Below are 55,598 nucleotides of genomic sequence, written 5' to 3'. Positions count from 1 at the left end.
GCATGATCCGCGGCGGCCAGATCGATGTGGCCGTCCTCGGTGCGATGCAGGTGTCGGCCACGGGTGACATCGCCAACTGGATGATTCCGGGTGCCATGGTCAAGGGCATGGGCGGCGCGATGGATCTCGTGCACGGCGCCAAGCGTGTCATCGTGATGATGGATCACGTCACCAAGAAGGGCGAGCCCAAGATCCTCGAGGAGTGCGCCCTTCCCCTCACCGGAAAGCGGTGCGTGCAGCGGATCATCACTGATCTCGCCGTCATCGATGTCACCGACGAGGGATTGAAACTCGTCGAGACCGCACCGGGCGTGACCACCGAAGAAGTGGTGGCCGCGACGGCTGCGAAGCTCATCGTCTGACGATCCGACTCTATCGATTCGGCGTCAGCGCGCCTCCGGTCCCTCTGGGTCCGGAGGCGCTTTGCTGTCCGCGGCGGGTGGCTCCTTCGTCGGCTCGGGTTGTTCGACCAGCGCATAGCGTGTTCCGTAGGATTCGACGAGAGCCTGCAGGATCGCGACCACCGGAACCGACACCAGCGCTCCGATCGGTCCGAACAGCGTCGCCCCGACGATCACCGATCCGAACGCCACGGCGGGGTGGATCGCCACCGTCCGTGCGGTGATCCGCGGATGCAACACGTAGTTCTCGACCTGTTGGTAGAGCGTGCCGAACACGATCACCCACACCCCGTCCAACGGTTGCGCTGCGGCAGCGATGATCGCGGGTAGCGCGATGGCCAGATACGTCCCGAGGGTGGGGATGAACTGCGAGACGACGCCGGTCCAGATCGCGAGTGGCAACCAGTAGGGCACACCGATGACCAGCAGGAAGATGCCCGTGAAGAAGGTGCTGAACGCGGCGAGAATGAGCCGTGAGACCACGTAGCCGCCGGCCTTGTCGACCGACGTCTCCCACACCTCGGCGATCACCTTCTGCTGACGTGCGGGGAACCAGCTCGAGATGGTTCGCCGCATCTGCGGTCCCTCGGCCGACATGTAGAAGACGAACAGAAGGATCGTCAACAGCTGGAAGAGCGTGCCGACCAGGGTGCTGACGACGCCGAGCACACCCGGTGTGAATCGCTGCGCGAGATCCCGGACCGTGTCGGGCGTGATGTGGAGCAGATCGTCGCCGGTCTTGAAGTTGGTATCGAACGTCCGGTTCGCCCAGTCCGTCACACGGGACAAGGCGTCCGGAAGCGTGGTGAGCAGCTGCGCCACCTGTTCGGCGAGGAGCGCACCGAACAACGCAAAGAACCCGACCACGAGGATGAAGAGGCTGACCAGCACGATCCCGGTGCCCGCACCTCGTCGGAGGCCGCGCCGTTCGAGCAGGTCGACGATCGGTTCGATCGTGACGCTGAAGAGCCATGCCAGGAACAGCAGGCCGAGAAAGCCTTTCAAGTTGTGGAACAGCCACCCCGACATCTGGTAGAACGCGATCGCGAAGAGCGCTGCGATGATGGTCGGGCGCAACCAGCGAGGGGCATGCGGACGGCCTGCAGCATCGTCGTCGCTCATCGCACCTCCTCGGGCGATCGGCTCTGACGCGGAATTTACCCGCCGTGTCTGCTTCGCGTGGCGGTACCGACCTCCGTGGCCTGAACGAACCGGGCGGTGAGCGCGGCCACTTCATCGGCGTGTGACCGCGGCGACCAGTGCCCGGCGTCGAGGGGCACGCGATGAAGATCCGTCACCCACCGGTCGGTGTCTTCGTACCCGACGGGTCGTACGGCCAGGTCGCGGAGATTCTGGACGAGCTGGACGGGAACGTCGGTTCGACGTTCTCGCGGCCGGAACAGATGCCTCCGGATATTCGCCCGGTACAACTTGAGGCCGTGCACCATGTCGTCGGCCACTGTGGGTGAGAGCGGGCCGATCACCGACGGATCGGTCCGGTCGAAGGCGCCGACGAAGCCCGGCCAGTGCCTGGCGAACCACCACCGCAGCGCGGGGACCGGGAGACCCGGGATCTGGAAGAGGACGGTGTACGCCGAGGCCAATGCCTGTTCGAGCGGCCCCCGGGGGTGAAATTCCCTGAGGCGTCGTCGCATCCACATCCCCAGATGGTCGAGGTTGGGTCCGGACACCGAGGTGTACGACGCGATCCGCGCGGCGGCGTCCGGCTCACACACCGCCTCCCAACACAGCACCGCGCCCCAGTCGTGCCCGAGTAGGTGGACGGGCGCGTCGGGGCTCATCGCGTCGATCACCGCGAACAGGTCGGAGGCGAGGTGCGCCAACCGGTAGTCGTCAACGTTGCGGGGGACCGTGGAGGCTCCGGCGCCGCGGTTGTCGAATCGGATGATGCGGAATTCGTCGGCCAGGTGCGGCACGACCCTGTCCCATAGGGCGTGGGTGTCGGGCCAGCCGTGGACGAGGATCAGGGTCGGGCCGCCGGGGTTTCCTTCTTCGATGACGTGCAGCTCGATCGGGCCGTTGACGACGGTGTGTGCGGGGAGCGCCATGGGGCCAGGTTAGCGTAACTGGTAGTTATAGTTAATAGGGGAACGTTAGGAGATCGACCTGAGTCGTGCTCGGTTGCTGGGAATTTCTACGATGACGTGGCCTTTGTGGTGCTCAGAAGGAGGTCGTTGCATGACCACGCTCAGTGAAGCAGTGCTCCCACTCGTCAGAACGAAGACCGACCTGCATCGGTGGAGCGCCGCGAACGCCCACGGCCGGCGAATGCACGAGGCCGTCGACATTCTCGAATCAGCGATCCCGACGACAGACGCGGTCGAGATCTACGCCGTCACCAGCATGGCGCTCGCGAGCGCAATCAGGGTGATCGCCCGAGCCGACGACTCCAGCGGAATCATCGGTGACGCGTGTCGTCGTCTTCTTGAACTTCACCCGCGGGTTGCTGCCGTCGCGAAAACTCCACAGGGAAAGCTTGTCGACTGGATGATGAAGTTCCAGTTCGACGGCGAAGTCGACTACTTCGAGATCGATCCGGTCGCGTATGCGCCGGCTCTCGGTGACCAGGGGATGGCCGACTACCGAACCAGGCTGCGCGAGGTCGAAGCGGGGCTCGGAGCGCGTCCGTCGGAGGGGGAGCGCTGGTCGTCTCCGCATTCTCACGAGTGGTTCACGCTCGACTGGAATGCGCGACGTCTGGCGATCTTGGACCGCGACATCGACGCAATCGTTCGTACACACGCCAGGGATCGAAAGGTCGCGGCCTGGCTGGAAGACACTGCCGAAGCGTTCGAGGAAATCGGCGAGATCGATCTTGCGATCGAGTGGGCGAAACAGGCGACCGACTTCGACCGGGGGCACCAGTCGCTCAGGGCAGCGGACTACTGGTGCGGGCTTCTCGAGAAACACCGGCCGGACGATCTGCTGGACGCGCGACTCCTGGTGTTCCGCCGCTGGCCGTCTTCGGCAGCGGCCTCTCGCGTGTACAAGTCGGCAGGCGAGGCCTGGCCCGAATACAGTGACGAGGTCCTGAGTGTTCTTGCTGCCAACCCGAGCGACTCTGTGGCCTTCGCTCTCGTGACACTTCGTGACGCGCGCTTCGCGTGGAGTCTTGCCCACTCGCTCGGCCTCGGCGACGATCGCACGTGGAACGAGTTGGCCAAGGCATACGAGAAGGTCGAACCTCTAGCCGTTCTTCCGGTTCATCGGAGACTCGTCGAGAACGAGTTGGTCGAAGCCGGAGCCCAGCACTACCGCCTCGCGGCTCGTCGCCTTGCGAAGATGCGCACGCTTGCTGCGGGGTCCGACGAGGCTGTCGCGGTGGACGACTTCATCGCAGAGCTCCGCGGGACTCATCGGAGAAGGCCGCGCCTGCAGCAGGAGTTCGACCGCGCGGGGCTTCCTCGGTGATATTCGGGCCTGCTTGCGTGCCCGTTCACGTGTACTTCGGTCGTGACGCCTCATCCTCTTCATCGGTGAGTGCGGTGTCCGCGTCAGCGAACAGTGGCCCGAGGGAAGCCCCCACTGAGGGAGAGTGCCCAGTCGACGCCGTCGGGCGCGAGGACACCGGCTCTTGAAAGTCGATTGGCGGCCTCTCCGGGCTTCATCCTCAGGGAGTCGCCGGCTTCTTGGAGTAGATTGTCGGCGAGGTAGGCGGTCTTGCCTCGTCGGACGATCTCGTCGACTCGTTGGATCCAACCCTGAATATGCAACAGTTCTTTTGCGGTCTTGCGGTCCGTTACAGCGGTATCGCTTCACGGCGGATGTCGTCGTCCAGTCGGGGCTTCAGTCCGCCGTAGTCGATCAAGTCGACTTCCCGACCGAGGATGTGCTCGATGAGCTCCTTGAAGCGGATGAACTCGAATGATGATGTTTTGTCGGGTGATTCGACGATCAGATCGATGTCGGAGTCCTCCCGTGCCTCGTGTCGTGCGACCGAGCCGAAGACGGCGAGGCGCGTGAAGCCGTAGTCTGCGGCGAGGGTTTTCAAGATCGGCGCGGCGGCTTCGATCAGAACCTCGGGGTGTACGTCGTCGAGCTCAGGGGCTGACTCGAGTTTGCTGGCTCACTGCAGGCTGCGTGATGTTCAGTGCTTCGGCGATCTGCCGCTGGCTCATGCCGGTGGCGGCCATCGCCCGCAGTGCGAGTTGGCGGCGCAACCGCGCGACGTATTCGTCGCGGCGGGCATCGCGGTACTCGGCCAGCAGAGTCATAAGGTCATCTTATCGGCGTGTGCCGGTATTGCGGCCGTCACTGGTTCGGCCACGGCATCACCGTCGGCCCCGGCCACTCGGTCTGCCACCGGGCGGCCTTCGCTTCGTACACTTCCCGAGGCGCCATCACGGGATTGGGTCGCAGCGCCATGTTGAAGAGGTCGTCGAAACCGTGCGGGGCGTATACCTGAAGACCTGCGCCGGCCTTTCGCGTTACGCCGAAACAACATGTGGTGGAAGCGAAGCCGGCGCCAGGACCTGCGGCGGACCGAACTCGGACAGCATCCCGACCTGCATCGGTTGTGCCCTTCTTCGCGCCGCTCCGCGTCGGTGAGGATCGTCATGCGGAGGACTCTGAAACCTCGAGTGCAGTTGAGGTCAAGACGGAACAGAACCGGAGGGTCGACAACAAAACCGGCCCGGACTCGTATGAGTCCGGGCCGGCGGTGGTAGCGGGGACAGGATTTGAACCTGCGACCTCTGGGTTATGAGCCCAGCGAGCTACCGAGCTGCTCCACCCCGCGTTGCATTGCTAACAGTACACGATGTTTCGGGGTGCGATTACCAGGGTCGTTCTACGCCCGATCCGAGCCCAAGGTTTCGGAGTAGTACCCGCGGATGTGACCCTCGATCCGCCGGCGTGCGAGGTCGGGGTCACCGGCTCGAACCGCCTCGACCAGCCCACGATGTTCGTGACGCAGCCGCCCGCAGGTCACCGGCCAGATCGCGAGTGGTGCCCCGGCCAGGACGTATCCCTCGATCGACTCACGCAACCCGGCCATCATCGCCGCGATCACCTGGTTTCCTGCGGCGTCGGCCATCGCGATGTGGAACTGCGAATCGAGTACCAGGAACTCGTTCGCTGCCAGCTCGGTGTCGTCCATCGCGTCGAGCAACTCCTCGGCGTTGCCGAGATCCGGTGTGGGGTTGCGAGTGGCGAGCAACTGCATCACCTCGGTTTCGAGAACGAGGCGCGTCTGTACGACGTCGGCGACCGGGAAATTCTGGGCCGCGACCTGCATACGCATGAGCATCGTCATCCCGCCCGTCGGCCGCGACACGATCATCGCACCTGAGGTGGGCCCCGACCCGGTCTGCGACTTGAGCAGGCCCAGCGCCTCCATCACGCGCAGTGCCTCCCGAACCGACGACCGCCCGACACCGAGCTCGGCGGCGAGTACACGTTCACCGGGCAGACGCTGGCCCGGGGAGAGCTCCCCGGATACCAGCATCTGCTCGAGGTGGTTCAGCACGTGTTCCCACGCGCGTGGCTCGGACTGTGACGACATGACTCGACAGCCTATGTGTCGGGGCAGGTCAGGGCAGCATCCAGGACAGCACCGGAGTCGACTGCAGGTACACCAGCACACACAGGGCCGCGAGCATGACGATGCTGTACCAGACCACCTTGCGCAACAGTTCCGGCTCACTACCGGGCCGGTCGACGGCGGTTGCCGCGATGGTGAGGTTCTGCGGACTGATCAACTTGCCGACCACACCACCGGAGGTGTTCGCTGCAACCAGCAGCGTCGGATCGATACCGGCGGTCTGGCCCGCAGCCTGCTGCAGGCGAGCGAACAGCGCATTGGCCGAGGTGTCGGATCCGGTGACGGCGGTGCCCAGCCAGCCGAGAATCGGTGAGAACAGTGCGAAGATCGCCCCGGTTCCCGCGAGCCACGTGCCGATCGCGACGGTCTGCCCGGACTGGTTCATCACGTACGACAAGCCCAGCACCGTCGCGACGGTGGCGATAGCGAGGCGCATCTTCCACGCGGTGCTCCCCAGGGTGACCACGGCCAGACGACCGGTCATCGGGAACTTTCCGGCGTGGTTCCATATCGCGTAGACGACGGTGACGATGGCGCCCGAGAGGAGCAGGAGTGTGCCCGGAGTGGACAGCCACGGCAGCGTGTAGATCGCGCCGGTCGACGCGGATCCGTCCTCGTTGAGCAGATTTCCGTACAGGCCGGGCCACTCGATCTTGATATCGGTGGAGGCCAGCCACTTCGGGATGTCGACTCCGAGGGTCCACAGCTTGGCGATGCCGAACACCACGATGACGAGCAGGTATGGGAAGAGGGCGAACATCGTGCGGGTGGGGCCGATGGCTTCGGCCGACGTCTGTGAGAGCTGGTCGTCAGGGGTGTGCGGACCCCAGAAGCGCAGCATGATCACTGCGGCGGCCAGGCCTACCAGCGAGGCGACGACGTCGGTCAGTTCGTACGAGAAGTGGCTCGAGCACCAGAACTGGGCAAGCGCGAACGCGGCACCGGTGACCAGTGCGATCGGCCATACCTGGCGGAAGCCGCGGCGACCGTCCACGAGGAACAGCAGCAGCATCGGCACGAAGAGCGCCAGCACCGGGGTCTGGCGTCCGACGACGGCGGCGATCTCGGTGGCGGGGATGCCGGTGAGGTTGCCGGCGGTGGTGATCGGAATTGCCATGGCGCCGAAGGCGACCGGTGCGGTATTCGCGACCAGGACGGTGACGGCGGCGCGGATGGGAGGCATTCCGATCGCGATGAGCATCGCACCGGTGATCGCCACGGGAGCACCGAAACCGGCGAGAGCCTCGAGCATTCCGCCGAAGCAGAACGCGATGAGCATCGCCTGCACACGCATGTCGCCGCGGCCGACCGAGTTGAACACCTGCCGGAGGTCTTCGAACCGGCCGCTGACGACGGTGAGTTCGTAGAACCAGATCGCGGTGACCACGATCCACATCACGGGGAACAGGCCGAACGCGACGCCTTGCAGGGCGGACAGTCCGGCGAGCGGGGCGGGCATTCCGAACCCGAGCACCGCGATGATCAGCGCAACTGCGAGTGCGCCGAGCCCGGAATACCAGGCCTTGAGCTTGAATCCGGCGAGCAGGACGAAGAACGTCAGCAGCGGCACCAGGCCGAGTAGCGCGGAGGCAGTGAGGCTACCGGCGACGGCGGTCGTCGACGGGGTGAAGGTCACCGCAAGCAGATCGGTTTCCACAAGGGGCTCCTGAGGTCGCGGCCGCAGTGCGCGGCGACTGGCTGTGTGGTCGGACCACGTGGTCAGACCACAGGGGAAGCTACATCATGATGCGGGTCACAATCGAGTCCGGAGGCGAAATCGGAAGAATTCGAAATCCCGTGACGGGCCCCACGGTCATCGGCTAGGGTGTGGTCAGACCACATAAACCGATGCGGAGTTCCCATGCGAGTTGCGCTGTTCGCCACGTGTCTGGGCGACACGTTGTTTCCGGATGCAGTCAAGTCCACCGCCCTCCTGCTCGCGAGGCTCGGACACGAGGTCGTCTTCCCCGAAAGGCAGACGTGCTGTGGGCAGATGCACATCAACACCGGTTACCAGCCCGACGCGCTGCCACTCGTCGAGAACTACGCCGACGCGTTCGGCGACACCGGTATCGACGCAGTCGTCGCGCCATCCGGCTCCTGCGTCGGATCGGTGCGGCATCAGCACGAGATCGTCGCGTCGCGCTACGGAAGCGCGAGCCTCTGCGGGCGTGTGGACACGGTCAAGGCCAAGACGTACGAGCTGTCGGAGTTCCTCGTCGACGTCCTCGGCGTCACAGATGTCGGTGCCTACTTCCCGCACCGGGTGACGTACCACCCCACATGTCACTCGCTGCGGATGCTCCGCGTCGGCGACAAACCCCTCCAGCTCCTGCGCGAGGTCCGTGGGATCGACCTCGTCGAACTTCCCGAGGCCGACTCGTGCTGCGGCTTCGGCGGCACCTTCGCGCTCAAGAACGCCGAGACCTCCACCGCGATGCTCGCCGACAAGATCCGCAACGTCTCGGCCACGGGCGCCGAGTTCTGCAGCGCGAGCGACTCGTCGTGCCTGATGCATATCGGCGGCGGAATGTCGCGGTTGCAGACCGGAACGCGGACGGTCCACCTCGCCGAGATACTCTGCGCCACCGAGTCGACGGCGGTGCCGGCATGACATCCACCGAACTCGGCCTCCCCTCGATCCCGCCGCGCGGGTTCGGGAATCTCCGCGGTACCGAAACCTTCCCGGCCGCGGCACATCACGAACTTGCCAACGGGCAACTGCGCCGCAACATCGGCAAGGCGACCCGCACCATCCGTGCCAAGCGACTCGACGTCACCGGCGAGATACCCGACTGGGAACAGCTGCGCGACGCAGGTGCCGCTGTGAAAACCGATGTACTGAACCGGCTTCCCGAGTTGCTCGAGCAACTCGAAGCTGCGGTGATCGCACGCGGCGGGGTCGTGCACTGGGCCACGGACGCCGCCGAAGCCAACGCCATCGTGACGCGGCTCGTCCGCGAGACCGGATCCGACGAGGTCATCAAGGTCAAATCGATGGCCACGCAAGAAATCGGGCTCAACGAACACCTCGAAGACGAGGGGATCCACGCATACGAGACCGACCTCGCCGAGCTCATCGTCCAGCTCGGACACGACAAGCCGTCACACATCCTGGTCCCGGCCATCCACCGGAACCGCACCGAGATCCGCGAGATATTTCTGCGCGAGATGGCCGGCGTGGACCCGAACCTCGACGACGATCCCGCACATCTTGCCGAAGCGGCACGCAAGTTCCTGCGCCGGAAGTTCATGACGGTTCCGGTCGCGGTGTCGGGGGCGAACTTCGGGATCGCGGAGACCGGCACGCTCGCTGTCGTGGAGTCCGAAGGCAACGGCCGCATGTGCCTGACTCTGCCCGACACACTGATCACCGTCATGGGTATCGAGAAGCTGCTGCCTTCGTATCGCGATCTCGAAGTGTTCCTGCAGTTGCTGCCCCGGTCGTCCACGGGTGAGCGGATGAATCCCTACACCTCCATGTGGACGGGTGTTACTCCCGGCGACGGACCGCAGAACTTCCACCTCGTGCTCCTCGACAACGGCCGCACCGCCGCGCTCGCCGACCGCGTGGGACGCGAAGCACTGCACTGCATCCGGTGCTCGGCGTGCCTGAACGTGTGCCCCGTGTACGAGCGCACCGGCGGGCATGCCTATGGCTCTACTTACCCCGGCCCGATCGGTGCGGTGCTCAGCCCCCAATTGGCCGGCATGAGCGAACCCGACGACCCCAACGCGACCCTGCCGTTCGCGTCGAGTCTGTGCGGAGCCTGTTACGACGCCTGCCCGGTGAAGATCGACATCCCTTCGCTCCTGGTCGAATTGCGGCACCAAAAGGTCGAACAGGCCAAGTTCGGACCTGAGGCCGCGCTGATGAAGGCCGCTTCGGTGGCGATGTCGTCGTCTACGCGCTGGACCGCGGCACAGAAGGCCGCCGGAGCGTTGCGGATCGTTGCAGGTAAGAAGGGCAAGATCTCCAACCTCCCCGGCCCACTCGCGGGATGGACGGCGGCCCGTGACATCCCGGCTCCTCCGAAGCAGACCTTCCGGCAATGGTGGCAGTCCGACGAGGGCGCCGCGGCGATCGCGCAGGCGCGCCAGAACGGAGAGACGCAATGACGTCGCGCGAGACGATCCTGGGGCGCATCCGCGACGCCGGGGTGCTGGCGCCACCGACGCCCGTGGACATTCCACGCGAGTACCGCACCGGGCGAGTGCTTTCCGACGCTGAGCGCTACGAGTTGTTCGTAGATCGCCTCGTCGACTACAAGGCTTATGTGCATCGCAGCACCGTCGAGGAACTGCCTGCCACGATTGCGCGTGTGCTATCCGAACGAGGCGTCCGCCGTGTGGGGATACCTGCGGGACTGGATGCCTCGTGGCTGTCGGAATTCGACGGTGAGATCGTCGTCGACAGCGCCGACGTCCCTGCGCCCGACCTCGAGAGTCTCGACGGTGTCGTGACCGCGTCGACGGTATCGTGCGCCGAGACCGGCACGATCTTCCTCGACGGCAATCCCGACCAGGGCCGCCGGGCTCTGACGCTGGTGCCCGACCTCCATGTGTGCGTGGTGCCGATGAGCAGCGTCGAGGTCGGGGTGCCGGAGGCTCTGGCCAGATTGGTGCCGGAGCGGCCCACCACGATGATCAGCGGGCCGTCGGCGACATCCGACATCGAACTCGAACGCGTCGAGGGGGTGCACGGTCCGCGGACCCTCGACGTCGTGATCGTCTGAACACCTCGGCGATACGGTTGTCAGGTGGGCACCGGTCAGCCGTTCTTCAACTGCCACTCCGCGAGGTCGATTGTGTTCGAGATGGATTCGCTGAGAGCATCGAGCCTCTCCTTGGGGCCCGGCGCGCTGAGTATCGCGTAGCGATCGGCTTCACCCATCGGGATGTGCCGGGCGAGAGCGAACAGGCGGGCGCCGGGATCATCCGGAAGATCGTCCGGTGGGGGCGTCGCACGACCCTCGGTGAGTCTGTCGAGCAGACCGTAGAGGCGACCCAGATGCACGGTGAGTTCGCTCAGATCGACGGGGTTGGAGTTCGTGTCGGGCCACGGCTCGATCTCTGCGCGCGGATACGGATCGTCGGGAAGCCACTCGAGGATGCGAATACGTTCTTCAGCAATACATTCCAGCGTGTGCCGTCCACCGCCGAGCTCGGTGTCGACCATGATGCGGGCTACGGTGCCGACGTCGGTGCGTTGGTCGCCGCCACCCACCTCGTGCCCGCGGGAGATGAGCACGACCCCGAACCGCGGGCCGTCGGGTGCGGCCATGCAGTCGCGGACCAGTTCCTGATACCTCGGTTCGAACACCCGCAGGGGAAGGTGGTCGCCGGGAAGCAGGGCTGTACCCAGGGGAAACATGGGGAGAATCGGCATCAGGGCATCCTCAACCGCGGTGTCGGAGGTTCGGGGATCGGCCCGCCGCGTTCGATCTCGGTGAGCAGATGGTCGGCCCACGCGGAGAGCCCGTCGATGTCGAGACCGTGTGGTGGTTCGTCCTCGTAGTGACGTATTCGCGCCTGTCCCTGCCTCAGCACTGACGTCGCGCCCTTCTGATTGCCGCGCAGCAGGTGGGTGAGGCCGACGGAGAGCTGGGCGAGTCCCTGCCACAGGGGGCGTTCCTCGGGCTCGCAGGACTTCCAGACCGACTCGAACACCTCGTGGGCGTGGAACGGGTACCCGTGGTCGAAGAGGCGTTGACCTTCGGTGATCGCTTCGTCCGGGTCGAACTGTGCGTCCTCCGGGATTCCCTCGACGCCCTCTTCGCCGTAGGGGAGGGGACGGCCCAATGCGTCGCGAGGTCGCGCGTTCTGGGGTTTCCCCTCCGGGGTGCGGTCCCGATCAGACATGTACTCAGGTTAGACGACGTGTCGGCTTGGGGAAGGTAGCCGCGAGGACGTTGGCTTCCCACATCAGCAATTGCAGCCGCGGGAAACGAATCCGCGCGCGAGTACGCGTCGACCTCGAACGCATAGGGCTGCGTCACGCGCGGTGAGGCGCCAGGATCGGCAACAGCCTTTCTCTCGCGAAGGAGGCCAGATCCTCCCTTGCCTGCAAGGGGACCAGTGCCTGGGGGGTGAGGACGACGGAGTGCGCCACCCGCACGACGACTTCGGCACGGCCGACGAGATCGTCGACAGGTGGCAGAAGGCCGGACCTGACTGCATCGTCGAGAATCGCGACGGCAGCGTGGATCGCGGTCGTCAGGAGCGGGCCCCCATCGGTCGTCAACCGAGGTAACGAACTTGCGGTCTCGAGGGTGAGCATCCGATTCCAGACCGGGTGTTCGCGCATACGCATGATGGTGGTGGCGAAGACGTTGCCGATCAGGTCGTCGATGGTCTCGGCCGCGCGGGCCGTGGCGACGACCTCCTCGATCAGGCGCGCCGAGCTGCGGGTGGTCACAGCATGCGCGATCTCGTCCCGCCCGCCGATTCGTCGATAGATCGTCACCCGTCCCACGCCGGCGCGTCGAGCGATGTCGTTGATCGTCGTCAGCTTGACCCCGACTTCGCTGAACTGAGCCTCGGCCGCATCGAGGATCGACTCGATTTCCGGCGGGTTGGTGGCGCCGACGGTGGGCGCGACATCGGCGGCGGGCGGTTGTTCAGCAGGCATCGTCCTAGGCTATCCCGATCGTTCAGACTGAAACATTGATACACGAGGCGTCCTAATGTATCTTCGCTGTATCTTCCAGTAACACGTAACAATCGAGGAGTCAGGCATGTCGTCACATCACGGTGTTCCGACGCCCTACACCGAAGAGGCGCTTGCGATCACCGCTCGCAACGTGCGCTTCGACTGGTCCGGGGTGCCACTGCAGTACGTTCCCGGCGACTCGTACGCGACGCAGTTCTGGAACGTCATGCACCTCGTGCTCCCCGAGGGGGAACGCGCCATGGCCGACGTCTTCGGCCAGTCCCTGGCCTACATCGACGACCCGCGCCTGCACGAAGAGGTCGTCGGGTTCGTCGGCCAGGAGGCCACCCACGCGACCTCACACGAGAGCTTCCGCAAATACCTCGCCGAGCACGACGTCGACATCGCCCCCGTGCTGGACCGCATCGGATACATCGTCGACCAGATCTTCGGCGACCACGGCCTCGAGGGCCGCGCGGGACGGATCTGGCTGCGCGAACGCCTCGGCGTCTACGCCGCAGCCGAGCACTTCACCGCCGTCGTCGGCGAGTGGCTCATCGACAATGCCCCGTTCGACCGGCGCGGCGTCGACCCGACGATGCTCGATCTCCTGCGGTGGCACGGCGCAGAGGAGATGGAACACCGCAACGTCGCCTACGACGCGTTCCAGTACGTCGACGGCAGCTACGCGCGCCGCGTACGCACCGCGTTCATTGCGTTCGCGGGTCTGGCGATCCTGTGGTTCAGCACCACCGCTTACCTGTACCGCATCGACACCACCGAAACCCGGCGACTGTCCTGGCCGCGCGCCTACCGGCGCTCGGCGAAGGCGTCGATGATCCCCACTCTGACCTTCCTCGCGAAGCAGATCCCGCCGTACCTGAAGCGCGACTTCCACCCCTCGCGGATGGGTGACATCGGCAAGGCCGTCCGCTACCTCGCCCAGTCGCCCGCAGCCCGGGAGGCCGCGGCATGAGCACCGTCACCACACCGTCGCCGTTCCTCGGCGCGGTGATGCACGCGACCCGCGCCTACTCGAAGCTGTTCAGTGAGAGCCGCCTCGCCCCGATCCTGTCGCGGCCCGCCCCCGTGCGGCATACCGACTACGACCGGCTGCTCCACGTCGAGACCCGCACGGTCGAAGCAGACGGAGTTGTCTCCCTGACACTGGCCTCGCTCGACAATGGGTCGCTGCCCGCCTGGATTCCCGGTGCGCATCTCGACGTCTTCCTGCCCTCGGGCCTGCAACGCCAGTACTCGTTGTGTGGAGACCCCTCGGATCGAGGCCGCTATCGCATCGCTGTGCGGCGCGTCGACCACGGCGTCGGATCCGCTGAGATCCACGATGCGGTCGGCGAAGGCGGCACATTGCGAATACGTGGTCCCCGCAATGCCTTTCCGATTGCCGCCGCGCCGTCCTACCTCTTCGTCGCCGCAGGCATCGGGATCACGCCGATCCTGCCGATGATCGGCAACGTCGCCGGCGCCGGGACACCGTGGACGCTGCTCTACCTCGGCCGGTCCCGCGACACCATGCCGTTCCTGGATGAACTGTCGGCACTCCCCGGTGGCGACGTCCTGATCCGGCCCGACGACGAAGTCGGCATCACCCCGATCGCCGATATCCTCGGCCACGCCCGGCCGAACGGTGCCATCTACCTGTGCGGTCCGTCGCCCCTCATCAAGGACGCATACCAGCAGGCCCCTCTCGTGGCACCGACCTGCTCGCTGCACACCGAACGATTCAGCCCGCCGCCCGTGGTCGGGGGCGAACCGTTCGCGCTGCGTCTCGCACGGACCGGGACCACCGTCGACGTCGCAGCGGACGAGACCGCCCTCTCGGCACTGCGGCGTGCCGTCCCGTCCGCGGCCTATTCGTGCCGGCAAGGCTTCTGCGGAAGCTGCAAGGTGCGCGTGGTGTCCGGCGACGTCGACCACCGCGACACGCGTCTCCTCGACGAGGAGCGCGCAGAATCGATGCTCCCGTGCGTGTCGCGCGCTGCCGGATCCACACTCGAAATCGACCTGTGAAACGAGTCGGACCATGACTGACACACACCTACGCGTCGCCATCATCGGTGCCGGCTTCGGCGGCCTGGGGGCGGCAATCAGACTCCAGCAGGACGGAATAGACGACTTCGCGGTCTTCGAACGCGCGGAGACCCTCGGCGGAACCTGGCAGGCCAACACCTACCCGGGCGCCCAATGCGACATCCCGTCGATCCTCTACTCGTTCTCGTTCGCGCCCAAACCCGACTGGAGCAGGCTCTACCCGCTGCAGGAAGAAATTCAGCAGTACCTCGAGGACTGCGCCGACAAGCACCACCTCCGCCCCCACCTGCATCTGGGGACCGAGGTGGTCGAGGCAGCCTGGAACGACGCGGCGAAGCACTGGCGCGTGGAGACCGATCGCGGGACCTACACCGCAGACATCCTCGTCGCCGCCATGGGCCCGTTCAGCGAACCTTCCGTGCCGAACCTTCCCGGCCTCGACTCGTTCGACGGTGCCACCTACCACTCGGCCGACTGGAACCACGAGCACGACGTCGCCGGGCGCCGCGTCGCGGTGGTCGGCACCGGAGCATCTGCCGTGCAGTTCATTCCGCGCCTGCAACCGCAGGTTGAGCACATGACGGTGTTCCAGCGGACCCCCACCTGGATCCTTCCGCACCCCGACCGTCCGGTCGCTCCCCGTGTGCAGCGCCTCTTCGCGAAAGTGCCGGCCACTCAGCGTGCCGCCCGCAAGGCCCTGGATCTCGTCCAGGAAGCCCTGGTGCCCGGGCTCGTCTACCGCCCCGGATTGCTCAGCGGCGCTGCTGCACTCGGACGGTGGCACCTGCGCCGCCAGGTACAAAATCCCGAACTCGTCGACAAGCTCACGCCCACCTACGCTTTCGGGTGCAAGCGTCCGACCTTCTCCAACAAGTACTATCCGGCGCTGGCGGCGCAGAACGTCGACGTGGTCACCTCGGGCATCGATCATGTGGAACACGACGCAGTGGTGACTACCGACGGTGTCCGGCACGAGGTCGACACCATCGTGTTCGGCACCGGTTTCAAGCTCACAGGCAACAGCGGCTTCTCCCGACTGCGCGGGCGCGACGGCCGGCTGTTGGCGGAGCAGTGGGCGGGCGGGGAGATGACCGCCTATCTGGGAACCACCATCGAGAACTTCCCCAACCTGTTCATGCTCCTCGGCCCGAACTCCGTTGTCTACACCTCGCAGGTCGTGACCATCGAAACGCAGATCGACTATCTGATGGCAGGACTCGACGCGATGCACTCCCACGGCATCGACAGTGTCGAGGTGCGCGCCGAGGTACAGCAGGACTTCGTGGAGGACACCGATCGGCGACTCGCGGGGTCGGTGTGGAACTCCGGCGGGTGCAGCAGTTACTACCTGAGCCCCTCGGGCCGTAACTTCACGTTCTGGCCGGGGTTCAACGCATCGTTCCGTCGACGGATGTCGAGGTTCGACCTCGCCGATTACCGGCTCGGGAAGGTTCTCGACCCTCCCGCGCGTGCCGTATCGGAGGAGGCGTCGATATGACACGTTCTCTGAACCTCGCTGGAAGGGTCGCTCTCGTGACCGGCGCTGCCCAGGGCATCGGATTATCCATGGTCCGCGAACTTCTCGGGCGCGGCGCCCGCGTGGTGCTCGTCGACCGCGACGAGATCACGCTGAAGAAGGCCGCCGAGACGCTCGATGCGAACGCGACCCTCGTCGCGGTCGCCGACGTCACCGATCGCGACGCGATGGCCGAGGTGGTCGCTCGCTCTTCGGCCCAGTTCGGGCCGATCGACGTGGTGATCGCCAATGCCGGTATCACCCCACCGCCCGCGACGATCCGCACCTCGAACCTTGCCGACTTCGACCGCGTGATGGCGGTCAACCTCACCGGTGTCCTGAACACCATCCACCCGACCCTCGAGGGCATCGTCGCACGCAGTGGCCATATCGTCGTCGTCGCGTCGGCCGCTGCGTTCAGTCCGGGCCTCGGTGGCTCCGCGTACATGTCGAGCAAGGCCGCCGTCGAACAGGTCGGGCGCGCGTTGCGTCTCGAACTCGCCCACACCCCCGCGACCGTCACCGTGGCGTACTACGGCTTCGTCGACACCGAACTCGCCCGCAATACCCTCGATCGCGATCCACTGGGAGCACGTGTCGGCGAGTTGCTTCCGTGGCCGATGAACCGGCGGGTCAGCGCGGAGCATGCCGCCGCCGTGACCGTCCGCGCGATCGAACGGCGGGCGCCTCGCGTCGTCACCCCGAGGCTGTGGAGTGCGTACTCGGCCCTGCGCGGGATCGTCAACCCGGTGATCGACGAGTGGATCGTGCGAAATCGCACGGTGCACACCCTCATCGGAGACCTCGAGCGGCGCGAGTCGCTCGACCGGTGAACGCGCGGGAAGGCGTCGGAAAAATGTGAGTCGTTGTTCTATCGACTTCCTTACGGAATGGTATACGGTATGGGTGTCCGGGCACGTGCGGATCAGCGCGGTCCAGTGCTCCACCCATAGCTTCATCGCCATAACCAACCGGTATCCGGAGGTAGCATGAGCAACGCCTCCACTGCGTCGACTCGGCCGTACCACTCGCTGGACATCTCCGCATCGTCGTTCTGGGACCTGGACTTCCTCGAGCGCGAGAAAACCTTCGCGCAGCTGCGCGCACTCGACGGGCTCACGTGGCATCGCCCCACGGAATCGCTTTTCCCGCACGAGGAGAAGGGGTACTGGGCCGTCACTCGTCACGCCGATATCCGTTATGTGAGTGCCCATCCCGAACTGTTCTGCTCCTCGGCGGGCATCAGCATGGACCCGATGCCCGCCGAGATCCAGAAGGGCATCAGCTTCTTCCTCACCATGGATCCCCCGGAACACACTCGCTATCGGCGTTTGATCAGCATGGCGTTCACGCCCAAGCAGGTGCGCACGATCGAAGAGCAGATCATTGCGAACTGCAAGGAGATCGTCGACGAGTTCCTCAGCGATCTCGACTCGGGCGAACCCGTCGACTTCGTTCAGTCGGTGTCCAAGAAGCTGCCGATGCGGACCGTGTCGCAGATGATCGGGATCGATCCGGCCAACCACGAAGCGGTCGCATACGCAGCGGAAGCGCTGTTCAGCACCAGCGACGACGAATACGCGAACATTGAAGAGCGCGCAACGCACATGATGGCCCAGCTCGGCGTGCTCACGCAGGTCGGAGTCGAACTCGCCCAGAAGCGCAGAGCCGACCCGCAGGACGACCTGATGACCAACATCGTGCAGGCCGAAGTCGACGGTCACCGACTCACCGACGACGAGGCCGGATCGTTCATGGTCCTCCTGGCCTCTGCAGGCAACGACACCACCAAGCAGGCGACCTCGCACGCATTCAAGGCGCTGACCGACAATCCCGAGAAGATCTCGTGGCTGCTCGAAGACTGGGACGAGCGCGGTCCGGACGCCGTCGACGAGTTCGTCAGGTGGTCGACCCCGGTGATCGAGTTCGCGCGTCACGCGGTGGTCGACACCGAGGTCGCGGGCACCCAGGTCGAGGCCGGCGAGAAGCTCGTACTGTTCTACTGCTCCGGCAACTTCGATGCCGATGTCTTCGACCGTCCACTCGAGTTCGATGTGGGGCGAACACCCAATCCGCACGTCGGCTTCGGTGGTGGCGGGCCGCATTTCTGTCTCGGCAAACAGTTGGCCGTCCTGGAACTGAAGCACCTGTTCCGTGAGCTTCTGACGCGGCTCCCGAAGGTCGAGGTATCCGACCCCGAATACGTACACAGCGATTTCGTTCACGGCATCAAGAGGATGTCGGTCAGAAAGCTCTGACCCCCTTCAGCGATCTACTTCCTCAACCGGGGTGGGGCACTGCCACCCCCTGATCATGCGAGGTTCCGTTCATGCGAGGTTCAACCGTGCCGCAACCCGTCATCGTCGGTGCGGTCCGCACCCCGATCGCGCGTTCGTTCAAAGGTTCTCTGGTCAACACATCGGCGGAGGAACTGGCCACGGCCATCCTCCCGGAAGTGATCCGCCGCTCTCGGCTCGATGTTGCGGACATCGACGACATCATCCTGGCCGAAGCCAACTACGGCGGCGGCGACCTCGCCCGGTACGCCGCGGTTGCCGCAGGGCTGGAAGGTGTTCCGGGGCAGGCCGTCAACCGTCACTGCGCGGGCAGCCTGACCGCGATAGGAAACGCCTCCGCGCAGATCGTTTCCGGTATGGAGCGTGCCCTCATAGCCGGGGGCGTCCAGTCGCTCTCGACCGGTCCGCTGATGAAATGGCGTGTCCCCACTCCCGGCGGTACCGAATTCAGGGAACCCTGGATCCCGCCGAGCCATCCCGAGACCCCCGATGCTCCGACCATGGACATGGCGATCACCGTCGGCTGGAACACCGCGAAGGCCGTCGGCATCTCCCGCGAGGACATGGATGCGTGGGCCGCGCGATCACATCAGCGTGCCGTTGCCGCAATCGATGCCGGGAAGTTCGTCGACGAGATCATGCCGCTCAAAGTTGCCGGTGCCGACGGTTCGCTCATCGATTTCAGTGTGGACGAGCATCCGCGTCGCGACACCACGGTCGAGCGTCTTGCGGGACTTCGCGTCCTGCATCCGGAGATCGAAGGGTTCTCGGTGACCGCGGGCAACAGCAGCGGAATCAACGACGCTGCAGCTGCTGTTGCTCTTGCGAGCAGCGACCACGCCCGCGACAGGGGACTGACGGTCCTCGGCACCGTGAAAGCGTGGGCGGCGTCCGCGGTACCGCCGCGCGACTGCGGGCTCGGGGCGCTCGCGGTGATCGGCAAGGTACTCGACCGCGCCGGGCTCGCCGTGTCCGACGTCGACCTGTGGGAGATCAACGAGGCGTTCGCGTCCGTCCCGATCGCTGCGTGTCGCGAGTTCGGTATCGACGAAGACATCGTGAATGTGTCCGGAAGCGGTTGCAGCCTCGGTCATCCCATCTCGGCGTCGGGTGCACGCATGGTGACGACGATGGTCTACGAACTGGCACGCCGCGGCGGAGGAATCGGCGTCGCAGCGATGTGCGCCGGTGGCGGCCAGGGCGGCGCCGTGGTGTTCGAAGTCGAAGGCTGAGAGGAGCCGGAATGTCCGACGAAGTACTGCTCGAGCGCCGAGGGCGCATCCTGATCATCACGATCAATCGGCCGGAGGCGCGTAATGCTGTGAACCTGGCCGTCAGTCAGCAGCTCGCCGACGCAATGGACGAGCTCGACGACAGCGCGGATCTTTCCGTCGGCATCCTGCAGGGGGCAGGTGGGAACTTCAGTGCGGGAATGGATCTGAAGGCCTTCGCTGCCGGTGAGATCGTCGCGATCGAGGGGCGCGGACTCGGGTTCACCGAGAAGCCGCCGAAGAAGCCGCTGATCGCGGCCGTCGAAGGAAACGCCTTGGCGGGAGGAACCGAGATCGTCCTCGCCACCGATCTCGTCGTCGCGTCGAAGGACGCGAAGTTCGGTCTGCCGGAGGTCAAGCGCGGCCTCGTCGCAGGCGGTGGCGGACTCCTCCGGCTGCCCGACAGAATCCCGTACCAGAAGGCTGTCGAGCTGGCGTTGACCGGCGACACGTTCAGCGCGGAGGAAGGCGCCGGCTACGGGTTCGTCAACGTGGTCGCGGAACCGGGACAGGCTCTGGACGAGGCGATTCGCCTGGCCGAGCGCATCACCGAGAACGGCCCGTTGGCCGTTGCCGCAACCAAGCAGATCCTTGCCGAGTCGCGGGGCTGGTCGGACGAGGAGAAGTGGAAGAAGCAACTCGACCTCCTCATCCCGGTCTTCATGTCGAAGGATGCCGCCGAGGGTGCGAAGGCCTTCGCGGAGAAGCGGAAGCCGAACTGGACCGGTAGCTGAATCCCGGAACGAACCAACCGATCACGCAGGAGGGGAACACATGTCTTTCGAAGGTGAAGTCGTACTGGTCACCGGTGGTGCCGGGGGTCTGGGGGCGGCGACCGTGCGGAAGCTGCACGCAGAGGGGGCGTCGGTGGTGATCGCCGACATCGCCGACGAGCAGGCGCAGAAGTTGGCCGACGAACTCGGCAACAAGGCCGTGTACGTACGGACCGACGTGCTCGACGACGACTCCGTGGAGGCGACGCTGGCGAAGGCCGACGAGCTGGGCACACTCAGGTACGCGGTCATCGCCCACGGCGGTATCGGGGTGCTGGAGAAGGTGGTCAATCGTGACGGCACCCCGCATTCGCGCAAAGGGTTCACCGACACGATTTCGCTCTACCTCACGGGCACGTACAACGTGCTTCGCCTGGCGGCAGCCAAGATCGCGAAGCTGGAGCCCAAACCGAACGGTGAACGGGGCGCCATTGTCATGACCAGCTCCATCGCCGGGTTCGAAGGGCAGATGGGGCAGTCCGCGTACTCGGCGGCGAAGGCCGGTGTCATCGGTCTGACCTTGACCGGTGCCCGTGATCTGAGCTCGGTCGGTATCCGCCTCAACTCCATCGCACCGGGCACCATGCGCACGCCGCTGCTCGAGCTGATCGGCGAAGAAGGGCTCGAGAAGTTCGCCAAGAACATCCCGTTCCCGAAGCGTCTCGGCACACCCGACGAGTACGCGTTCCTTGCCCAGCACCTGCTGGAGAACTCGTACATCAACGGTGAGGTCGTGCGTCTCGACGGAGCGCAGCGGTTCCAGACTCGCTGAGCCGAGATCTGCGAAAGGGAGTTTCCACCCGCCGGGCGGGGGGAAACTCCCTTCGACGTTCTGGAGCTATCGCTATTCGGTCCCGAGGGACGCGGCCTGTGCTCGCGCCCACCGGTAGTCGGCCTTGCCGACGGGGCTTCGCTGAATCGCTTCGGTGAAGATCACCGACTTCGGAAGTTTGTACCGTGCAACCGACTTCGCTGCATGGTCCACCAGCTCGTCTGCGTCCACTTCATGGCCCGGGAGTAGTTGAACGATCGCGACGACTGCCTCACCCCACGTGTCGCTCGGGCGTCCGGCGACGAGAACGTCGGCAACGGCGGGGTGCGAGCTGATCGCCATCTCCACTTCTTCGACGAAGATCTTCTCGCCACCGGAGTTGATGGTCACCGAGTCGCGGCCGAGCAGATGGATCGATCCATCGTCGAGTCGTTGCGCTCGATCTCCGGGCAGGACGAATCGCTCGCCACCGACCACGGGAAATGTTGCGGCGGTCTTCTTTGCGTCACCCTTGTAGCCGAGCGGGACGTGTCCGCGTTGTGCGAGCCACCCCAGGTCGTCGTGCCCAGGCGCGGCGAGTCCGTCGAGATCCTCGGTGAGGACGCAGGTGTTCGACCCGGGAGTGAATCGTCCGGTCGACACAGAACCTGCGCTCGAGACGTGGGTCATCTGCGTTCCGGACTCCGAGGAACCGACACCGTCGATCACCACGGAGCCTGGTACGAGGTCGAGGAGGCGCTGCTTGACCGTGGGTGACAGGATCGCACCGCCGTTCGCCAGGATCGACAGCGACGACAGGTCGGCATCGGTCTTTTCGAACTCGGCGGCGAGCGGCCGGGCGATGGCGTCGCCGACCATCATCAACGCGGTGGGACGCTCTGCCTCGATCGTCTGTGCCACTGCCGCCGGATCCAATCGGTCGACCACCGGTGAGTACACCAGGGTCTGCCCGGTGAGGATGCCGGTCAGTGACGCCCACTGAGCGGCGCCGTGGATCAGGGGGGGAAGCACGAACATCGTGAATCCGGAATTGTCGGCTGCGGTGGACGCGACTTGGTCGGGTGAGGCGATGCACTCGCCGGTGTAGACGTTTCGACCGCCGCAGGACGCCATGTAGATATCGTGCTGGCGCCACAGCACGCCCTTGGGCATACCGGTGGTTCCGCCGGTGTAGAGGATGTAGAGATCGTCCGGTGACTGTGCGGCAGGCGCTGGGTCCGGGGACGTTTCGGCCAGCACGGTTTCGTAGTCCACCGCGCCGGGAAGCAGAGCGTTGCCCGAATCGTCGGCGATCTGGATCAGCACTTCGACGTGGGGAAGCGCCGGCAGAACCTGCGCCAGCTGCGGTGCGAATGCCGCGTTGTAGACGATGGCGCTCGCCTCCGCGTCGGCGAGCAGGTATTCGAGTTCCTTCTCCACGTAGCGATAGTTGACGTTGAACGGCGCAACGCGAGCGCGGAAAGCACCGAGCATCGACTCGAGGTACTCGTTGCCGTTGTAGGCGTAGATCCCGAGGGTGTCCTGGCCGATCTCGTGTCCGTCGAGCCGGTCGCGTTCGGTGTGGGCGCCGAGCCCACGGGAAGTCAGGTAGGCGGCGAGCCGGCGTGATCGATCTGCCAGCATGGCCTGCGTGATCCGCCGATCGCGGAAGACGACGACTTCTCTGTCTGGGATGGACGACGCGACAGCGTCCACGAGTTCCGGGATGGTGAACTCCCGGGTGACTGTCGGGGGCTGGGCGGTGAGATCGGTCAAGGTGACTCCTGTGGGATCAGCTAACCCGTCACATGAACTATTCGACAAACTGTAATGTATACGGCAACCCCTGCGATAGGGTTCGGGCCTGGCAATGCACAGTCGAATGGGGGATGACGATGAGCACGGTCGAGAACCTCGGCGTCACAACACCGAACGGAACCGGTGAGGAATTGTCGCGGATCCTCGAACTGCAGCGACGAGCGTTCCTCGCCGACGGATTCCCCTCAGTAGAGACGAGGCGTCACCGCATCGACCGACTCGTCGCGCTCATGCTCGACAACGCCGATGCACTCGTCGACGCACTGGTCCGGGATTTCGGCAGCAAATCCAGGACCGGCACGATGTCGATGGAATTCGTCGGCATCATCGACGCGATCGAGCACACCCGTGCACACGTGGCGAAGTGGATGAGAACCACGCCGCTGATGCGTGCGGGCAGACTGGCAGGGCTGCGGGCCGAGGTGGTGCCGTCGCCACTCGGGGTGGTCGGGATCATCGGTCCCTGGAACTTCCCGCTGCATCTGGTGATCATGCCCGCGGCGGCGGCGTTCGCGGCGGGAAATCGGGTGATGATCAAGATGTCCGAGATCACCCCTGCAACATCCGACCTGTTCGCCTCCCTCGCTCCGAAGTACTTCGACGAGTCGGAACTGGCGGTCGTGACCGGGGGAGCCGACGTGGGTACCGCCTTCTCGGCTCTCCCGCTCGACCATCTGTTCTTCACCGGTTCGCCAGGTGTCGGGAAGCGAATCCAGGCTGCGGCTGCGCAGAACCTGGTGCCCGTGACGCTCGAACTCGGCGGGAAGAATCCCGCTGTGGTGGGGCCACGCGCAAATATCGAGCGGGCTGCCGAACGAGTGGCTCTCGGGCGCATGGTCAACGGCGGTCAGGTCTGCGTCTGTCCCGACTACGTAATGGTGCAGGAGAGTGAGGTCGAAAAGTTCTCCGCCGCAGTGCTGTCCGCGTGGCGCAAGCGATTCCCCACCATGGTGGCCAACTCTGAATATCCCTCGAGTGTCAATGTCGCGAACTACGACCGAGTGGTGGGCTTGATCGACGATGCACGTTCCCTCGGTGCGCACGTGCAGTCGGTCGCACCCAGCGGTGAGCGGCTTCCCGATCCGGAGACGCGAAAGGTTCCCCCCACTCTCGTATCGAATGTCTCCGACGATATGCGCATCGCGCAGGAGGAGGCCTTCGGCCCGGTGCTCACGCTCGTCACTTATCGCGACCTCGCTGATGTTGTCGACTACGTGAACGCGCGCCCCTCGCCGCTGGTTGCCTACTGGTTCGGTCCGGACGACGACGACTTCCGCCGGTTCGTTCGCAGCACTCGCACCGGTGGGGTGGCGCGAAACGAGTTCGGAATTCACATGCTTCCGGCTGCCGCGCCGTTCGGTGGAGTGGGCAACAGCGGCATGGGCGCCTACCACGGCAAGGCGGGATTCGACACGTTCAGTCATCACCGATCTGTCGTGGGCACCGATCTTCCCTTCATGCTCGCGACATCGAGCGCTGTCCCGCCGTTCGGGCGGGTGCCTCGTTTGATCGTGGATCTGACGATGCGTCGCGCTCGCCGACGGACCGCCCGCCGACTGCGGGGCTAGATACTGTATGGACAACAGTAAGTATGTGGCCTAGTGTTCGACGTGAGGAAATCTGCGCGTCCGCCGTGTACTGAAACTTCGACCGGAGGTGAACGACGATGACCGTCGTGCCCGAGAACTCCACCCGCAGCGACGAAGTCGTGTACGATCGGCCCGTCGACTGCGACAATCACTACTACGAGAAGGTCGACGCCTTCACTCGGTACCTCGAGCCGGCGTTCAAGGACCGCGGTGTCGAAGTGATCACACGCGGCAAGCACACCGAATTGCTCGCCGGGGGAAAGCTTCTCGAATTCGTTCCGAATCCGACCTTCGATCCCGTGATCGTCCCCGGCGCTCTGGATCTGTTGTTCCGCGGGCAGATTCCGGAAGGAGTCGACCCACGAAGCCTGATGAAAGTCGAGCCGCTCAACCCCGCGTACCAGGATCACGACATCCGACTCGACATGATCGAGCAGCAGGAAATGTCGGGGGTAATCCTCCTTCCGACGCTCGCGTGCGGCGTCGAAGAGGCGCTCAAAGAGGACATTCCGGCAACGATGGCGAGTGTCACCGCATTCAACAGATGGCTGGACGAAGACTGGGGATACAACTACAAGGGCCGCATCTTCTCGGCGCCGATGCTGGCGCTGGCCGATCCCGATGAAGCAGTCGCAGAGATCGACCGACTCCTCGAACGCGACGTCAAGCTCGTCTACATCCGTCCCGCACCGGTGCCTGCCGGGCACGGCACCTCCAAGTCGCTCGGCGACATGATGTACGACAAGGTGTGGGCGAAGCTGGAAGAATCCGACATCCCCGTCGCGTTTCATCTCAGCGACAGCGGATACAACGGCTCGATCGCCCGTGCCTGGGGTGCGCCGGCACGGTTCGTGCCCTTCAAGACGTCCAACCCGCTCGCGAATATCGTCGTCTCCGATCGTGCAATCCACGACACGATGGCGAGCCTGATCCTCGGCGGCGTGTTCACGCGCCACCCGAAGCTGCGTGTCGCCAGCATCGAGAACGGATCGGACTGGGTGCAGCTGCTGGTCAAACGCCTGAAGAAGCAGGCGAACCAGACTCCGTGGGCGTTCGCCGAGTCGCCCGTCGACACGATCCGCAGGCACCTGTGGGTGGCGCCGTACTACGAGGACGACGTTCGGGCGCTGGCCGATCTCGTCGGATCCGATCGCGTCCTGTTCGGCTCCGATTGGCCGCACGGCGAAGGTCTCGAGAAGCCCACGGATTTCATCAAGGAACTGGGCGATTTCGACGAGGGTGAGAAAGACCGGATCATGCGTACCAACGTGCTGGACTACCTGGGCATCACGTCCGGACGCTGAATGCCGCGTGGGTGCACTCGGCCCACCAGGCGAGTGCACCCACGCGAATGTTCTGTCCGCAGACGCCTACTTCGCGCGAGACGAGCGCGCGGTGGCCTTCTTCGCCTTGCTCTTCGCTGCGGGCTCCTCCTGCTCGAGGAGCCTGCTGGTGTAGTCGAGGATGCAGTTGAGCCCGTACTCGAAGTTGTAGTCGTCCGGTACACCGCCCACACGCCCCCGACCTGCCGCTTCCGCAAGAAGCGGGGTCTTCTCCGGGGTGATGACCAGATTCTCGTAGTACGCCTGCGACGTCGGATCGTACTTCTTGCCGCGCTCCTGCAGTCGCGCGAGCACGACCGAACCTCGGACGTGCAACTGGACGGCGGAGTAGGCATCGAAGGCGTCGTCGAGCGATAGGCCGCCCTTGACGAGATCGTCGATGATGTGCTCGATCTCGCGTGCGCCGAGAGTGGCGCTCTTGGGGCTGAGCGATGATCTGATCAGGATCAGATCGCACAGGATCGGGTTTGCCAGGAACGCGCTCCGCGCCGCGTGGGCGTGGTTGTAGAGGCGTTCGCGCCAGTCCGAGCCGGAGTCGCCCATCACGGCTTCGACCTGTATTTGCGCGAGGGCGCGATCCGTCATCGCGTTGAGCAGTTCGTCCTTCTTGCGGAAATACCAGTAGATGCTCGTGACACCGACGCCGAGATGTTTGGCGAGTTGCGGCATGCTCAGGTTGTCGACCGGGACGTCCTCGGCGAGTTCGAACGCGCCGGCGATGATGTCCTCGGGGTTGATGGATCCGCGCTCGCGACGTTCGCGCTTCTGAGGCTCTTCTTTACGCGCCATTGCTCTCCGACTTTCCGTCCAGTTCGTCCGTCAGGACGGCAGCACAGGCGTGAAGCGGCCCGTGCGGTGGTACGCCACTGCCGGTGGCACTGAGTGCTGCCGACCATTTCGGCTCACTGTAGCGCATACCGGATCGCCGCCGGGATGTGCCGTCAGTCGATGATGCTGAGTGCAGCGGACGGGCAATTGCTCACCGCGGTACGCAGATCGGCTTCGCTGCATGCGGCCGCGGCGTCGTCGTCGATCAGGACGTACCCTCCGTCGCCCACCTCGAAAACGGCTGGTGCAGTCGCTTCGCACAGGCCGTGGCCTACACACCTGTCGCCATCGACAACAACGCGCATCGTCTCGCTCCTTGCTCGGGTACTCGGATTCCGCGACTGTGGTTCGGAGGTCAATAGGCCATGAAGAGGATCTCGTCCCGGCTGTAGTCGTGGTCGGGATGGCGTTCGCCGAGATGGTGCCGGACCTTCTCGACGAGGTCGTCCTCGTCGGTGCCGCGTAGGTATTCGCCGCACGGGCAGGTCAATCGCTTCTTCATAACTTTCCTTTCGTTGTGACCGAACAGATTTCACACGTTGCGAGCAAGCAGTTCGCGAAGTCGGGTCGCGTCGACCTTCCCTGTGCCACCGCGCGGAATCTTCTCGTCGGAATCGAGCAGGAGCCATACCGTCGGAACCTTGAACGAGCTCAGCAGTTCTTTTGCTGCCGAGCGTAGTTCGACAGGGTCGAATGCGCGTGAGCAGATCACCGCGGCGCTCACCCGTGGTCCGACTTCGCCGTCGATCTGCGTGACGAAGGCGTTCTCGACTCCGTCGATCGTCTTCAATGCCGCCTGCACCTCGCTCGGATACACGGTGGCTCCGTTGACCTTGAACATGTCGTCGATCCGGCCCCGGTGGAAGAGGAATCCCGCGTCGTCGAGGAGGCCGAGATCGCCCGTGGGGTAGAAGCCGTCGGGTGTGAACACGTTTTCCCGGCTGCGGCCGCAGATGCCCTGCATGACATGGGGTCCTCGAACTTCGATCCGGCCTTCCATGCCGCGGCAAAGAGGGCTTCCTGTGTCGATATCTGTGACGCGGACTTCCATACCGTCGAACGGGGTGCCGCAGCTTCCCCAGGATTCCCGAGGCATCGGAGTGTCCAACCGGTAGCCCGAGTACGGCCCGAATGTCTCGGTCATGCCGAACAGGTTCGCGCGCGAGCCCGGTTCGCCGCGCTCCGCGGCAGGCATCAGCGCGGGGAGGCTGCCCGGCTGCAGCGACGACAGGTCGACGTCCGTCGATCCGGACCTGCGTGCCAGTGCTTCGGCCTGGTCGGGCCAGCCGCGGAACAACGTCACTTTCTCGGCTTCGAGGAGTTGCAGCGTCGTGTCGGGCGCCGGGATTTCCTCGGTGACCAGGGTGGCGCCCGCGATCAGGGCCGACAGGATTCCCGCACCGAAACCCCCGACCCAGAAGAACGGCATCGGCAGGTAGAGCCGGCTGTCGGAGGTGATGCACCGCGCGGCCAGACCGGAGGCAACGGCCGCCAGCGCGCCGCCGTGCGAGTGCAGGACGCCCTTCGGTGGTCCGCTGCTGCCCGACGTGAAGATGATGACCATGGTGTCGGACGGTGACACGGCGTCTTCCAGCGCGGCGGCAACCGCTCGAGTCCGGGCAGTGGGCTCCGCACCGGTTACTTCCTCGACGCCCCAGGTTCTTCGCAGGGACGGCAGGCCGGGGTGGAGAATGTCGCCCGGTTCGAGTGCGGGTTCGCCGATCGTGGTTGCCAGAGCATCGAGGTATCGGTGCCCCCGGAATTCGTCGGCGCTGATGAGATGACCGATCGACGCAGCGTGGATCTGTGCGCGGAGTTCGGCGCCCGAAAGCAAGGTACTCAGCGGAACGAGCACCGCACCGATCCGGGTGATCGCCACGGCGATCTGCACCCACCCGGTGTTGTTCGGCATGATCAGCCCCACCCGGGTGCCTGCGGTGACTCCGCCGTCGACGAGCGTCGCGGCGATGCGGCGGCTGGATGCGTCGAGCTCGCGGTAGCCGACTCGGGTGGCGGGGTCGACGACCATGTCCTTAGTCGGCGTCGCGTCCGCTCGTGCGCGGATCAGTGCCGCCATCGTGGTCGGAGACGGAAGGTCGGAAGGCTTGTTCAGCCTGCTCCGGACGGCCCTCAGATCCGCCTTGCCGGACGGCGTGCGAGGGATGGAGTCGACGACGGCGATCTCGGTCGGGATTTCGTAACGAGCAAGATGCGTCGACAGGTATTCGGCGAGTTCGCCGGGCGTGGCACGCGCATCGGCGCGACATTCGACCATTGCCACGGGTGTTTCACCCAATCGGGCATCGGGACGCCCGACCACTGCCGCGTTCTCCACCGCGGGATGGGTTTCGAGAGCCACCCGGATGTCGTCGGGCATGATCTTGAATCCGCCCCGGATGATCGCTTGGTCGGCGCGACCGTGGATCCACACGAACCCGTCGGCGTCGATCCGTGCGAGATCGGTGGTCCGCATCCAGCCCGCCGTCGGTCCACGCTGCGCCGGCTTGACCTCGAGGAGCCCGACCGTATCGGTGTCGACCTCGCGTCCGGACTCGTCGACGACGCGGAGCAGCGAGCCCGGCTCGGCGCGCCCTACGCTGCCCCGCTTACCTGACCAGTGTCTGCGGTGGTCGGCGAGGCTCCACCCGGCGACACCACCGCCGAACTCTGTTGCGGCATAGGACGTGAGGACCGGGATGCCGAACTTGCCGGTGAACGCATCGGCGTCGTCGGCGGACAGTGGCGCGGTGCCGGAGGTGACGACACGCAGACTCGACAGGTCGTCGCGGGTGAGATCGGAGTGCAGCACCATGCGGAGCGCCGTCGGCACCAGGGATGCGGCGCGGGGACGGTGGCGGCGGACCGCATCGGCCCACGTGGCGAGTTCGAAACGCGGCAACAACACGTAGGGTCGCGCAGCGACGATGCACTGCAGCGTCCGGTACACCCCGCAGATATGGACCAGGGGTGCGTTGACGATCGCGACACCGGAACTGAGGCGTTCGGGCGTCGAGCCCTTCCCGATGGGGCCCAGCACGCTGTGGGCGAGCATGTCGTAGGTGAGTTCGACGCGCTTGGGGGGCCCGGTCGTTCCGCTGGTCAGCATCAGGACCGCGGTTCCGGAGCGGTTGTCGGACGGCACCGGGGGCCCTCCGGCAGTGGCCACCTGGGGTTCGTCGGAGATGTCCGCGACTGCGACGGTGGTCGTGGCGGGCGGCCGTCCGACGAGGGTGTCGAGGTCGGCGGATTCTCCGATGACGACGCGAAGGTTCAGTGCGGCGAGGTCGGCTCGTGTGCGTGCGTCGCCCCTGGATGGATTGATGACGACGAGGCATCGTCCGGAGAGCAGCACTCCGAGAAGGACAGCGACGTGTACAGGTCGGTTGTGGAGCAGCACTCCGATTCCCGTTCCTTCGTCGGGCCCGTGCTGCCTGCAGATCGTGTTGATGCGGTCGGCGCAGCGGGCGATCTGCGCCCAGGTCGTCCATTCACCCTCGTACTCGATCGCACCGGCGTCGGGATCGATGCCGACCACCACTTCGATCCGGTGTGCGAGGCGGTGGTCGGTGACGGATTCGGTGAGCACGCTGTGGTTCGTCATCGGATCCTCGGGCGTATCGTGTCGTGGGAGGGCGCGGCGAGTTCGTCCTTCGCGATCGGGTTTCCGAGCCGCGTGTAGATCAAGCCCTGATCCATCGCGGCTCGATAGGGTTTGTCGAGGGATTCCCAGATCGCCTTCACCGTCCCCTGAGTTGCGGTCGGAGGTTTCGCGGCAATCTGGACGGCGATCTCGTGTGCTCGTATCCAGAGTTGTTCGCGCGAGCTGATTTCGGTGACGAGCCCTATGCGGAGGGCAGTGTCGGCGCTCACGCGCTCGTCGTTGCCCATCAGTGCGATCCGCAGACTCTCTCCGAGGCCGACACGGCGCATCAGCCCGACAGGCTCGAGGGCGGAGACCAGACCGGCCGAGACGTGCGAGTCGAAGAAGGTGGCATCCGTGGAGCAGATCACCACATCGGATTCGTTGACGAAGTACAGCGCGCCCGCCGTGCACATTCCATGGATTGCGCACACCACGGGCTTCCACATCTTCTGCCACTTGGGGCTGAGGAGCTCGCCGGGATCCTCGTGGTTCCAGATGTTGTCCGGCTGACCGTAGACGGACTTGATGTCGAGGCCGGTACTGAAGGCGCGGTCGCCTGCGGCGCGAAGCACCACAGCGTGCACCCGCTCGTCGAATTTGACGAGGCTCCATGCCTCCCGCATTTCGTTGCACATGGTCCGATCGAACGCGTTCAACCGGTCCGGCCGATTCAGAGTGATCGTGGCGACGTGGTGGTCGGCATCGACGTCGAGGAGGATCGTCTCGAACTCGGGAATCGCCGACTCGTCGACGGCCGTCGGTAATGCCATTGCGGGTCTCCGATTCTCGGTGATGTCGGTTGTGGGCTATCGGCCGCGGAACTCGGGTTCGGTGCGTTCCTTGAATGCGCGCAGTCCTTCTTTGAAATCCTCGGTTCGACACGCTAATTCAAGGGAATAGAGCTCCTGGTTCATGGCGTCGGTCAACGATGCCGTGTGACTGCGATTGATGGCCTGCTTGGCCAGGCCGAGGGCGACGGTGGGGCCGGATGCGAGCCGATCCAGTAGTTGGGCGGCGACGGCATCGAGATCGGGTTCGGGTGTGGAGCGGTAGATCAGCCCCCAGTTGCACGCGTCGGGTGCTCCGATCTTCTCTCCGAGCATCAGCATCTGTTTTGCCCGTGCCGTTCCTGCGAGTCGGGGGACGAGCCAGGTGGCCCCGGAGTCGGGGCTGAACCCGCGCGTGATGAACGGCTCCCAGAACACTGCGTCGTCGGCGGCGACAGTGAAGTCGGCCGCGAATGCGAGGTTGCAGCCTAGGCCCACGGCCCATCCGCGGACGGTGCAGACTACGGGAAGGTGGAGGTCGTGGATCAGTTCGACGATGCGATGAGCCTGGTGGGGGACGCGACGCACCAGGTTTCCGGCGCGCGGCCGCGATGCATCGTTGCGGTTCGTCGCGACCCAGTCGGCACCGCCGCAGAAGTTCTCACCGGCGCCCGTGATGTGCACCGCGCGAAGTGAATCATCGTGTGCCGCATCGGTGAGTTCACGGATGAGGGTCTGGACCATCGCGGAACTCAGTGAATTGAGTGCCTCGGTGCGGTCGAGGGTGAGCCGCAGGATCGGTCCGTCGCGCTCGACACGCACCGCTTCGGATCGTCTGCGCGAACCGTCGTCGTTGCTCACCGTGGTAACCACCCCTCACAACCTATACTGTTACATATACGGTATGTAGTACCGTTGCGTTCTACACAAGTTAGCAAGGAACCCGGGCCGACGGAACCGGGACGGCCGAAAGAGGCGCGATGACCAGCTACGAGGTGGAACCGACGACGTCCCGCCCCGACGGGCGTTATGTTCCGGGGCGGTTCGGCGAGGCGCCACTGCCGCAGACCCGACATGCTGCGAGCGCACTCCGCCGGCTCACAGGGCTGCTGCTCTCACTCGAACACGAACACGAGGTCGTCGACGAGATGCTCACCCGCTTCGCGGAATGGGAGCAGATTCTGGCAGCAGCCGTGCCTGCCGATCTTCGGCTCCGGCGCGCAGACGACACCAGTGGCGACCGGCGCGTCTACCTCGACCATGCCATCGACATCGGCGCATTCAACCCGGCCTTCCCCGACTACGATCTCCGGACGTTCGACGCCGACACCGCGTCCGGCACGGTGAACTTCCCCCTGGTGTACGAGGGGCCACCCGGGCTGGTTCACGGTGGCTTTCTCGCCGTGTTCTTCGATTGCATGATTCAGCACCACAATTGCGAGGTCGGGATCGCGGGGAAGACACGTCTGCTCAGTATTCGCTATCGGCGACCCACCCCGTTGCTCACCACGCTGGATTTCGATGTCGTCCGACGGACGACGGAACGTGGCCTGGTATCCGAAGCGCGCCTCGTGCGGGACGGCGAAGTGTTGTGTATCGCCGAGCTCGACTGCGTCGCCATGCAGATCGACCAGCTGGAGACCACGGCATTCGGCCACCGCCGATGACGCACTTTCGGCTGTATCCCGCGGCAGGAAACACCATTCGGAAGGACTACAGATGACCGAGGCCAGTGCGTCCGACGGCAGGGTGTTGTTCGACATCGACCGCGATACCCGAATCGCGACGATCACCCTGAACAATCCGTCGCAGCGAAACTCCTACGATCAGACGATGCGCGACGAGCTCGCGCGATACCTGGACATCGTGGTCGATGACGACGACCTCACCGTCGTGCTGCTGCGGGGAGCGGAAGGCGTGTTCAGCACCGGAGCGAACATGAACAACGCCTACGGCTGGTACGGCGAGGGGCGAGGCGGCAACGGTGACAGTTCGGCGCCGGACAAGCGCAGGCCGAGTCAACGACGCCGATTGACCGTGGACCGCAAAACCTTCGATTTCTATCACGAATTCCTGGGATTTCCGAAGGTCACCGTCGGCGAGATCAGCGGATTCGCATTGGGCGGCGGCTTCGAGATGGCCCTGATGACCGACATCTCCGTCATCGCGCGCGACACACGAATCGGCATGCCCGCGACCCGTTTTCTCGGTCCGGCGCTCGGAAGCCTGCACATGTTCTTCCACCGCCTGGGGCCCGTCCTGGCGAGGCAATTGCTCCTCACCGGCGACATCGTCACCGCCGAATCCGTCGAGCACCGTGGTGTGTTCACCGAAACCTGCGAATCCGCGCACGTGACGGCGCGCGCACGGTATTGGGCCGAGAAGGCCGCGAAGATGCCGGCCGACGGGGTCGTCATCGCCAAGGAAGCATTTCGACTGGTCGAGCAGAGCCAGGCGTACCAGGGAGAAGAGGTCGCGAGCTACCTCTTCCACGCATTCGGCACCAACCTCCAGTTCTCCTCCGGCGAATTCAATTTCGTGAAGACACGTGCCCAGCACGGGACGAAGCACGCCTTCCGTCTTCGCGACGAGCACTTCCACGTCCCCGAGCCGGACCTGACGTGAGTTCCCCACAGGAGGATGCAGTGACCCACACGAAGCTCGTCTTCGACCCGTTCTCGCAGGAATTCTTCGACGGTCCATACGACATCTACACCAGGATGCGCGACGAGGCACCCGTCTACTACAGCGAGGAATACGACTTCTATGCATTGAGCCGGTACGAGGACGTCGCTCCGGCATATCGAGATTTCGAAACCTATTCCTCGGCACGAGGACTCGATCTGGCCACCGTGCGCAAAGGCGAGATCTCCTCGTTCAAGTCGATCATCGTCCTCGACCCACCCGAGCACCGGCACATGCGACGACTCGTGAGCAAGGTGTTCACGCCCCGAGCGATCAACGACCTGCGCGAGATGGTCGACGCACAGATCGTCCGTTTTCTCGACCGCGTGGACCCCGCGGGTTTCGATATGGTCCAGGATTTCTCGGCATACTTCCCGATGGAGATCATCTCGGAGATGCTCGGTGTTCCAGAGGAGTACCGGACTCGGCTGCGTCTGTGGACCGATGCGTCGCTGCACCGTGAGATCGGGCAGATCGAGATGGATGAGGCCGGAACCGACGCGGTCGTCGAAGCGATGCGGTTCTACTACGGGCTCGTCAAAGAGCGTCGTGATAATCCCCAGGACGACATGATCAGCAAGCTCATCGAGGCCGAGATCGAACGCGACGACGATCAGCCGCCGGCACTGACCACAATGGAGATCGCGATGTTCGCGTCGTTGCTCGGCGGCGCCGGAGCCGAGACCGTAGCCAAGCTCATCGGCGGAGCGCCGGTGACGTTCGCGCGATTCCCGGATCAGTGGGCCAAGTTGCGGGAGGATCGCTCGCTCATTCCGGATGCGGTCGAAGAACTGCTGCGTTTCGAATCCCCGAATCAGTACAACGTGCGGTACTCCATGCGCGATGTCGAACTGCACGGGGTGACCATTCCCGCAGGCAAGCCGGTGTTTTTGATGCTGGGTGCGGCGAATCGTGACCCTGCTGCCTTCGACGAACCGGATGTCTTCGACATCGAGCGGGATCGTGCGGGCCGGCAGAGCCTCGCTTTCGGGCTCGGGATCCACAGCTGTCTCGGTGCGGCACTTGCGCGGATGGAAAGCGCACTGGCCCTCGGTCATCTACTCGATTTCATGCCCGAGTTCGAGGTCGATTTCGACAACTGCACCCGTGTGAGTATGCAGAATGTGGCGGGTTACGAGAGCGTGCCGGTCAGGGTTCGCACCAGGTTGCACTGACGCCGGGTGGCGATCACACCGTAAATAGACAGAAGCAACCTTCCGGAAAGGTTGTTTCTGTCTATTCGTGCCGCGGCGGTGTTCGATCGCTTCTATGTGGACACAACGGTTGCGCCCGCGGTCCCCGGCGCACCGTAGAGCAATGCGAATCCCGCTTTCGGATTCCCTGGTACCTGCCGTGGTCCGGCGTCGCCGCGCAGCTGAAGCACGAGTTCGTGGAGTTGCCGCAGCCCCGAGGCGCCGATCGGCTCGCCATTGGCGATCAATCCGCCGTCGGTGTTGACGGGGAGACTTCCCCCGATCTCGGTGGCGCCGTCCGCGATCAGCTTCTCCTGGTCGCCGTCGGCGCAGAATCCGGCTTCCGCCATGTGGATCACCTCGGCACCGGCGTCGGTGTCCTGGAGTTGGACCACATCGATGTCCTGGGGCGAGATGCCTGCAGCCTCGAAGGCTGCGCGCGAGGCGAACACAGACGGTGACGGGACTTCGTCGACCGGCGCGTAGGTGGTGTTGACCTCGTAGGCGCCGTAGGTGCGTGTGCGGACCTCTACCGAACGGACATGGACCGGCTTGGACGTGAAGCGGTGGGCGATGTCGGCTCGGCACATGATGACCGCGGCCGCGCCTTCATCCGGGGCACAGAACATGTAGTGCGTCAGTGGGTAGTTGAGCATCGGGGAGTCGAGAATCTGCTGTTCCGAGATGGGCTTGCGCCTGAACGCATTCGGGTTGTCCACGCCGTTGCGGTAGTTCTTCGCAGCAACTTTGGCCAGGGTCCGGACGGAGATGTCGTGGTCGTGAAGGTATCGGTTCGCCTTCATTCCGAAGAATTGTGTGGTGAGGTACTGGCCGTTCTCGCCGTACCAGGAGGGCATACCGACCAGCGTGGGATCCACGGTGAATGCGCCGCGAGGGTGCTTGTCGAGTCCGATGGCGATTCCGATGTCGTACTTGCCGAGCCTGATCGCATCCGCGCACGCCTCGGTGGTGCTTGCGGCCGTGGCGCAGGCGTTGAACACGTTGGTGAAAGGAATCCCCGTGAGCCCCATGAGGCCTACGATCGCGTCGGGATTCGCGATCTCCCAGCTGCCGCCGACCGCGAATTGCATGTCTTTCCACTCCAGGCCGGCATCGGTGAGCGCGGCGCGGATGGCATCGGTGCCCATCTGCATCGCCGTCTTGTCGAATCGACCGAAGGGATGCATACCCACGCCGATGATCGCTACCTCATTCATTCGGACGCTCCCTTCGAGTCGACAGGGCGGAATGCGAAAGTGATGACTTCGTCGCCTTTCTCGTCGTGACCGAGCGGGATCATCGTCAACTCGACGTCCATGCCGAAGCTCAGGTTCGACGGGCTGTTCTCCGTGAGGCGCCCCTCGACTCGAACCACGTCGCCCAGTTGCACGAGCCCGACGCCGAACGGTACGAACGTCTCGGGGGTCTCGTCTCCGAGATATGGCGCGCCCGGGAGAAAGCCCTGGGTGGTCCAGGCGACGAGTGTTCCGGTGCGGGGGAGCGCGACGTCCGTCATCTGCTCGCGGCTGCACCGGGGACACAGCGGCTGCACCGGGAAGGCCGTCGCGCTGCAGTGGTCGCACGTACTTGCGAGGAGTTGTGGTCGTTCGTCGGGCCAGGTCGATAGTTCTGGGGCGATCGCTCTCTGCATGGTGCGTCCTCGGGTCGTCGGACTGGGAAGAGGCTCGTCGGGGACATGCTCATATCTTGCGGTAGATCATACCGATAGGTATACAGTAGTAGCGGTTGTCGCGCGAGAGACCGCGCTGTTGTCCGAACGGAGTTCATATGCCCCGCAAAGCTATCGACTGCCTGGTCAACGTCCACTTCGGGGAGGCCGATTCGCAGCCGAAGTGGATGACCTCTGTTCGCGACAACTACTTCAAGGGCCCGAAGTCGATGTTCGACCCGGTCGACATGTCGGAGTTGCTCGACGAGATGGACGAAATGGGTGTGCAGAAGGCGATCCTGATGGACTCCATCGCGACACCCCGGCTGACCGCGCGGAAATTCGTCGAAGCACACCCGGAGCGGTTCTCTCTCGCGATGGGCGTCGGACCACTGTTCCGCCCGATGAAGGTGGTCCGGGAACTCGCCGCAATCACACAGGACCTGCCGGTCCGCTACGCAGCGATCGGCCCGAGCTTCTGGGGCGACGGTGACTATTCACCGAGTCACGCCTTGTACTACCCGCTGTACACGAAATGCGCCGAGATGGGCCTGCCGCTGTGCATGAACACCGGTATCCCCGGTCCCGCACTACCCGGCGAAGTTCAGAATCCGATCCACCTCGATCAGGTGTGCGTGCGCTTCCCAGAACTGAAACTCTGCATGATCCACGGAGCGGATCCGTGGTGGGACGTCGCGATCCGGATGTTGCTCAGGTTCCCGAATCTGCGGCTCATGACATCGGCGTGGTCGCCGAAACGACTGCCGGAGAATCTGTTGCACTTCATGCGAACACGCGGGCAGAACAAGGTGATCTTCGCGTCCGATTGGCCGGTGCTCACGCAGCGCCGACTCGTCCCCGAGGCGGTGGAACTCGACCTGACCGAGGAAGCGCTCGGCAATTTCCTCTTCGACAACGCAGAGGACTTCTTCTTCGGCGACCGGCAGCCCCTCAACTGATCTCCGGACGACAACTTTAGGAGTAGAGATGGATCGGTACGAGCTGCGGCGCGAGGACTACAGCCTGAGCGAAGACCAACTGGATCTGCAGAACGCGTACGCCAAGTTCTTCGAGACCCACTGCACGCACGAGACCGTGCACGCCGCCGAGCCCGAGGGGTTCGACCGCGACCTGTGGGAGAGGCTCTGCGCGACCGGTGCAACGACGATGGCTCTTCCGGAACGGGCCGGTGGTGACGGAGCGACGCTGGTCGATCTGACGCTCGTCGCCGAGGAGGTGGGCAGGTATCTGGCGCCGGTTCCGTGGATCGATCATGTGTGTGCTGCGCGGCTTCTGGCATGCCTCGACGTTCAGGAGCTCGCTGCGATCGCGTCAGGAAAGCGCATCGTCGGTCTTGATCCGCACCTCGGCAACGTGACCGGAAGCCGGTTGATCCCCACTGCATCGATCGCCGACGACCTCATCGTGCGCGACGGCGACGACATCGTGCTCCTCACGTTCGATCCGGTCCCGGAACGTATCGAGAATCTCGGGAAGTTGCCGATGGCGTGGGTCGACCCCGCAGATGCAACACATCGGAAGATACTCGCGAGCGGTCCCACCGCCAGTACGGCGTTCGGCCGGGCCCTCGATGAATGGCGCCTGCTGACCGCGTCTGCCCTGGTGGGTCTGGTGGAGCAGGCCATGCGTATTGCCGCCGAGTTCGCGAAGACTCGCTACACGCTGGGAGTCCCCATCTCCTCTCTGCAAGGTATCTCGCATCCGCTCGCGAACATGGCCATCGCAGTGGAGGGAGGACGTGCATTGGCGCGGAAGGCGGCGTGGTTCCTCGACAACGAGCCGGAGGTTCGGCCCGAACTGGCAGGGGCCGCCTTCGTTTTCATGACGGAAGAGGCGTCCCGCGCCGCGACGATGTCGGTGCATGTTCAGGGCGGTCTCGGCGTGTCCACCGAGGCTGCGGCGAGTGCGTATCTGGTGCGGGCGCGCGGCTGGTCGCTGGCCGGCGGGGATCCGGCCGACACCGCGCGACACGTCGCACAGGTCGTGGTGAAGAAACGTTCCGCACAGTCCCCCGTCGCTCCGCTCGCCCCGGCGGGTGCCGATGCGGCCCTGGCTGCGGTGTAGAGGAAGGGACCATGGATTTTTCACGAGTAGAAGTGACCGGCGACGAGCAGGCGTTTCTCGACGAGATTCGCACGTTTCTCGGTAAGCACGTCACCGACGAAGTGCGCAGACGCGATCGGGAGACGGGCGACAACTTCGACGAGGGCGTCCATCTCGCGATGGGAGAGGCCGGATACCTCGAACGCGAGTACCGCAAGCCTGAGGATGGTGGCTTCTCCCGTGTCGAGAGCCGCATCTGGGCACTCGAACGTCGACGTGCGCATGCCCCGTGGGTGACGTGGGGAACCACGATCCTGGTCGCGCACTCGGTCGAGGCATACGGCTCGCCGGAACTGCGTGACGAGGTGATGCCCGGAGTGTTCAGCGGTCACGTGCGTATGTGCCTCGGATACACCGAGCCCGAGGGCGGTTCGGATATCGCGACGTGCAAGACCAGGGCCGTGCGGGACGGCGACGACTGGGTGATCAACGGCTCGAAGATGTTCACCACCGGCGCGCACAACTGCCGATACGCATTCCTGATCACCAACACCGACCCGAACGCGGAGCGGAAACACAAGAGCCTGACCATGTTCCTGGTTCCGCTCGATAGTCCCGGCATCGAGATCCAGGGACTGTGGACCGTGGACGGCGATCGCACGAACATCGTCTACTACAACGACGTGCGCATCTCCGACAAGTACCGTCTCGGGGATGTCAACGGAGGCTGGGCGGTGTTACGTGGGCCGCTCGATGCAGAGCACGGGGTCGTCGCGGCGGCCACCGATGGTCTCGACGACATCGCGATCCTCCAGCACCAGGGCATGTTCATGGGAACGGCTGTCGACACGGTCGCGGCCATCGTGAGCAGGCCCGGGAACGACGGCCGGCGACGCATCGACGACGGAGCTGTCGCCGACCGTCTCGGTAGAGCCGTCGCTCGGATCGAGATGGCGCTGAGTACGCCCAACATGTACGGCCGGGTCGCGATCGCTCAGACGATGCGCGACGTCGCACCCGAACTGATGGATATCCTGGGCTCCGCGTCGGTGTTGCCGACGGACGCCGACGGGGCGATCGACGACGGAGCCAGCGAATACCTCTACCGGTGGGCACCACTGTGCGGAATCTACGGGGGCACCCTCGAAGTGTTCCGCAACATGATCGGGCAGTACATGCTCGGGCTGGGCAGGCCGGTGTACGCGCCGGTCAAGAGCTGAGTCCCACGACAATGCCTGCCGGACCACATACGGTTCGGCAGGCGTCGTCTGTGCCGTCGGTTTACAGCACGGCCCCGGAGACCTTTGCGGCGATGATGTCGTCCCAGCTCATGCCCAGCTCTTCGAGGATCTCGTCGGTGTGTTCGCCGTGTTCGGGCGAGCGTCCCGGAAGCGCGGGGGTCTCGTCGAACTGGATCGGGGCGGCGACCGTCTTGAACACCTCGCCGTCCTCGTCGGCGACGCTCATCAGGTAGCCGTTGGCGACGGCCTGCGGGTCGTCGAGAGCTTCGGCCGGGGTCGCGAGCGGTGCCCACACACCCGGTTCGTCGGCGAGAATCTTCTGCCACTCGGCGAGATCGCGGTCGGCGAAGACCTTCCGCAGGATGGTGGTCGCTTCGTCCTTGTTGGCAACGAGATTGGCGAGCGGGGTGAACCGTTCGTCGACTGCGAGTTCGGGGCGGCCGATCCGCTCGCAGAACCCGTGCCAGAATCGATCGGCCTGCAGGAACACGAGTTGGAGCCACCTGCCGTCGCGGGTCTTGTAGCGGTTCACCACAGGGTTGGGAGCCTCACCCTGGGAATAGGCCGGGATGCGGTCGATTCCGTAGTAGTCGGCCGCGCAGATATCCGGCGCCACGGCCCACATCCCCTGGGCCAGAAGTGATCCGTCGACCGTCCGTGCCACTCCGGTCCGCTCCCGGTGGAACAGGGCCGCGACGATGCCGCCGGCGAGAGTGCTGCCGCCCTGCAGATCGCCGAATGCGGGCCCCTGCGCGAACGGATGTTCTTGACCGTCGGGTGTGAGTGCGTAGGCAACGCCCGCGCGTGCCGTGTATCCGGAGGCGTCGAATCCGCCCTTGTCGCGGTCGGGCCCGAGTGGGCCCTGGCCACTTCCGCGCGCGATGATCACGTTCGGGTTGAACGAGCGGAGGGTCTCGACCGAGAGGTCGGCGCGTTCGAGCGCACCGGGAAGCCAGTTCGTCAGGAAGACATCGGCTTTCGCGATGAGTTTCACGAAGATCTCGCGTCCCTCCGGTGTCTTGACATCGAGTGCGATGCTGCGCTTTCCGTGGTTCCCGATCTCCATCATGAAGTTGGCCTTCACCCGGGATTCTGCGGGATCGAGGCCGCCGACCGTCAGATAGCGGCACGGGTCGCCTCCCCTGGTGTCTTCGATCTTGATGACGTCGGCGCCCCAGTCGCGGAGTACGACGCCGGCGCTCGGCACGTAGGTCCAGGAGGCGAGTTCCACGACAGTGACACCGTTGAGGAGATCGGACATCGACGTTCCCTTCTCGCAAAAGTCGGCTGTACAGCTTCCCCCGACATTACTGTATAGATTACAGTTAGTCATCCGGTTCTGTGGTCGAGGAGGATATATGGGTGAGGTCGTCGACAGTCCCGAGATCACGAGCGTGGAATTGGGGCGGCGCGTTGCACAGCGTGCGGAGACCCGATTGCTCATCGACGGAGTGCTGGCCGAGGCGACGAACGGTGCGACGTACCGAAACCTCAGTCCCGCCACCGGACTCGTACTCGGCGACGCCGCCGCAGCGAACGCACAGGACATGAACCGCGCGATCGGTGCGGCACGTCGCGCATTCGACGAGACCGAGTGGTCGACCGACCGCGTCCTGCGCCGACGTTGTCTCGAGCAACTCCAGGCGGCCATCGAGTCCGAGAAAGAAGATCTACGAGACGAACTCGTGGCAGAGGTCGGATGCCCGGTGATGGCCACGGCCGACGCCCAGCTCGATTGGCCGTTGTCGGAGGCTCTCCGCTATCCGACGTCGCTGATCGATGACTTCGAATGGGAACGGATCCTCGACGGCGGAGGACTGTTCGGGCAGCGAAACATCCGCACCGTGGTCAAGGAAGCGGTCGGGGTGGTTGCAGCCATCACGCCGTCGAACTACCCGATCGAGGTGATCCTCAACAAGATCGGCCCGGCCCTGGCAGCGGGCAATACCGTGGTCCTCAAACCGGACCCGAACACGCCGTGGAACGCAGCTCGTCTCGGTCGTCTCGTTGCGGAGAAGACCGACATCCCGCCCGGGGTGTTCAACGTGGTGACCACACCCGACAACGCCGTTGCCGGTCTGCTCGCCGACGACCCGCGCGTCGACCTCATCTCCTTCACCGGATCGACCGCGGTCGGCCGCACCTTGATGCGCCGGGCAGCCGACACGATGAAGCGGACGTTCCTGGAACTCGGCGGAAAATCGGCTCTCATCGTCACCGACGGCGCCGACCTGTCGAAGGCGATCATGGCGACGATCGGTGCGTGCTCCCACGCGGGGCAGGCCTGCGCGGTCAATACCCGAATCCTCGTGCACCGGTCGCTGTTCGACGACCTGTCCGCCGGTGCAGTCGAGGCGTACAAGCAGCTTCCCGTGGGAGATCCGGCGGCGCCGGGGACATTCGTCGGCCCACTGATCAGTGCCGCACAGAAACAGAAGGTCCTCGACATGCTCGAGCAGGCGCGCATCGACGGCGCACAGTTCCTCGTCGGCGGGGGCGAGGCGGAAGGCCTCGCCGAGCATCTGCGCGGCGGCCACTTCGTGGCACCGACCCTTCTGACGGGCGTCGACAACAGTGCCGCCATCGCGCAGGAGGAGGTCTTCGGGCCGGTTGCGATCCTGATCCCCTTCGACACCGACGACGAAGCGGTCCGGATCGCCAACGACAGTCCGTTCGGCCTCGCCGGTGCAATCATGTCCGACTCGTTCGAACGCGGTGAAGCCATCGCGCGTCGCGTGCGCACCGGAGCGATCGGCATCAACGGCGGCATGTTCTACGGCGCCGACGCACCCTTCGGTGGTTACAAGAACAGCGGTATCGGGAGGCAGTGCGGGATAGAAGGTTTCGAGCAGTACCTCGAAACCAAGACCCTCGCCGCGCGGGTCCCCCGGCAGGCGTGAGAACTGTTCGAGCATCGGATACGAAAGGCATACGGATGGGCAAACTGGACAACAAGGTTGCACTGGTCTCAGGAGCAGCACGCGGGCAGGGGAGATCGCATGCGCTCCACCTCGCGGCCGAGGGCGCGAGCATCATCGCCCTCGACATCTGCGCAGACCTCGACGGCAACACCTACCCGCTGGCGAAGCGGGAGGATCTGGAGGAGACGGCACGTCTCGTCGAGAAGGAAGGGGTTCGTGTCCACACCGTGGTCGCCGATGTCCGTGAACGCCGCGACGTGTGGAACGCGATCGCCGATGGAGTGAGCGAACTCGGCGGACTCGACATCGTCGTCGCCAATGCAGGGATCTGCCCGATGGGCGAAGGACAGACACTGCAGTCCTGGTCCGACACGATCGACACCGATCTGGCCGGGGTGTTCAACGTCGTGCAGGGCAGCATCCCGCACCTCGGTGCTGGGGCGTCGATCATCGCAACCGGTTCCTTGGCCGCTCAACTGGGCAGCGCGACCAACCAGGGACCGGGCGGTTCGGCATACAGTCTCGCGAAGCAGATGGTTGCGCGCTACGTCAACGATCTCGCAGTGCAGCTGGCGAAGAAGGACATTCGCATCAATGCTGTGCATCCGACGAACGTGAACACCGACATGCTTCACAACGAGGGCATGTACCGGGTATTCCGACCCGACCTCGAGCACCCGACGCGGGAAGAGGCCGAGATTGCATTCCCGGCCATGCAGGCGATGCGCGTGCCGTACATCGAACCGTCCGACGTCTCCGAGGCAGTTCTGTTCCTCGCGAGCGACGCGTCGCGCTTCATCACCGGCAGCCAGCTCCGGATCGACGCCGGAGGCTATGTGAAGTCCGTGCCCTGGAAGGGATGAGCACCGCCATGACCGACATCATCGGATTTCTCGGAGCCGGCCAGATGGGCGAGCCCATGGTCCGACGGCTCCTCGATGCGGGACATGACGTCCGCCTCTACGCACGCAAGGAAGAGGTACGTATGCGTCTGGGAGGTGCGGGTGCGTACCTCGCCGACTCGGTCGCGGACGTCGCGCGGCAAGCCGACATTCTCATCGTCTGCCTGTTCTCGGATGCACAGTTGACGGAACTGGCCGCGGGGCCGGACGGTTTCATGGCGAACGCGAAGGCAGGCGCGGTCGTCGTGTCGCACACGACGGGCACCGTCGGCACCCTCGCGAAGATCCGCGCCGATCATCCGGACGGACCGGAGCTCGTCGATGCACCCGTGAGTGGATCTGCAGACGACATCGCCGCAGGGGAACTGACCGTACTCCTGGGCGGCGAGGAGCAGGTGCTCGCCCGTGTGGAAGCAGCGGTGCGCGCCTACGCGGATCCGATCATCAGGACCGGACCTTTCGGCAGTGCTCTGAACGTGAAATTGGTCAACAATCTGCTCTTCGCAGCGAACGCTCAACTTGCCGCAGCTGCAGTCGAGCTCGGTGAGCACCTCGGCATCGGAAGTCGCGAGCTGCTCGATGCGATTGCGTTGTGCAGCGGACGGAGTCATGCGCTGGCATCGATCAGCAAGGTCGGCGGTGTCGAGACCTTCGACGAGTTCGCGTCCCCGTTCCTGCGGAAGGACGTAGCCGCATGTACCGCGGCAGCCGAAGACGCAGGTGTCGATCTGGGCTGGCTTGCTGCTGTGGTGGAAGCCGGTCCGATACCCGGTCTCGGACGCAGGAAGGGATGAACAGGAGATCGTTGGCGTTCACGCGAGGCTGTCAGCTTCCCGCTACTGCGATTGCAGCAGCGGGAAGCTGACAGCCTCGCGAGTGCTGGCGAGACTCACACGGGATCCTTGACGTCCGCGGCCGGTACTTCGTAGAACTGCGTCGCCCACCGGCGCATCGCCATGTACGGCTTGGCATCGATACGGCCCAGTGGGGGATTCTCGACGTAGACCTGGTAGCGCCAGATCCCGAGGTCTTCGAAGACGGTGTTGAGGAACCGACGCTCGACTTTCTCCTGAACGTCCTGAGGTGGGACGTCGGAGTCGTCGCCGTCGTTGCGGGGCCACCAGATCGAATAGAAGAGATCGGAATGCCCGTCGTCGACGGGGGTGCAGGCGAAGATCAGCCGGTAGTTCTGTGCGCCCTCGAACGCGCTCATCGCGTATCCGAGTCCGGAGAAATGACTGTGGATCCGCAGCGCCATCTTGTCGGGATCGTCGCTGGCTTCATCGGGCCAGCCGGTGAGAAATCGCCACTCGTTGTCGACGGCTTCCCATCCGAGAGACACCGGAGTCACGCTTGCGCCGTGCACGTACCGGAAATGCGCACTGTCCGGGCCGTTCTCGGCCACGATCTGCGGGTGCACCGGCTCATACTCCGCGCGGCGTGAGAACTCCGGATAGATGCGGTGGTAACTGTCGGGGCCGGCGGTGATCTCGGGGAACTTGGTGAACGGGTCGGGAAGTTCCCACTGCGGTGGCTTTCCGTCGGGCTGGTGCCACATGTAGACGACGCCGTGCTGCTCCTGGACCGGATAGACCCGCAGCTTCAATGCCTTGTTGGGGCGGTCGGGGTCGTAGGGAATGTACCGGTTGCTCCCGTCCGGCCCCCACCGCCACCCGTGGAACGGGCATTCGATGCAGTCGCCCACCACTTTGCCGCCGTGTCCGAGGTGCGCTCCGAGATGACGGCAGTGCCCGGTCATCACGTGCAGCTCACCGGCCTCGTCGCGATAGGCGACGAGTTCGTCGCCGAAGTAGTGCAGGGCGCGGCTGTGCCCGGTCTCGAACTCCTCCGACCAGCCGATCACGAACCAGCCCGTGACCTTCCACGTGAACGGTACGTCCAACGGATACTCCTCGTTGTCGGGCCGGATGAGTTCAGCTCGAGCGCTGCATCTGGGACGCTGCGCTGATCTGCTGCTCCCAGGCCGCGAGCTTCTCTTCGGCGCTCGTCTGATGATGGCTCAGCGCTCGGATACTCACATCGTGACCTGCGGCTGCCGCTCGCAATGCTCCGACGGTGGCCTGCTCGCGGGGTACGTGTGCGAACGGGTCGAACGAGTACCACCGCATCGCGTTGAGGTGTGTCATCCTGTCGACCTCCCCGTCGGGCACGTGGTCGTCGGTGAAGACACCGCTGAGCTCCTCGGGTGCACCCGGCCACATCGAATCACTGTGCGGGTAGTCCATTTCCCACGCGATGTTGTCGATACCGATGTCGTGGCGGAGTTTCACGCCGAGCGGATCGCTGATGAAGCACGTGAGGAAGTGCTCTCGGAACACCTCGCTGGGGAGCTTTCCCTCGAAGTCCTGCAGCGTCCACGTCGAGTGCATCTCGAAGGTGCGGTCGACGCGTTCGAGGAAGTACGGGATCCAACCCGTGCCGCCCTCGGAGAGCGCGATCTTGAGATCTTTGTATTCCTTGACCGGGCGCGACCACAGAAGATCTGCGGCCGCGTTCACGATGTTCATGGGCTGGAGCGTGATCATCACGTCGGGTGGCGAATCCGTCGACGGGATCGAGAGTTTGCCCGAGGATCCGATGTGGATCGACAGCACGGTATCGGTGTCGACGAGGGCCTTCCACAGCGGATTCCAGTATTCGTCGTGGAAGCTCGGGTATCCGAGCGCGGCCGGGTTCTCGGTGAAGGTGAGGGAGTGCACGCCCTTCTTCGCGAGGCGCCGGACCTCCTGAGCACACAGTTCGGCGTCCCAGATCACGGGTAGACCCATCGGAATGAGCCGGCCGGGGTAGGCACCGCACCACTCTTCGAGGTGCCAGTCGTTGTAGGCCTGCACCAGCGCGAGCGAGAACTCGGAATCCTCGGTCGCGAACAGGCGGGCAGCGAAGCCGGGGAACGACGGGAAGTTCATCTGCGCCAGAACGCCACCGGCATTCATGTCCTTGACGCGTTCGTGCACGTCGTAACAGCCCGGCCGGATCTCATCGAGACCTTCGGGTTCGAGGCCGTACTCCTCCTTCGGGCGCCCGGCGACTGCGTTGAGAGCGACATTGGGAATGATGCGGTCGCGGAACTTCCACATGTCGGCGCCGTTCTCCATGTGCACCAAGCGCGGTGCATCGTCCACGTACTTCTTGGGGAGATGGTTGGCGAACATATCGGGTGGTTCGATGATGTGGTCGTCGACGCTGACCAGGATCATGTCGTTCTTGTCCATGCTCGTTCCCTTCCGAGGGCGGTACGCGGGCTCGTGCGTTCGGGCGGTTACCGTGCCGTGGCGAGCTTCGGTGGGTTCGCGGCCTCCGGATCCGGATTCGCGATCGGCAGGCCCATGAAGCGGCGAGCGTTGTCGCCCATGAAATCCCACGTTCGTCGACGATCCATCCCTTCGGCGTACTTCCAGTAGCCCTTCGGCTCGGGAAGGCCTTCGGGATGTGGATAGTCGGAGCCGAACATGACCTTGTCCCAGCCGACCATGTCGACGACATCGGCCACCGACCCTTCCCAGAAGGGGCTGACCCAGACATTGCGGCGGAATACTTCGAGCGGATCTTCCGGGAAGTTCTGCGGCATCTTCTTCGTCAGATCCTCGAGGTCGTGGAACAGCGGCCGGATCCATGAACTGCCGTTCTCCACGCTTGCGATTCGCAGTTTCGGGAAGCGCGTGAGGGTTCCGTGGCAGATCAGGCTTCCGAGCATGTCGGAGATCTCGCGGTGCCCGAGCGCGAGCCACCGGAACGCGCTCATCGCCATGAAACTCTGAGTGTTCGGCGGTTCCCATTTGTTGACGTACTCGTCGAGTGGTGGCTGGCTTGCGTGGAGCGCAATCGGGAGGCCGGCTTCTTCCACGTCGCGCCAGAAGGGGTCGAACTCGGGGAGTGCGGGAGAGCGCCACCCGTGCAGGCCCTTGACCGGAGCGGGTTTGATCAATGCGGCCTTCGCCCCGTTCTCGACGAGGTAGGCCAATTCGCGGCGGGCTCCGTCGACCTCGGCGCAGTTGATCACGGGTGTGGTGAACACTCGGCCTTTGTGGTCGAAGCCCCAGTGCTCGAGCATCCAGCGGTTCAAGGCGTGGACGATTGCGAGTGTCAGTTCCGGATCGTCGGCGGACGAGTGTTCGACGAGACTGGCGAGAGTGGGGAAGACCAGTGATTCCCGCACTCCCTGGCGGTCCATCTCGACGAGGCGTTCCTCGGGGCCGCGGGTGGCGGGCGGGCAGTCGATGGCGGAACCTTGCATTTCGCGGAGTGTGAGGCCGTCGACGTTCTCGCCGGCGAAGAACTTCTCGTGTGCGCCCGGCGCGGCGACCCTGTCGAAGGTGGGATTCGGGATGAAGTCGGTGATCTTGCCGTTGATGGCGAGGCGCGTGCGACGACCGATCTGTACGTACTGGACGGCGTTCGTGTACTTGTCGGGGAGGTATCTCGTCAGTGCTTCGGACGTCTCGTACATGTGTGTGTCGGCATCGAAGATCGGTGCATCGTCGGACGCTGCCATATGGAGGACTCCTTGTTCGTGCCCGCTCGTGAATTCGAGCCTTGCAGCGCACAACGGTTATGTCAACAGTCGACCTTACGGTAACTTGGGATCATGATGTCGAAAGTGCCTCCCGGTTACGAGGACCTTCTCGAACGGCCGATCGTCGGTGTGCTCGGCACGGTCAGTCCGGACGGGTCGCCGAGCCTGACTCCGATGCGATTCACCTGGGATGGTGCACATCTGAGGGTGAGCCACACCATCCCCCGCAAGAAGTTCGTGAGTCTGCAGGCGAACCCCAATTATTCGTTCCTGATCACCGACCCGGACGAGCCTGTGCGGTGCCTCGAGGTTCGCGGCTGGTTGGTAACGGTGCGGGGGGATCACGACGCGTCGTTCTACCTGTCGTTGGGCAAGCGCTACGGGGAATCCGGCCTACAGCTGCCCGACGACGTCGACGACCGCGTGGTGATGATCCTCGACGCGACACGTTTCACCGTGAAGTGAAACCGCAGGAGGACCGCTCTGGCCCCGATCGGCACACCCGCTTACTCCTGGTGCTTCGCGATCGTCATGTCGAACGTGCGGGGACCGCACCCCGATCCCTTTGCGAAACAAGGACGTCCGCGGCGTGGTCGAGGATGCATTCCAGTCCGTATTCGAAGTTCCGGTCGTTGGGTTCGCCACTCTGCAGGCCACTTTCGCTCGCCTCTGCAAGTAGGGGAGTGGTTTCGGGAGAGATCGACAGGATCTCGTAGTACGCACCCGAGGGTTCCTCGGACTGCCGGTTCTTCTCCTGTAGCCGTTGGAGGACGACCATTCCGTGCACATGCAATTGCACGGCAGAGTAGATGTTCACCGCGTCGGCAAGTGTGAAACCGGACTCGACGAGGTTCGCTATCACGTTCTCGTTGTGCAATGCGCCGAGCCGAGCTGCGTTGGAGCTCAACGACGGGCGGATCAGGACGAGGTCGCACAGGATCGGTCGGTCGAGGATCGTGCGGCGAACAGTGCGCGCATGCGTGCGCAGGGTGTCGCGCCAGTTCGGCGCTTCGACGAGGGGCATGGACCGCATGGATTCGCGCAGTACGTGGTCGGCCATCGCGGTGAGAAGGTCGTCCTTCTTGCGGAAGTACCAGTAGATGCTGGTCACGCCGATGTCGAGGTGTCGTGCCAGCATCGGCATGCTCAGATTGTCGACAGTTACTTCCTCGGAGAGCTCGAATGCGCCCCTGAGGATGTCATCCGGGTTGAGGGACCCTCGCTCGAGCCGGGTTCGCTTCGCCATATCGGGTACCGCCTTACGAGTTACGTCCGGGATGCACGGGCGAGCCGCCGCCCTATGTCCTCTACTGTAGACATGCTTACCGTATAAGCTACGGTATCGGCATAAGTTATGACGTACCGGTAGATGAGGGGCACGATGGATCTCGGACTCGGCGGTGCCGCAGCGGTTGTGGTGGGTGGTACTCGTGGGATGGGATTCGCGTCTGCCCGATGCCTGGCACAAGAGGGTGCGCGCGTTGCGGTCGTGGGCCGGTCGCGTGCCGGCGCAGAGTCGGCCGCGGCGAGCTTGGCCGAATGCGGAAGCCCCGATGCCGTCGGACTCGTGGCCGATGTACGTGACGGGCAGGCTGTGACCGACCTCTTCGAAGAACTCGGAAAGCGCTGGGGCGGTGAACTCAATGTGCTCGTCAACACGGTGGGACCGAGCGCGCAGGGGGCATTCGACATCCTGACCGACGACCAATGGCACGACGCCGTCGAGGACGGCGTGATGTCGATGGTGCGCTGCGTGAGATCGGCCCTTCCGCTCCTGCGTTCCGCGCAGTGGGCACGCGTCGTCAACTTCTCTGCGCAATCCACTCAGCGCCAAAGTGGTCCGCTCGTGGCGTACACTGCGGCGAAGTCGATGTTGACGAGTGCGTCGAAGAATCTTTCGCTACTCCTGGCGCCCGATGAGATTCTGGTGAACGTAGTTTCACCTGGGACTATCGTCACGCCGTCCCTGATCGAGTGGGCGAGGTCGGTGGGCGTCGAATCGAGCGATCCCTACGCTCTGATGGACGCTATCGGAACACATTTCGGACACCCGTCGCAGATGCCTCGTGCGGGTCTGCCGGAGGAAGTAGGGCCATTGGTGGCGTTCCTCGCCTCGCAGCGCAACTCGTACATCACCGGAGCAAACATCAATATCGACGGTGGCTCCGACTTCACCTGACCGCTGATCTGCCCTGAGTCTTCATCGACCCCTGGGTCTTCATCGACCCCTGGGTCTTCATCGACACTGCCACATAGGCGCACGCTTTTCGACGAACGCGCGAGGGCCTTCGAGGGCGTCCTCCGTGCGCGTCACCCGCTCACGGAACGATTCGGCCAGCATCTCGGCCTCGTGTAGCGGTAGGTCCAGTCCCTTGAGGATGGCGAGTCGGGTCCCCCGAACTGCGAGTGGCGCATTGGAGTTGACGATATCGGCGATCTCGTGTGCCCGTTCGAGCAGCAGGTTGTGCTCGACGATCTCGGTGATCATCCCCAGTTCGTATGCGCGCTGGGCGCTCATCCGTTCGTGCTTGCCCATCAGTGCCATGCGCAGTGCCACGTTGCGCGGGAGCACCCGCGCGGCGCGCACCACCTCACGTCCTGCGACAAGACCGATGCTGACATGGGGGTCGAAGAAGGTGGCCTTCTCGGAGGCGATGACGATGTCGCCTGTAGTAACCCAGTCCATGCCTGCACCGCAGCAGATCCCGTTGACCGCAACGATGATCGGCTTCGTCATCGAACGAAACGGGGGTGTGCCTTCTTGCGGTGCCTCCCACTGGTCGTAGGTCGACAGGTACGGCCGTTCGTTGACCACCTTGCCGTCGCCCGGAATCTCTTTGACATCGGCGCCCGTGCAGAACGCCCGACCGTTGGCGGTGACGACGAGGGTCCAGATCTTGTCGTCGTTCTCGGCCTCGGCGTACGCGGCACGCAACTCTGTGATCATGTGCGGGCTAAGGGCATTGAGCGCTTCGGGCCTGTCGAGGGTGAGGGTTGCGGTGTGGCCGTCGACTGCGTATTCGATGGTCTCGAACGTCACTGTTCTTCCTTCTGCAATCAGGCCGGGGCACGGGTGTAGTCGGGGTCGCGCTTCTCGGAGAAGGCAGCGAATGCTTCGATCACGGCGGGGCCTTGGAGGTTCGCGGCCTGTGCCTGTGATTCGGACTCGAGCGCTTCGGTCAGCGTCCGGTCGAGTCCGCGGTTGAGTAGGTCCTTGGTCTGTGCGAGTGCGAGCGGGGGCCCGGAGGCGAGCCGCTCCGCGATGCTGTGGGTGAATTCGTCGAGCGATTCCGGTGCCGCTACCCACGTGACGAGACCGAGCGACTGTGCCTCGTCCGCTCCGATCATGTCGGCCAGGAGTGCCAGCCGCTTTGCCTGCTGCAGCCCGACGAGACGCGGGAGCAGCCACGACCCGCCCGTGTCCAGCGACAACGCGCGTCGCGCGAAGATCTGGCAGAACCGCGCATCCGACGCTGCCACAACCAGGTCGCAGGCAAGGGCGAGATTCCAGCCCGCCCCGGCCGCGACCCCGCTCACCTTCGCGACGGTCGGCACCGGAAGCTCCTGGAGCAGCCGGATGGTGTCGTTTATGGTGCTGATCAGGTCGGATGGGTCGGGGAACTCGTTCATTCCCGAGGTGTCGGCGATGTCGGCGCCGCTGCAGAACGTGCCGCCCGCGCCGGTGAGCACCACCGCGCGAACCCCGTTGTCGACGGCCGCGTCGAAAAGTCGTTCTCGGAGGCGCGCCCACATCTCGGGCGTGATCGCATTCTTCCGTTCGGGGCGGTTGAGGGTGAGTGTCAGGATGCCGGCGTGCAGATCGGAGAGCAGTGGCCGGTCGGGGCTCACGGCGTGGTCGGGCATGGTCACCTCGGGTGTCGAAGGGTGGTCAGAGCTGGATTGGTGCACCGACGGTGAGCGGGGCGACGAAACCGCCGTCGACGTGGATGTCCTGGCCGTTCACCCATCCCGCAGCCGGCGACCCCAGGAACGCGATGACCGGAACGATGTCGGCAACGGTGGCATGCCGGCCGATGAGTGCTTTCACCCCGTCGAGGACGTCCTTGCCCATCGACTCCTCGAAGTCGCCGAGGATCGGGGTCTCGGTGGGTCCGGGGCTCACGGTGTTCACTCGGACGCCGTATTTCTGCCACGCGGTGGGCGCGAGACGCTTCGCGTAGATGATCGCGGCCTGTTTCGACGTGCTGTACACGGGATAGTTCGGATCCTGTTCGGCCTGCCAGCGTTCGACAGCGTCGCCGTCGGTTGCCTCGAGAAGGCCGGCGAGGTCGTTCTGGCGCTCCTGCCACCCGATGGCTGCAACCGACGCGACGGTGACGACGGATCCGCCGTTGCGTAGCAGGGGCAGCATGCCTTCGGCGAACAGCCGCATTCCGAGGTAGTTGACCTTCAGGACGTCGCCGGCAGGTGCGGTTCCGGGTACCCCCGCGACGTAGGCGAGCAGATCCCAGTCTCCTCCGATCGAGCCGAGCAGAGTCTCGATCTGCGCAGCATCACGCAGGTCGCACTGCGCATGTTCCGACGCCGGCGCGCCGTCCGGACGGAGATCGACGGCGAGGACGTGGTGGCCCTGTTCGTGGAAGTGGGCGGCGGTCGCGGCACCGATTCCCGACCCCGCTCCGACGACGACAATCCTGCGCTGATCAGTTGTCATGTGGCTTCGCGCCTTTCCGGGATCAACCCGACGAAAGCTATATAGAATGCTTGACAGTAAGGCGCACTATAAATCACTCTGGGGCGAGAAGACCAGCGTTCGGGTCTGCGACGCCCGACCGAAGCGTCGCCGGAATACCGGGGAACGGAGTGTCGTTCGTGAACCATCGACTCGTCGGAGAGGGCGCCGAGGTCTTGGCTACCCCGACCGCATACAAGGATGAAGACCACCTGCATTCGGTGCTGACGAAGGCGCGCGCAACGGAACCGGTGGTTCGGGTGGAGGCGCCGTCCTATCGGCCGTTCTGGGCACTCCTCAAGCACGCCGACGTCATGGCCGTCGAACGCGAGAACACACTCTTCACCAACTGGCCTCGCCCGGTGCTCATGACGGCGGAGTCGGACGAGATGCAGGCGGCGGCCGGTGTGCGCACCCTCATTCACCTCGACGGTGCACAACATCGTGTGTTGCGCTCCATCGCAACCGACTGGTTTCGCCCGAAAGCCATGAAAGCCATGGAAGTCCGCATCGAGGAACTCGCGAAGCATCACGTCGACCGGATGATGGCTGCCGGAGGTGAATGTGACTTCGTGTCCGAGGTCGCGGTGAACTTCCCGCTCTACGTCATCATGTCGCTGCTCGGCGTACCCGAATCCGACTTCCCCCGAATGCTCCGTCTCACGCAGGAACTCGTGGGTAGTGACGACGACGAACTCAAACGAAGCGAGCCTGCGGACGAAACCATGAATGCGCTCCTCGAGATGTTCGAGTACTTCAGCGCACTCACGGCATCACGTCGCGAGAACCCCACCGGCGACATGGCGTCCGCGATCGCCAATGCTCGTATCGACGGCGAACCCCTCTCCGACATCGAGACCATGTCGTACTACACAATCATCGCCACCGCCGGCCACGACACGACCAGCAGTTCCATCGCCGGCGGGCTTCGTGCGTTGATCGACCATCCCGATCAACGCCGCGCGTTGAGTGCCGATCTCGATCTGCTGCCGCAGGCGGTGGAGGAGATGATCAGGTGGGTCACTCCCGTCAAGGCATTCATGCGGACGGCCGCCGAAGACACCGAGATCCGCGGTGTGCGAATCGCGGCCGGTGATTCCCTCCTGCTGTCCTACGCGTCGGCCAACCGCGACGAAGACGTCTTCGATGATCCCTTCCGCTTCGACATCCGACGCGACCCCAACAACCATGTCGCGTTCGGATTCGGCGTGCACTTCTGCCTGGGCGCCGGGCTGGCCCGGATGGAGATGAAGAAGTTCTTCGCCGAACTCTTGCCGCGTCTGGGTTCGATCGAACTCGCAGGCAAACCCGAACTGACAGCAACGACCTTCGTCGGCGGGCTCAAACACCTGCCGATCAGTTATTCGACGGCCACATGACGACCTCCGAAGGACCTCACATGACACAGGCGCGGATCTGGGACGACACCCTCGCGGATCTCTCCCGTCGTCGTACGCACGCGCACGGAATGGGCGGCCCGGAACGCGTGGCCAAGCACCGCGGCAAAGGCAAACTCGACGCGCGAGCGCGAATCGATCACCTGCTCGACAAAGGTAGTTTCCACGAGTTCGGCACGCTCGTCGGAGGAGAGGTCGCCGCCGACGCGATCATCGCCGGTTCGGGGCTCATTCACGGCATGCCGGTGATGGTGGGAGCCGAAGACTTCACCACGCTCGCGGGCACGATTTCACCGGGCAGCAACTCCAAGCGATACCGGCTCGCGGAACTCGCTGTCCGCAACAAGGTTCCGCTCATCATGCTCCTCGAAGGCGCGGGGTTCCGCGCCACCGGCGACCACTACGGCAGAACCCCGACCGACCTGCTCGCACAGGCTCAGTGCTCGGGGAAGGTACCGGTGGTCACCGCGGTCCTCGGTGCCTCCGCCGGACACGGCGCGCTGATCGCACCGGTCTCCGACTTCGCCATCATGAGTCGGCAAGGTGCGATCTTCACGGCCGGTCCGCCGGTCGTGAAGATGTCCACGGGGGAGGACGTCTCGAAGGAAGATCTCGGCGGACCCGACGTCGCCATCGCCAGCGGACTGATCCACAACGTCGCCGACACCGACGAAGAAGTTCTCGACGAGATCCGCCGCTACCTGTCGTACTTCCCGCCGAGCGCGTGGTCGTACCCCATCGCGACCGAGCCCGACGAGTTCTCCGAACCCCGCGACACCCCCGAACTTCTCGACGTCATCTCCCGCGACAACCGCAGCACCTACGACATGAGATCCGTGATCGACGCGGTGGTCGACACGAAGGACTGGTTCGAGGTGCAACCGGACTTCGGGCGGGCAATCATCTGCGGGTTGGCGCACCTGGGCGGGCATCCCATTGCGGTCGTCGCGAATCAGCCGCAGGTGATCGCCGGCTCGATCGACTCCGATGCGGCCGACAAAGCGGCCCACTTCATCTCGGTCGCAGATGCTT

Annotated in this window: 54 protein-coding genes, 1 tRNA gene and 2 pseudogenes (2 of these 57 cut by a window edge); 28 read left to right on the top strand and 29 right to left on the bottom strand. The window is 64.5% G+C overall.

Annotation, left to right across the window (positions count from 1 at the left end; genetic code table 11):
- On the top strand, positions 1-362 hold the 3' portion of the coding sequence (locus ACFWCF_RS02895) for a CoA transferase subunit B (RefSeq protein ID WP_378490610.1). Its footprint begins 283 nt before the window's first position; only the last 362 of its 645 coding nucleotides appear in the window; its start codon lies off the left edge, out of view; the stop codon is at positions 360-362.
- Positions 363-386: 24 nt separating this feature from the next.
- On the opposite strand, the gene ACFWCF_RS02890 is transcribed toward ACFWCF_RS02895, so the two are convergent.
- Positions 387-1,523, bottom strand: coding sequence for an AI-2E family transporter (locus tag ACFWCF_RS02890; RefSeq protein ID WP_378490609.1), 1,137 nt, complete (start codon positions 1,521-1,523; stop codon positions 387-389).
- A gap of 35 nt (positions 1,524-1,558) precedes the next feature.
- Positions 1,559-2,470 (bottom strand): alpha/beta fold hydrolase, encoded by a 912-nt coding sequence (locus tag ACFWCF_RS02885; RefSeq protein ID WP_378556947.1) that lies wholly within the window; start codon positions 2,468-2,470, stop codon positions 1,559-1,561.
- A gap of 130 nt (positions 2,471-2,600) precedes the next feature.
- On the opposite strand from ACFWCF_RS02885, the gene ACFWCF_RS02880 reads away from it, so the two are divergent.
- Positions 2,601-3,833, top strand: a complete 1,233-nt coding sequence (locus tag ACFWCF_RS02880) for a DUF6880 family protein (RefSeq protein ID WP_378556945.1) — start codon at positions 2,601-2,603, stop codon at positions 3,831-3,833.
- Positions 3,834-4,161: 328 nt separating this feature from the next.
- Here ACFWCF_RS02880 and ACFWCF_RS02875 read toward each other — a convergent pair whose 3' ends face one another.
- The 6 genes and pseudogenes from ACFWCF_RS02875 to ACFWCF_RS02850 form a co-directional block, all read right to left on the bottom strand.
- Complete coding sequence (locus ACFWCF_RS02875; RefSeq protein WP_378490606.1) at positions 4,162-4,413, bottom strand: nucleotidyltransferase family protein; 252 nt, start codon at positions 4,411-4,413, stop codon at positions 4,162-4,164.
- Between the two features lie 49 nt (positions 4,414-4,462).
- Entirely contained in the window at positions 4,463-4,636 is a 174-nt protein-coding gene (locus ACFWCF_RS02870; RefSeq protein WP_378490605.1) for a helix-turn-helix domain-containing protein, read from the bottom strand.
- A gap of 37 nt (positions 4,637-4,673) precedes the next feature.
- Positions 4,674-4,871: pseudogene (locus ACFWCF_RS02865) on the bottom strand (nucleotidyltransferase family protein); the annotation flags it as partial.
- A gap of 212 nt (positions 4,872-5,083) precedes the next feature.
- Positions 5,084-5,160 (bottom strand) — tRNA-Met (locus tag ACFWCF_RS02860).
- 51 nt (positions 5,161-5,211) lie between these two features.
- Entirely contained in the window at positions 5,212-5,925 is a 714-nt protein-coding gene (locus tag ACFWCF_RS02855; RefSeq protein ID WP_378490604.1) for a FadR/GntR family transcriptional regulator, read from the bottom strand.
- 28 nt (positions 5,926-5,953) lie between these two features.
- Positions 5,954-7,621: an L-lactate permease gene (locus ACFWCF_RS02850; protein WP_378490603.1), complete on the bottom strand. Its 1,668-nt coding sequence runs from the start codon at positions 7,619-7,621 to the stop codon at positions 5,954-5,956.
- A gap of 204 nt (positions 7,622-7,825) precedes the next feature.
- On the opposite strand from ACFWCF_RS02850, the gene ACFWCF_RS02845 reads away from it, so the two are divergent.
- The 3 genes from ACFWCF_RS02845 to ACFWCF_RS02835 are packed head-to-tail and all read left to right on the top strand — an operon-like array spanning position 7,826 to position 10,700.
- Positions 7,826-8,578 carry a (Fe-S)-binding protein gene (locus ACFWCF_RS02845; RefSeq protein ID WP_378490602.1) on the top strand — a complete coding sequence of 251 codons (753 nt, stop codon included), beginning with the start codon at positions 7,826-7,828 and terminating at the stop codon, positions 8,576-8,578.
- Entirely contained in the window at positions 8,575-10,083 is a 1,509-nt protein-coding gene (locus ACFWCF_RS02840; protein WP_378556941.1) for a LutB/LldF family L-lactate oxidation iron-sulfur protein, read from the top strand. Before ACFWCF_RS02845 ends, ACFWCF_RS02840 begins: the two co-directional genes overlap by 4 nt.
- Positions 10,080-10,700 (top strand): lactate utilization protein C, encoded by a 621-nt coding sequence (locus ACFWCF_RS02835; RefSeq protein ID WP_378556939.1) that lies wholly within the window; start codon positions 10,080-10,082, stop codon positions 10,698-10,700. The genes ACFWCF_RS02840 and ACFWCF_RS02835 overlap by 4 nt, the downstream gene beginning before the upstream one ends.
- Before the next feature lie 35 nt (positions 10,701-10,735).
- On the opposite strand, the gene ACFWCF_RS02830 is transcribed toward ACFWCF_RS02835, so the two are convergent.
- From ACFWCF_RS02830 to ACFWCF_RS02820, 3 genes are all read right to left on the bottom strand, one after another.
- Entirely contained in the window at positions 10,736-11,353 is a 618-nt protein-coding gene (locus ACFWCF_RS02830) for an LON peptidase substrate-binding domain-containing protein (RefSeq protein WP_378556937.1), read from the bottom strand.
- Positions 11,353-11,826 (bottom strand): DUF309 domain-containing protein, encoded by a 474-nt coding sequence (locus ACFWCF_RS02825; RefSeq protein ID WP_378556934.1) that lies wholly within the window; start codon positions 11,824-11,826, stop codon positions 11,353-11,355. Before ACFWCF_RS02825 ends, ACFWCF_RS02830 begins: the two co-directional genes overlap by 1 nt.
- Positions 11,827-11,959: 133 nt before the next feature.
- A complete protein-coding gene (locus ACFWCF_RS02820; RefSeq protein WP_378556931.1) occupies positions 11,960-12,595 on the bottom strand; it encodes a TetR/AcrR family transcriptional regulator in 636 nt (211 codons plus the stop codon).
- A gap of 106 nt (positions 12,596-12,701) precedes the next feature.
- Between ACFWCF_RS02820 and ACFWCF_RS02815 the strand changes: the two genes are divergently transcribed.
- The 8 genes from ACFWCF_RS02815 to ACFWCF_RS02780 all read left to right on the top strand — a co-directional run bounded on the left by ACFWCF_RS02815 (position 12,702) and on the right by ACFWCF_RS02780 (position 21,297).
- Positions 12,702-13,592: a metal-dependent hydrolase gene (locus ACFWCF_RS02815; RefSeq protein WP_378556928.1), complete on the top strand. Its 891-nt coding sequence runs from the start codon at positions 12,702-12,704 to the stop codon at positions 13,590-13,592.
- Complete coding sequence (locus tag ACFWCF_RS02810) at positions 13,589-14,647, top strand: PDR/VanB family oxidoreductase (protein ID WP_378556925.1); 1,059 nt, start codon at positions 13,589-13,591, stop codon at positions 14,645-14,647. The genes ACFWCF_RS02815 and ACFWCF_RS02810 overlap by 4 nt, the downstream gene beginning before the upstream one ends.
- A 13-nt stretch (positions 14,648-14,660) precedes the next feature.
- Entirely contained in the window at positions 14,661-16,166 is a 1,506-nt protein-coding gene (locus ACFWCF_RS02805; RefSeq protein WP_378556922.1) for a flavin-containing monooxygenase, read from the top strand.
- A complete protein-coding gene (locus ACFWCF_RS02800; RefSeq protein ID WP_378490590.1) occupies positions 16,163-17,017 on the top strand; it encodes a short-chain dehydrogenase/reductase in 855 nt (284 codons plus the stop codon). The genes ACFWCF_RS02805 and ACFWCF_RS02800 overlap by 4 nt, the downstream gene beginning before the upstream one ends.
- A 156-nt stretch (positions 17,018-17,173) precedes the next feature.
- Positions 17,174-18,442 (top strand): cytochrome P450, encoded by a 1,269-nt coding sequence (locus ACFWCF_RS02795; protein WP_378556917.1) that lies wholly within the window; start codon positions 17,174-17,176, stop codon positions 18,440-18,442.
- Between the two features lie 86 nt (positions 18,443-18,528).
- Positions 18,529-19,713: a thiolase family protein gene (locus ACFWCF_RS02790; protein ID WP_378490632.1), complete on the top strand. Its 1,185-nt coding sequence runs from the start codon at positions 18,529-18,531 to the stop codon at positions 19,711-19,713.
- Positions 19,714-19,724: 11 nt separating this feature from the next.
- Complete coding sequence (locus ACFWCF_RS02785) at positions 19,725-20,486, top strand: crotonase/enoyl-CoA hydratase family protein (protein ID WP_378490589.1); 762 nt, start codon at positions 19,725-19,727, stop codon at positions 20,484-20,486.
- A 40-nt stretch (positions 20,487-20,526) separates the two neighbouring features.
- Complete coding sequence (locus tag ACFWCF_RS02780; RefSeq protein WP_378490588.1) at positions 20,527-21,297, top strand: SDR family NAD(P)-dependent oxidoreductase; 771 nt, start codon at positions 20,527-20,529, stop codon at positions 21,295-21,297.
- Positions 21,298-21,369: 72 nt separating this feature from the next.
- On the opposite strand, the gene ACFWCF_RS02775 is transcribed toward ACFWCF_RS02780, so the two are convergent.
- On the bottom strand, positions 21,370-23,052 hold the full coding sequence (locus ACFWCF_RS02775; RefSeq protein ID WP_378490587.1) for an acyl-CoA synthetase: 1,683 nt from the start codon (positions 23,050-23,052) through the stop codon (positions 21,370-21,372).
- Between the two features lie 119 nt (positions 23,053-23,171).
- Between ACFWCF_RS02775 and ACFWCF_RS02770 the strand changes: the two genes are divergently transcribed.
- Positions 23,172-24,662 (top strand): aldehyde dehydrogenase family protein, encoded by a 1,491-nt coding sequence (locus ACFWCF_RS02770; protein WP_378556914.1) that lies wholly within the window; start codon positions 23,172-23,174, stop codon positions 24,660-24,662.
- A gap of 98 nt (positions 24,663-24,760) precedes the next feature.
- Positions 24,761-25,987, top strand: a complete 1,227-nt coding sequence (locus ACFWCF_RS02765; protein WP_378490585.1) for an amidohydrolase family protein — start codon at positions 24,761-24,763, stop codon at positions 25,985-25,987.
- A 66-nt stretch (positions 25,988-26,053) separates the two neighbouring features.
- Here the strand turns inward: ACFWCF_RS02765 and ACFWCF_RS02760 are convergent, their stop codons facing one another.
- From ACFWCF_RS02760 to ACFWCF_RS02730, 7 genes and pseudogenes are all read right to left on the bottom strand, one after another.
- Positions 26,054-26,815, bottom strand: coding sequence for a TetR/AcrR family transcriptional regulator (locus ACFWCF_RS02760; RefSeq protein ID WP_378490584.1), 762 nt, complete (start codon positions 26,813-26,815; stop codon positions 26,054-26,056).
- 152 nt (positions 26,816-26,967) lie between these two features.
- Positions 26,968-27,159, bottom strand: a complete 192-nt coding sequence (locus ACFWCF_RS02755) for a ferredoxin (RefSeq protein WP_378490583.1) — start codon at positions 27,157-27,159, stop codon at positions 26,968-26,970.
- Between the two features lie 50 nt (positions 27,160-27,209).
- Complete coding sequence (locus tag ACFWCF_RS02750; protein WP_132474238.1) at positions 27,210-27,356, bottom strand: DUF1059 domain-containing protein; 147 nt, start codon at positions 27,354-27,356, stop codon at positions 27,210-27,212.
- Between the two features lie 30 nt (positions 27,357-27,386).
- Entirely contained in the window at positions 27,387-28,931 is a 1,545-nt protein-coding gene (locus tag ACFWCF_RS02745; protein WP_378557694.1) for a class I adenylate-forming enzyme family protein, read from the bottom strand.
- Between the two features lie 33 nt (positions 28,932-28,964).
- Positions 28,965-30,455 (bottom strand): annotated as a pseudogene (locus ACFWCF_RS02740) (class I adenylate-forming enzyme family protein); the annotation flags it as partial.
- On the bottom strand, positions 30,452-31,267 hold the full coding sequence (locus tag ACFWCF_RS02735; RefSeq protein ID WP_378556910.1) for an enoyl-CoA hydratase/isomerase family protein: 816 nt from the start codon (positions 31,265-31,267) through the stop codon (positions 30,452-30,454). The gene ACFWCF_RS02735 and the pseudogene ACFWCF_RS02740, both read right to left, overlap by 4 nt.
- 36 nt (positions 31,268-31,303) lie before the next feature.
- Positions 31,304-32,125, bottom strand: coding sequence for an enoyl-CoA hydratase/isomerase family protein (locus tag ACFWCF_RS02730; protein ID WP_378556907.1), 822 nt, complete (start codon positions 32,123-32,125; stop codon positions 31,304-31,306).
- Between the two features lie 119 nt (positions 32,126-32,244).
- Here ACFWCF_RS02730 and ACFWCF_RS02725 point away from each other — a divergent pair, with 119 nt between their 5' ends.
- The 3 genes from ACFWCF_RS02725 to ACFWCF_RS02715 are packed head-to-tail and all read left to right on the top strand — an operon-like array spanning position 32,245 to position 35,124.
- A complete protein-coding gene (locus tag ACFWCF_RS02725) occupies positions 32,245-32,931 on the top strand; it encodes a hypothetical protein (protein WP_378556904.1) in 687 nt (228 codons plus the stop codon).
- Positions 32,932-32,983: 52 nt separating this feature from the next.
- Positions 32,984-33,889 carry an enoyl-CoA hydratase/isomerase family protein gene (locus ACFWCF_RS02720; protein ID WP_378556901.1) on the top strand — a complete coding sequence of 302 codons (906 nt, stop codon included), beginning with the start codon at positions 32,984-32,986 and terminating at the stop codon, positions 33,887-33,889.
- 20 nt (positions 33,890-33,909) lie between these two features.
- Entirely contained in the window at positions 33,910-35,124 is a 1,215-nt protein-coding gene (locus ACFWCF_RS02715; RefSeq protein ID WP_378556898.1) for a cytochrome P450, read from the top strand.
- A gap of 92 nt (positions 35,125-35,216) precedes the next feature.
- Here ACFWCF_RS02715 and ACFWCF_RS02710 read toward each other — a convergent pair whose 3' ends face one another.
- Positions 35,217-36,359 carry a thiolase family protein gene (locus ACFWCF_RS02710; protein ID WP_378556895.1) on the bottom strand — a complete coding sequence of 381 codons (1,143 nt, stop codon included), beginning with the start codon at positions 36,357-36,359 and terminating at the stop codon, positions 35,217-35,219.
- Positions 36,356-36,793, bottom strand: coding sequence for a Zn-ribbon domain-containing OB-fold protein (locus tag ACFWCF_RS02705; RefSeq protein WP_378556892.1), 438 nt, complete (start codon positions 36,791-36,793; stop codon positions 36,356-36,358). Before ACFWCF_RS02705 ends, ACFWCF_RS02710 begins: the two co-directional genes overlap by 4 nt.
- A gap of 137 nt (positions 36,794-36,930) precedes the next feature.
- Between ACFWCF_RS02705 and ACFWCF_RS02700 the strand changes: the two genes are divergently transcribed.
- The 3 genes from ACFWCF_RS02700 to ACFWCF_RS02690 are packed head-to-tail and all read left to right on the top strand — an operon-like array spanning position 36,931 to position 40,095.
- Complete coding sequence (locus tag ACFWCF_RS02700) at positions 36,931-37,770, top strand: amidohydrolase family protein (protein ID WP_378556889.1); 840 nt, start codon at positions 36,931-36,933, stop codon at positions 37,768-37,770.
- 28 nt (positions 37,771-37,798) lie between these two features.
- Positions 37,799-38,896 (top strand): acyl-CoA dehydrogenase family protein, encoded by a 1,098-nt coding sequence (locus tag ACFWCF_RS02695; protein WP_378556886.1) that lies wholly within the window; start codon positions 37,799-37,801, stop codon positions 38,894-38,896.
- A gap of 11 nt (positions 38,897-38,907) precedes the next feature.
- The gene (locus ACFWCF_RS02690; protein ID WP_378556883.1) at positions 38,908-40,095 is read left to right on the top strand and encodes an acyl-CoA dehydrogenase family protein; all 1,188 of its coding nucleotides are present in this window, start codon (positions 38,908-38,910) and stop codon (positions 40,093-40,095) included.
- Between the two features lie 61 nt (positions 40,096-40,156).
- Here the strand turns inward: ACFWCF_RS02690 and ACFWCF_RS02685 are convergent, their stop codons facing one another.
- Positions 40,157-41,377 carry a CaiB/BaiF CoA transferase family protein gene (locus ACFWCF_RS02685; RefSeq protein ID WP_378490572.1) on the bottom strand — a complete coding sequence of 407 codons (1,221 nt, stop codon included), beginning with the start codon at positions 41,375-41,377 and terminating at the stop codon, positions 40,157-40,159.
- Positions 41,378-41,474: 97 nt separating this feature from the next.
- Here ACFWCF_RS02685 and ACFWCF_RS02680 point away from each other — a divergent pair, with 97 nt between their 5' ends.
- The 3 genes from ACFWCF_RS02680 to ACFWCF_RS02670 are packed head-to-tail and all read left to right on the top strand — an operon-like array spanning position 41,475 to position 44,733.
- Positions 41,475-43,016 (top strand): aldehyde dehydrogenase family protein, encoded by a 1,542-nt coding sequence (locus tag ACFWCF_RS02680; protein WP_378490571.1) that lies wholly within the window; start codon positions 41,475-41,477, stop codon positions 43,014-43,016.
- Between the two features lie 35 nt (positions 43,017-43,051).
- A complete protein-coding gene (locus tag ACFWCF_RS02675; RefSeq protein ID WP_378490570.1) occupies positions 43,052-43,900 on the top strand; it encodes a mycofactocin-coupled SDR family oxidoreductase in 849 nt (282 codons plus the stop codon).
- An 8-nt stretch (positions 43,901-43,908) separates the two neighbouring features.
- Positions 43,909-44,733 (top strand): NAD(P)-dependent oxidoreductase, encoded by an 825-nt coding sequence (locus ACFWCF_RS02670; protein ID WP_378556878.1) that lies wholly within the window; start codon positions 43,909-43,911, stop codon positions 44,731-44,733.
- Positions 44,734-44,828: 95 nt separating this feature from the next.
- Here the strand turns inward: ACFWCF_RS02670 and ACFWCF_RS02665 are convergent, their stop codons facing one another.
- The 3 genes from ACFWCF_RS02665 to ACFWCF_RS02655 are packed head-to-tail and all read right to left on the bottom strand — an operon-like array spanning position 44,829 to position 48,455.
- On the bottom strand, positions 44,829-45,842 hold the full coding sequence (locus ACFWCF_RS02665) for a Rieske 2Fe-2S domain-containing protein (protein WP_378556875.1): 1,014 nt from the start codon (positions 45,840-45,842) through the stop codon (positions 44,829-44,831).
- 31 nt (positions 45,843-45,873) lie between these two features.
- Positions 45,874-47,175 carry an amidohydrolase family protein gene (locus ACFWCF_RS02660; protein ID WP_378556872.1) on the bottom strand — a complete coding sequence of 434 codons (1,302 nt, stop codon included), beginning with the start codon at positions 47,173-47,175 and terminating at the stop codon, positions 45,874-45,876.
- Between the two features lie 47 nt (positions 47,176-47,222).
- Positions 47,223-48,455, bottom strand: coding sequence for an amidohydrolase family protein (locus ACFWCF_RS02655; protein WP_378556869.1), 1,233 nt, complete (start codon positions 48,453-48,455; stop codon positions 47,223-47,225).
- 93 nt (positions 48,456-48,548) lie between these two features.
- Here ACFWCF_RS02655 and ACFWCF_RS02650 point away from each other — a divergent pair, with 93 nt between their 5' ends.
- On the top strand, positions 48,549-48,941 hold the full coding sequence (locus tag ACFWCF_RS02650; protein ID WP_378556866.1) for a pyridoxamine 5'-phosphate oxidase family protein: 393 nt from the start codon (positions 48,549-48,551) through the stop codon (positions 48,939-48,941).
- A 64-nt stretch (positions 48,942-49,005) separates the two neighbouring features.
- Here the strand turns inward: ACFWCF_RS02650 and ACFWCF_RS02645 are convergent, their stop codons facing one another.
- On the bottom strand, positions 49,006-49,722 hold the full coding sequence (locus tag ACFWCF_RS02645; protein ID WP_378556863.1) for a TetR/AcrR family transcriptional regulator: 717 nt from the start codon (positions 49,720-49,722) through the stop codon (positions 49,006-49,008).
- Positions 49,723-49,857: 135 nt separating this feature from the next.
- Here ACFWCF_RS02645 and ACFWCF_RS02640 point away from each other — a divergent pair, with 135 nt between their 5' ends.
- Entirely contained in the window at positions 49,858-50,655 is a 798-nt protein-coding gene (locus ACFWCF_RS02640) for an SDR family NAD(P)-dependent oxidoreductase (protein ID WP_378556860.1), read from the top strand.
- A gap of 57 nt (positions 50,656-50,712) precedes the next feature.
- On the opposite strand, the gene ACFWCF_RS02635 is transcribed toward ACFWCF_RS02640, so the two are convergent.
- Genes ACFWCF_RS02635 through ACFWCF_RS02625 form a run of 3 tightly spaced genes read right to left on the bottom strand, consistent with a single transcriptional unit; the run spans position 50,713 to position 53,151 of the window.
- Positions 50,713-51,516 carry an enoyl-CoA hydratase/isomerase family protein gene (locus tag ACFWCF_RS02635; RefSeq protein WP_378556857.1) on the bottom strand — a complete coding sequence of 268 codons (804 nt, stop codon included), beginning with the start codon at positions 51,514-51,516 and terminating at the stop codon, positions 50,713-50,715.
- A gap of 17 nt (positions 51,517-51,533) precedes the next feature.
- On the bottom strand, positions 51,534-52,340 hold the full coding sequence (locus ACFWCF_RS02630; protein WP_378556854.1) for an enoyl-CoA hydratase/isomerase family protein: 807 nt from the start codon (positions 52,338-52,340) through the stop codon (positions 51,534-51,536).
- A gap of 25 nt (positions 52,341-52,365) precedes the next feature.
- A complete protein-coding gene (locus ACFWCF_RS02625; protein ID WP_378556851.1) occupies positions 52,366-53,151 on the bottom strand; it encodes a coniferyl-alcohol dehydrogenase in 786 nt (261 codons plus the stop codon).
- Between the two features lie 158 nt (positions 53,152-53,309).
- Between ACFWCF_RS02625 and ACFWCF_RS02620 the strand changes: the two genes are divergently transcribed.
- A complete protein-coding gene (locus tag ACFWCF_RS02620; RefSeq protein WP_378556848.1) occupies positions 53,310-54,548 on the top strand; it encodes a cytochrome P450 in 1,239 nt (412 codons plus the stop codon).
- Positions 54,549-54,568: 20 nt separating this feature from the next.
- Positions 54,569-55,598, top strand: partial view of an acyl-CoA carboxylase subunit beta gene (locus ACFWCF_RS02615; RefSeq protein WP_378556845.1) — the 5' portion only. 467 nt of this gene lie beyond the right edge of the window; only the first 1,030 of its 1,497 coding nucleotides appear in the window; its start codon is at positions 54,569-54,571; the stop codon falls past the right edge of the window.

It is taken from the genome of Rhodococcus sp. NPDC060090, assembly GCF_042729855.1.
Taxonomy (GTDB): domain Bacteria; phylum Actinomycetota; class Actinomycetes; order Mycobacteriales; family Mycobacteriaceae; genus Rhodococcus.
The sequence above is the reverse complement of the archived record's forward strand: the minus strand, read 5'-3'. Positions and strand labels throughout refer to the sequence as shown.

Bases quoted from the DNA above. Each gene is read 5' to 3' on its own strand.
- ACFWCF_RS02650 (WP_378556866.1), top strand. From the start codon at position 48,549: ATGATGTCGAAAGTGCCTCCCGGTTACGAGGACCTTCTCGAACGGCCG.
- ACFWCF_RS02705 (WP_378556892.1), bottom strand. From the start codon at position 36,793: ATGCAGAGAGCGATCGCCCCAGAACTATCGACCTGGCCCGACGAACGA.
- ACFWCF_RS02755 (WP_378490583.1), bottom strand. From the start codon at position 27,159: ATGCGCGTTGTTGTCGATGGCGACAGGTGTGTAGGCCACGGCCTGTGC.
- ACFWCF_RS02735 (WP_378556910.1), bottom strand. From the start codon at position 31,267: ATGGCATTACCGACGGCCGTCGACGAGTCGGCGATTCCCGAGTTCGAG.
- ACFWCF_RS02800 (WP_378490590.1), top strand. From the start codon at position 16,163: ATGACACGTTCTCTGAACCTCGCTGGAAGGGTCGCTCTCGTGACCGGC.
- ACFWCF_RS02820 (WP_378556931.1), bottom strand. From the start codon at position 12,595: ATGCCTGCTGAACAACCGCCCGCCGCCGATGTCGCGCCCACCGTCGGC.
- ACFWCF_RS02685 (WP_378490572.1), bottom strand. From the start codon at position 41,377: ATGTCCGATCTCCTCAACGGTGTCACTGTCGTGGAACTCGCCTCCTGG.
- ACFWCF_RS02675 (WP_378490570.1), top strand. From the start codon at position 43,052: ATGGGCAAACTGGACAACAAGGTTGCACTGGTCTCAGGAGCAGCACGC.
- ACFWCF_RS02700 (WP_378556889.1), top strand. From the start codon at position 36,931: ATGCCCCGCAAAGCTATCGACTGCCTGGTCAACGTCCACTTCGGGGAG.
- ACFWCF_RS02645 (WP_378556863.1), bottom strand. From the start codon at position 49,722: ATGGCGAAGCGAACCCGGCTCGAGCGAGGGTCCCTCAACCCGGATGAC.
- ACFWCF_RS02655 (WP_378556869.1), bottom strand. From the start codon at position 48,455: ATGGCAGCGTCCGACGATGCACCGATCTTCGATGCCGACACACACATG.
- ACFWCF_RS02810 (WP_378556925.1), top strand. From the start codon at position 13,589: ATGAGCACCGTCACCACACCGTCGCCGTTCCTCGGCGCGGTGATGCAC.
- ACFWCF_RS02785 (WP_378490589.1), top strand. From the start codon at position 19,725: ATGTCCGACGAAGTACTGCTCGAGCGCCGAGGGCGCATCCTGATCATC.
- ACFWCF_RS02880 (WP_378556945.1), top strand. From the start codon at position 2,601: ATGACCACGCTCAGTGAAGCAGTGCTCCCACTCGTCAGAACGAAGACC.
- ACFWCF_RS02760 (WP_378490584.1), bottom strand. From the start codon at position 26,815: ATGGCGCGTAAAGAAGAGCCTCAGAAGCGCGAACGTCGCGAGCGCGGA.
- ACFWCF_RS02835 (WP_378556939.1), top strand. From the start codon at position 10,080: ATGACGTCGCGCGAGACGATCCTGGGGCGCATCCGCGACGCCGGGGTG.
- ACFWCF_RS02855 (WP_378490604.1), bottom strand. From the start codon at position 5,925: ATGTCGTCACAGTCCGAGCCACGCGCGTGGGAACACGTGCTGAACCAC.
- ACFWCF_RS02840 (WP_378556941.1), top strand. From the start codon at position 8,575: ATGACATCCACCGAACTCGGCCTCCCCTCGATCCCGCCGCGCGGGTTC.
- ACFWCF_RS02710 (WP_378556895.1), bottom strand. From the start codon at position 36,359: ATGAATGAGGTAGCGATCATCGGCGTGGGTATGCATCCCTTCGGTCGA.
- ACFWCF_RS02825 (WP_378556934.1), bottom strand. From the start codon at position 11,826: ATGTCTGATCGGGACCGCACCCCGGAGGGGAAACCCCAGAACGCGCGA.
- ACFWCF_RS02725 (WP_378556904.1), top strand. From the start codon at position 32,245: ATGACCAGCTACGAGGTGGAACCGACGACGTCCCGCCCCGACGGGCGT.
- ACFWCF_RS02870 (WP_378490605.1), bottom strand. From the start codon at position 4,636: ATGACTCTGCTGGCCGAGTACCGCGATGCCCGCCGCGACGAATACGTC.
- ACFWCF_RS02885 (WP_378556947.1), bottom strand. From the start codon at position 2,470: ATGGCGCTCCCCGCACACACCGTCGTCAACGGCCCGATCGAGCTGCAC.
- ACFWCF_RS02680 (WP_378490571.1), top strand. From the start codon at position 41,475: ATGGGTGAGGTCGTCGACAGTCCCGAGATCACGAGCGTGGAATTGGGG.
- ACFWCF_RS02640 (WP_378556860.1), top strand. From the start codon at position 49,858: ATGGATCTCGGACTCGGCGGTGCCGCAGCGGTTGTGGTGGGTGGTACT.
- ACFWCF_RS02695 (WP_378556886.1), top strand. From the start codon at position 37,799: ATGGATCGGTACGAGCTGCGGCGCGAGGACTACAGCCTGAGCGAAGAC.
- ACFWCF_RS02765 (WP_378490585.1), top strand. From the start codon at position 24,761: ATGACCGTCGTGCCCGAGAACTCCACCCGCAGCGACGAAGTCGTGTAC.
- ACFWCF_RS02830 (WP_378556937.1), bottom strand. From the start codon at position 11,353: ATGCCGATTCTCCCCATGTTTCCCCTGGGTACAGCCCTGCTTCCCGGC.
- ACFWCF_RS02625 (WP_378556851.1), bottom strand. From the start codon at position 53,151: ATGACAACTGATCAGCGCAGGATTGTCGTCGTCGGAGCGGGGTCGGGA.
- ACFWCF_RS02890 (WP_378490609.1), bottom strand. From the start codon at position 1,523: ATGAGCGACGACGATGCTGCAGGCCGTCCGCATGCCCCTCGCTGGTTG.
- ACFWCF_RS02805 (WP_378556922.1), top strand. From the start codon at position 14,661: ATGACTGACACACACCTACGCGTCGCCATCATCGGTGCCGGCTTCGGC.
- ACFWCF_RS02690 (WP_378556883.1), top strand. From the start codon at position 38,908: ATGGATTTTTCACGAGTAGAAGTGACCGGCGACGAGCAGGCGTTTCTC.
- ACFWCF_RS02770 (WP_378556914.1), top strand. From the start codon at position 23,172: ATGAGCACGGTCGAGAACCTCGGCGTCACAACACCGAACGGAACCGGT.
- ACFWCF_RS02660 (WP_378556872.1), bottom strand. From the start codon at position 47,175: ATGGACAAGAACGACATGATCCTGGTCAGCGTCGACGACCACATCATC.
- ACFWCF_RS02670 (WP_378556878.1), top strand. From the start codon at position 43,909: ATGACCGACATCATCGGATTTCTCGGAGCCGGCCAGATGGGCGAGCCC.
- ACFWCF_RS02630 (WP_378556854.1), bottom strand. From the start codon at position 52,340: ATGCCCGACCACGCCGTGAGCCCCGACCGGCCACTGCTCTCCGATCTG.
- ACFWCF_RS02795 (WP_378556917.1), top strand. From the start codon at position 17,174: ATGAGCAACGCCTCCACTGCGTCGACTCGGCCGTACCACTCGCTGGAC.
- ACFWCF_RS02780 (WP_378490588.1), top strand. From the start codon at position 20,527: ATGTCTTTCGAAGGTGAAGTCGTACTGGTCACCGGTGGTGCCGGGGGT.
- ACFWCF_RS02815 (WP_378556928.1), top strand. From the start codon at position 12,702: ATGTCGTCACATCACGGTGTTCCGACGCCCTACACCGAAGAGGCGCTT.
- ACFWCF_RS02720 (WP_378556901.1), top strand. From the start codon at position 32,984: ATGACCGAGGCCAGTGCGTCCGACGGCAGGGTGTTGTTCGACATCGAC.
- ACFWCF_RS02750 (WP_132474238.1), bottom strand. From the start codon at position 27,356: ATGAAGAAGCGATTGACCTGCCCGTGCGGCGAATACCTACGCGGCACC.
- ACFWCF_RS02745 (WP_378557694.1), bottom strand. From the start codon at position 28,931: ATGGCGGCACTGATCCGCGCACGAGCGGACGCGACGCCGACTAAGGAC.
- ACFWCF_RS02845 (WP_378490602.1), top strand. From the start codon at position 7,826: ATGCGAGTTGCGCTGTTCGCCACGTGTCTGGGCGACACGTTGTTTCCG.